This window comes from Streptomyces sp. NPDC058052, from assembly GCF_042885515.1.
Lineage (GTDB): Bacteria > Actinomycetota > Actinomycetes > Streptomycetales > Streptomycetaceae > Streptomyces.
Window position 1 is genome coordinate 1 of the sequence record NZ_JBHVRX010000014.1, and the last position, 53,633, is coordinate 53,633.

Here is a 53,633-nt window from a genome sequence, read left to right on the forward strand (position 1 = left end):
ACCGGGACGCGCCGCCGCGCGGACGTTGGCGAGCGTCCTGCGGGTGCTGTCGTCGCCGCCCCGCACGACGCGGGGCGGGCGGCCTCGGTTCCGTGGTCCGGCCCGTCAGGGAACGGGAACGGTGCACTCGAAGGCGTGGAGGTACGCGTTGACGGGGCGGATCTCGCCGATGACGAGGCCGGCGTCCGTCAGCCGGTCGACCATGCTCTGCCGGGTGTGCTTCGCGCCGCCCACGTTGAGGAGCAGCAGGAGGTCCATCGCGGTCGTGAACTTCATCGACGGCGTGTCGTCCACGAGGTTCTCGATCACGACGACCCGGGCACCGGGACGCGCCGCCGCGCGGACGTTGGCGAGCGTCCTGCGGGTGCTGTCGTCGTCCCACTCCAGGATGTTCTTGATGACGTACACGTCGGCCTGGACCGGGATGTCCTCGCGGCAGTCGCCGGCGACGACACGCACCCGGGAGGCGAGTGCGCCGCCGTCCCGCAGGCGCGGGTCGGCGTTCTCCACCACCCCGGGCAGGTCGAGGAGCGTGCCCTGCAGGCCGGGGTGACGCTCCAGGAGGCTCGCCAGGACGTGCCCCTGGCCGCCTCCGATGTCCGCGACGGAGGCGGCGCCGCGCAGGTCGAGGAGGTCGGCGACGTCCTGGGCGGACTGCCGGCTCGACGTGGTCATGGCGCGGTTGAACACGTACGCCGACTCGGGGGCCTGCTCGTTGAGGTAGGTGAAGAACTCTTCCTCGTACACGTCCTCGAAGACGTCGCGGCCGGAGCGCACCGCCTCGTCGAGCTTCGGCCACACGTTCCAGGTCCACGGCTCCGTGCACCACAGGGCGATGTACCGCAGGCTGTCCGGGGCGTCCTCGCGCAGCAGCCGGGACATCTCCGTGTGCGAGAACGTGCCGTCGGCGTTCTCCGCGAAGACGCCCTGGCAGGAGAGCGCGCGGAGCAGGCGGCGCAGGGTCCGCGGCTGGGTCCGCGCCGCGGCGGCCAGGTCCTCCACGGTCATGGGCGCGTCGCCCAGGGCGTCCGCCACACCGAGGCGGACGGCGGCGCGGACGGCGGCGGCACAGGCCGCTCCGAAGACGAGCTCCCGCAGCCGCATGGGTGGCGGAGGGGCGGGATCGACGGTGGGGGGAACGGGATCGACAGTCGTCATCTGTCACCTTCTCGTCGGTGAAGTGGGAGAGGGATGGGTGAAGTGGGATGGGTGAGGGGGGAGGGAGCTGGTGAGGGGGGAGTGGACCGGAGCGGGCCGTCAGCACATGCCCGCGGGCTCCGAGACCTCACAGGTGTTGCCGCGGAACGTGTTGCCCTCGCCGGTGTCCCGGTTGGCGAGGTCGGCCGAGCCGTTGCGGAGGACGACGTTGTCGCGGATCTCGTTGCGTTCGTTGAGGGCGCCCACGAAGCTCTTGAAGAGCACGATGCCGCCCGACAGCGGCGAGGTGCCGACGTTGTCCACGATCCTGTTCTCCGCGACCACCGTCTCCTCGGCGCCGGTCAGTACGATGCCCGAGCCCTGGAGGAAGGGCAGCCGGGGCGTCTTCGGGCAGAGCTTGTTGTTGGCGTGGACGTGGTTCCGGCGCAGGGTCATCGCCCCGGCGCGCGGGGTGGACTCGTCGCCCACCACGAACACCGCGGCGCAGTTCCCGGTCGCCTCGTTGCGTTCGACGGTCAGGTTGCGCAGGCGTCGCACGGTGAGGCCGATGCGGTTCCCGGACACGTGGTTGTGGCTGATGACCGTCCCCGCCGCGTCGACGGCACCCGACTCGGTGTCGGTGGTGTTGGAGACGAACAGTCCGGCGTCGGCGTTGTCCCGGGCGACGTTGCGCGTCAGGACGCTGCGTACGGACCGTTCCAGGGCGATGCCCCAGTTGCCGTTCGCCTCGGCGGTGACGCGATGGATCCTCAGCCGGTCGGTCCGCGAGGCCCACAGGCCGTTCTTGGTGAAGCCGCGGAGCTTCAGGGAGCGCACCGTGACGCCCTCCACGGGACGGTCGGCCGTGCCGGTCACGCAGATGCCGTGGCCGGCCTTGGCGCAGGTGTCGTCGGCCGCCGCCTCGCCGGGTACGAGGACGGTGGGGAGGACGTTCGAGCCGCGCAGGGTCAGGTTCGAGGTGGTGATGCGGACGCTCTCGCGGTAGATGCCCGGGGAGAGGACGACCGTGTCCCCGGGCTTCGCGGCGTCCACCGCTTTCTGGATCGATTCGCCGGGCTTCACCCGGTGCACCGTCCGATGGTCGGCCGTCGGAGCCGCGGCTCCGACTCCCGAGACCACCAGCGTCACGGTGCATGCCAGGTAGGCGATCTGCCGTTTCGTCATACGGCGAAGCTATGAGCGGGTCACCGGGCCCGCCACCGCTGATCCTCCAGGCGGACCTAGGCGTACGCCCCTGCGATCCACGCGCTCGGCGTGGCGCGCGGCCGCCGGGGGAGAACGTGCCTCCGGCGTGGATCATGGGGCGGCCGGGGGCGTCGCTCCCGGCGCGGCGGAGGAATGGGGTTCGGATGCGTCGGTGGTGGCCTCTGACGGCGATCTGTCTCGGCACCTTCATGCTGCTGCTCGACGTCACGATCGTCATCGTGGCGCTGCCCGCCATGGCGGCGGACCTCCACACCGACCTCTCCGACGTGCAGTGGGTCGTCGACGTCTACGCGCTGGCCCTGGCGTCCCTGCTGCTCGCCGTCGGTTCCCGTGCCGACCGGATCGGCCGCAGGAAGGTGTACCTCATCGGGCTGGCGGTCTTCACCGCGGCGTCGGCGGTCTGCGGGCTGGCCCCGGACGCGGGTGTACTGATCGGCGCGAGGGCCGTGCAGGGGGCGGGCGCCGCGGGCATGTTCGGAACGACGATCGCCCTGCTCGGCTCGCACTACCGCGGCCGGGAGCGGGGCATCGCCTTCGCCGTGTGGGGCGCCACCAACTCGGTCGCGGCCGCGGCCGGGCCGATGGCCGGCGGGCTGCTCACCCAGTACCTGGACTGGCGGTGGATCTTCTTCGTCAACCTGCCGCTCTGCCTGGTCGCCGTCGTGATGACCCTGCGCTTCGTGCGCGAGGCCGAGGGCCGGCCCCGGGGCGGGCAGCGGGCGGACGTCCTGGGCGTGGTGACGTTCACGGTGGCGAGCGGGTCCCTCACCTTCGGGCTGATCCGGGCCCATTCCGACGGGTGGGCGTCTCCGCTCACCCTCGGCCTGTTCGCGGTGGCGGGCGCCGCCCTCGTCCTCTTCGTCCTGGCCGAGAGGGGGCACGAGGAACCCGTTCTCGATCTGTCGCTGTTCCGCAGCCCCTCGTTCACCGGCATCATGATCAGCGCCCTGTTTTTGCAGGGCGCCGCCTTCGCCCACCTGCTGTACGAGTCGCTATGGATGCAGTCCGTCCTGGGGTACGAGCCCGTCGAGGCGGGGCTGTACCTTCTGCCCCTGTGCGCTTCCGCGTTCGTCGCCTCGGCGCTCGCGGGCCGCTTCGGCCCCTGGCCGCCCCGGGTGTCCATCGGGGGCGGTCTCGCGCTCATCGCCCTGGGCTCCGGCATGCAGGCCGGTCTCGACGCGGGGTCCACCGGCGGGAGTCTCGTGGCGGGGCTCGTCGTCTCCGGTGTGGGGGTCGGGCTCGTGACGCCGAGCCTCGCGGCGGCGGCCCTGGCCACGGTGCCCCCGGAGCGCGGCGGCATGGTGGGCGGAGCGGTCAACACGTTCCGCCAGTTGGGCTTCGCGCTGGGGATCGCCGTGTTCGGCCTGATCTTCCAGTCGCGCGTCGAACAGGTGCTCAGGGCCGGCGCCGGGGTCCCGGACCCGCACGGGACGGCCGCCGCGCTGAGCGGCGGACAGGCCAGATCGATCGTCGCCGGCCTGCCGGAGAGCGACCGCGCCGGCGTGACGGACCTGGTGCGCGAGGCGTTCGCGTCCGGTCTGAACGCGGTGCTGCTCGTGGCGGCGGCGCTGGGGGCGGTGGCCTCGCTGCTCGTCGTCGCGACGGTACGCGTCCCCGCGGGCGGCTTCGAGCGGGGGAAGCCCGGGGCGGACCCGAGCCCCCGCGACGGGGAGCCCCGCGCGGACGCCACCCTCTGACGGGGGCGGCGGTGGCGCGTCGGCCCGCGACAGCCCGGGCCGGCGGGGACGGTGGCGCGGGACGGCCCGGGCCGCCCGACGAGGGCCGCGTGCGGGAGGGCGCGGGCCGCCCCAGGGCGCGGCTCAGCGGTCGCGCACTCCGAGCAGGGAGCGGGCCACGGCCTCGGGGCTCTGGTTCCGTTCCCGGGCGAGGGTGAGCAGGGCGCGGCAGGCGAGTTCGTTGACGCCGAAGGTGAGCTGTCCGGGGGAGACCCAGGTGGCGGCCTCGTCCATCCGTTCCTGGTCGTCCTCGGCGCTGGCGGCGACGTAGACCGCGGCCGCCTCGAAGAGGTTGTGGCCCTGCCGTCCGGTGCGGGCCGGCGGGGCGGCTCCGTCCCCGGACGCGCGTCGGGCGGAGGGGAGGAGCTTGCGCATGCGTTCCGCTATCCGTGCCACGGCCGGCCGCCTTTCCCCGGGCACGGCTGCCCGGCACTTCCACGGTAGACAGTGAAGTGCCGGGGCAGAAGGGGGCGTTGGGGGTTGCGCCCGCCGGGCGGACGCGTCCGGGCGCCGGGTCCCCTCAGTCCTCCCGTACGGCGAGCGCGAGGTAGCGGGTGTCCTCGTCCACGTACGAGGCGAGCCGCCAGCCCGCCTCGGCGAGGACGGGGCGCAGCCGGGGCTCGGCCCTCAGGTCGTCCGGGGTGATCTGCCGGCCGTGCCGGGCCGCGAGCGCGGCGCGGCCGATCGGGTGGAAGAGCGCGAGGCGGCCGCCGGGCCGTACCACCCGGGCGAGTTCGCGCAGACCGGCGACCGGATCGGCGAGGTGGGAGACGAGCCCGGCGCCGAAGACCGCGTCGAGTCCGCCGCCCCGGAGCGGCAGCCTGCCGACGTCGGCGAGGAGCAGGACCCCGGCGCCCAGCGGGCCGCGCCGTCCGGCCCGTACCGCCTCGGTCAGCATCTCCGGGGTGAGGTCGGCGCCGATGACGGTCCCCGACGGGCCGACGGCGGTACGCAGCGGAGGCAGCGCCCGGCCGGTGCCGCAGCCCGCGTCGAGCACGGCGTCCCCGGGCCGCAGGCCCAGCTCGGCGACCGCGGCGGCGTAGGCGGGGCCGTCGTCGGGGAACCGGCTGTCCCAGCCGGCCGCGCGGGTGGCGAAGAACGCTCGGACATCTGTGGGGTCATCGCTCATGCGCTCATGATCGCCCACCCGAGGGTGTGAACGTTCTGTGTGCACGTTCGAACGCCGTCCGATCGATCTGGTACTTCTCTGCGTCATATTCCAGCAGCTTTCGAAATGCGCCCCCGGTGCGCCCCCACGTGCGCACTAGCGTCCCCGAGTCATGGGACACCTGGACCACGCCACCTTCGGCTGGCTGACACCTGTGCTGTCGTACGCGATGGCCTGCATCGGCGCCGCCCTCGGGCTGCGCTGCACCGTACGCGCGCTCGACGCGACCGGCCGCTCGCGGCGGAACTGGCTGCTCACGGCCGCCTCCGCGATCGGTACCGGCATCTGGACCATGCACTTCGTGGCCATGCTCGGCTTCGGCGTCAGCGGCACCGACATCCGCTACGACGTACCGCTCACCATCCTCAGCCTCGTCATCGCGATGGGCGTGGTGGGCGTCGGAGTCTTCGCCGTCGGCTACGGACGCGACCGCATGCGATCACTTCTGATCGGTGGCCTGACGACCGGGATCGGCGTGGCGAGCATGCACTACATGGGCATGGCCGCCCTCCGCCTCCACGGCAACGTCCACTACGATCCGCTGCTCGTCGCCCTCTCGGTCGTCATCGCGGTCGTCGCCGCCACCGCGGCCCTCTGGGCGGCCCTCCACATCCACGCGCCGATCGCGGTGGCGCTCGCCTCCCTCGTCATGGGAGCGGCCGTCAGCAGCATGCACTACACGGGCATGCTCGCGGTCGGCGTCGACGTCGCCCCCTCCGCCGCCGACCTCCCCGGCGCCACCGTCATGCAGTTCATCTTCCCGCTCGCCGTCGGCCTCGGCTCGTACCTCTTCATCACCTCCGCCTTCGTCGCCCTCTCCCCGACGGCCAGGGAACGGGCCGCGTACGCCTCGGCCGAGCGCCTCACCGAACCGGACGAGCGCGCGATCGACGTGGCCCCGCCCGGCTTCCGCGCCGGCCGGGAACCCCTCCGCGCGCCGACCCCCTGAACGCGACGGCCCCCTGAACGCGACGGCCCCCGCAGCCCCGCCGTACGCCGCCGTCCCCGTCCCCTCTGTCGTCCTCCCGCCCCGCACAACCCTCCCCCCCCCGCCGTCCCTCCCTCCGTCTCCTGCCCCCTCCCCGGATCCCCGACCCTCCCTCTCCCAGCCGGAACGAGGAGCCCATGCGAACTCCCCGCAAGAACCAGGACGCCGCGGCGCCCGCGCCGCCGGCGACCGCACGCGGGCGGCGCGCACACGCCGGGCCGCCCGCCGACGAAACCGAACCGCGCACCGCCGACGCCGGTCCGGGCGGTCCGCCCGGCGCCGACGCTCCGGCGGACGGCCCCGGGGGCGAGGACACGGGGAGCGGCGCCGGGGACGGCGCGGCCACCGTCCCCGCCGAAGGGCCCGGACGGCGGGGGCTGAGGCCCCGCACCGTGCGCGCCAAGATCGTCTCGCTCCTCATGGTCCCGGTCGTCTCGCTCATCGCCCTCTGGGGCTTCGCCACCGTCACCACCGCCCAGGACATGGCCCGGATCCGCCAGCTCCAGCGCGTCGACGCCGACATCCGGCAGCCCGTGTCCGCCGCCGTCACCGCACTCCAGGAGGAACGCCGGGCCGCCGTACGGCAGATCGCCGCCCCCGGCGCCGGCCGCGCCGCCGAGCTGAAGGACCGGATCCGCCGCACCGACGAGGCCGTCGCCCGGCTGCGGCTCGGCGGCGGCCACACCGTCGGCGACTCGGGCGACCTGCCCGCCGACGTCGCCGAACGGGTCGGCGCCTTCGTCCGCGAGGCCCAGGGCCTCACCCGCCTCCGCGCGCTCGCCGCCGAGGGACGCGGCGACTGGGACCGGGTGTACGCGGAGTACACGACCGCCGTCCAGGCCGGCTTCGCCGTCGGCGGCGCCCTCAGCGGCGTCCAGGACACCGGACAGGGCTCCCACGCGCGCGTGCTCCTCGAAGTCGCCCGCGCCGGCGAGATGCTCGCCCGCGAGGACGCCCTCCTCGGCTCCGCCCACCTGACCGGCCGCCTGACCGCCGCCCACCGGCGCGCCTTCACCGGCGCCGTCGAGACCCGCCGCACCCTCCTCGCCTCGGCCACCGCCGACCTGCCGCCGGCCGGCCGCGCCGCCTGGGCCCGGCTCTCCGGCGATCCCGACCACGCCCGGCTCACCGCCGCCGAGGACCGCGTCGCCGACGCCGCCGACGGGCGCCCCGCCGCCCAGGCCGCGCCCTCCGCCGACTGGGACGCCGCCCTCGCCGCCGTCCGCACCGGCCTGGCCTCCGTCGAGAGCGACGCGCGCGCCGCCGCGGCCGACGACAGCGGCCCCTTCGCGGGCGGCCTCCTCAGCCCCGCGGGCGCCGCCGTCGTCCTCGGCCTCGCCGCCGTCGCCGCCTCCCTCGTCATCTCGGTCCGGATCGGCCGCGGGCTCGTCGTCGAACTCGTCAGCCTCCGCAACACCGCCCTCGGCATCGCCCGTCGCAAGCTCCCCGCCGCCATGGGCCGGCTCCGCGCCGGCGAGGAGATCGACGTCCAGGCCGAAGCCCCGCCCGGACCCGCGCCCCAGGACGAGATCGGACAGGTCGGCGAGGCCCTCACCACCGTCCACCGGGCCGCGCTCTCCGCGGCCGTCGAACGCGCCGAACTCGCCAGCGGCATCTCCGGGGTCTTCGTCAACCTCGCCCGCCGCAGCCAGGTCCTGGTCCACCGCCAGCTCAACCTCCTGGACAGCATGGAGCGGCGCGCCGACGACCCCGGAGAACTCGGCGACCTCTTCCGGCTCGACCACCTCACGACCCGGATGCGACGCCACGCCGAGAGCCTGATCATCCTCTCCGGCGCCTCCCCCGGCCGTGCCTGGCGCATGCCGGTCCCGCTGACCGACGTCGTCCGCGCCGCCGTCTCCGAGATCGAGGACTACGCGCGCGTGGAGGTGCGCCGCCTCCCCGAGACCGCCGTCGCGGGCGGCGCCGTCGCGGACCTCACCCACCTCCTCGCCGAACTCATCGAGAACGCGGCACAGTTCTCCCCGCCCCACACCAAGGTCCGGGTCAGCGGCGAACCCGTCGGCAACGGCTACGCCCTGGAGATCGAGGACCGGGGCCTGGGCATGGGCAAGGAGACCCTCGCCGAGGCCAACGCCCGCATCGACCGCTCCGAGGCGCTCGACCTCTTCGACAGCGACCGGCTCGGCCTCTTCGTCGTCAGCCGCCTCTCCTCCCGGCATGCCGTCAAGGTCCACCTGAGGCCCTCCCCGTACGGCGGCACCACCGCCGTGGTCCTGCTGCCCACCGACCTCCTCCAGGGCGCCCTCCCGCCCGGCCACGGCACCGCCGGCGACCCCGCCGGCACCGTCACGGCCCCGGAACCCACCGCGCCGGGCGAGGAGCGTGCCGCCCGCGAGCGCGAGGAGGCCCACCGCGCGGAAGCCCGCCGCTTCACCGGACCGCCGGTCGCGTCCCGTACCCCCGCGGCCGCCCCCGACGCGCCGAAGGTCCTCAGAGGCACCCCCGCGGCAGCTCCCGGCGGACCGGCCGCGCCCGTACCCCCGCGCACCTCTCCCACACCCCCGTCCCCGTCCCCGGCGCCCGAGCGGTCACCCGCCCGGCCGCAGTCCCTGCCTCGCCCTTCGGCCGTCCCCGCGCTCGCCCCGAGCCCCGAACCCGTACCCGTACCGGCCGGTGTGACCACCCTGCGCCCGCGCGGCCACGCCGTACCGCCGCAGCCGCCGGCGCCGGCCGGTCACGACCAGGGGTCCGGCGACGCGGACGGCGACGCCGGGCTGCCCCGCCGCATCCGGCAGGCCAGCCTCGTCCCGCAGCTGCGCGAGGTTCCCGCGGCGGCCCCGGCACCCGCCGCCCCGGCCCCCGGCGCGCCGGAGCGGACGCCCGAGCGGGTACGCGACCGGATGGCCGCCTACCGCGACGGCTGGCAGCGCGGTGGCGGCCCCGCCCCGGGCGTCCGGCGCCCGCTCGGCGGCGGCGCCGCCTCGGAGGGCGGCGCACCGGACGGGACCGATGCCGGGCGCGTCACCCGCCCGTACGTCGACGCCGGCCCCGCGCCCGCGGCGCACGGCCCGGCGCCCGCCGCTCCGGGCGAGGCCACGTACGACCCACGGAGCGACGCACGCGCGCGTACCGACCTCGGCCCCTACTTCGGCGCCCGCGCCAACCCGCCCCAGGACCCCCGATCCGAAGGAGACGACGCATGATCGACCACGAGAGGATCTCCCACCACCGCTCCGGCGAACTCGACTGGCTCCTCGACGATCTGGTGGCCAGGGTCCGCGAGGTCCGGCACACGGTGGTGCTCTCCAGCGACGGCCTCGCGGTCGGCGCCTCCAGCGGACTCAGCCGTGAGGACGCCGAGCACCTCGCCGCCATCGCCTCCGGCTTCCACAGCCTCGCCAAGGGCGCCGGACGCCAGTTCCACACCGGCGGCGTCCGCCAGACCATGGTCGAGATGGACGACGGCTTCCTCTTCGTCGCCGCCGCCGGCGACGGCTCCTGCCTGGCCGTGCTCAGCTCCGTCAGCGCCGACATCGGCCTCATCGCCTACGAGATGGCCCGGCTCGTCAAACGCGTGGGCGAGCACCTGCACACCCCGCCGCGGCTCACGGCGACCCCACCGGCCGCCGGCTGACCGGAGACTCCCATGACCATGGACAGCGCCGGCGGGGCCGCCACCGGCGGAGGCCCGCCCGCACCGGGCAGCCAGTGGTACGACGACGACGCCGGGCCGCTCGTCCGGCCGTACGCGATGACCGGCGGCCGCACCAGACCCGGCCCCAGCAACGTACGGTTCGACCTCATCGCCCTGGTCGTCGTCGACGACGACCCGCCGGGCCCGGCCGAGGAGGCCGTCCTCGGCCCCGAACACCGGGCCCTGCTCGCCCTCTGCCGGTCCGAGACCCAGTCGGTCGCCGAACTCGCCGCCGACGCCGACCTCCCCGTGGGCGTCGTCCGGGTCCTCCTCGGCGACCTCCTCGAATCGGGCTTCGTGCGCGTCAGCCGGCCCGTACCCCCCGCGCAGCTCCCCGACGAACGCATCCTGAGAGAAGTGATCGATGGCCTACGAGCGCTCTGACAGCACCGGCGCGGACGGCGACGACACCGTGCTCGCCCTGAAGATCCTGGTCGCCGGCGGCTTCGGCGTCGGCAAGACCACCCTGGTCGGAGCGGTCAGCGAGATCCGTCCCCTGCGCACCGAGGAACAGCTCAGCAGCGCCGGCGAACTCGTCGACGACACCGGGGGAGTGGACCAGAAGACCACCACCACCGTGGCCATGGACTTCGGCCGGATCACGATCCGCGCGGGACTGTCGCTGTACCTCTTCGGCACCCCGGGACAGGACCGTTTCTGGTTCCTGTGGGACGAGCTCTCCCAGGGCGCCCTGGGAGCGGTCGTCCTCGCCGACACCCGCCGGCTCGAGGACTGCTTCCCGGCGGTCGACTACTTCGAGCACCGGAAGATCCCCTTCGTGGTGGCCGTCAACTGCTTCGAGGGCGCCCGCTCCTACGGCGCGCAGGACGTGTCCCGCGCGCTCGACCTGGACCTGGGTACGCCCGTGGTGCTCTGCGACGCGCGCGACCGGGACTCCGGCAAGGAGGTCCTCATCCGGGTGGTCGAGTACGCCGGGCGGATGCACACCGCCCGGCTCCTCGACACGGTCGGCTGAACCGCCGTCCGGGGGAGGTCAGTCGGAGACCCCGCCCGCCGAGGCCACCTTCTCGATCCTCACCCGGACGACGAGCTCGCCCGGCACCCCGTTGCGGGCGCCGAACTCCGCGGCCCGGGCCTCGCCCATGTAGCGGCCGCCGATCCGGGTGGCCCAGTCCAGCAGCTCCAGCGGGTCCTCGCTCAGCTCCGCCCGGCCGCTCAGGGTCACGTACGAGAACGGCGGCGCGTCGTCGTCCACGCAGAGCGAGACCCGGCCGTCCCGCGCGAGGTTGCGGCCCTTCACCGTGTCCTTCCCTGTGTTGAAGACGAAGGAGTCGCCGTCGAGCACGAACCACACCGGCACGACGTGCGGACTGCCGTCCGCGCGCACGGTCGCGAGCTTGCCGGTACGGGTTCCCCGGGACACGAAGTCCCGCCACTGTTCCTCGGTCATTCTCGTCATGACCCCATCGTGCGCCACGGGGCGGCGGTACGGCGGCACACCCGGGCGGACCGGGGTGCTTGCCCTGTCCACGACAGTGCGTAAGGCTTGCCGCGACACGCGGTCCGTACCGGCGAACGCGGGCACGGGGCCCGGCCGGCGCGACCGCACCGACGAGGGGGAGGACCACCACATGGCGCTGGACAAGGGGCTCGACTGGCTCCTGGACGACCTGACCGGAAGGGTCGGGCCGATACGGCACGCACTGGTGCTGTCGAACGACGGCCTGGTGACCGGCGCGAGCAGCGAACTCGCGCGGGAGGACGCGGAGCACCTGGCCGCCGTCTCCTCCGGCCTGCACAGCCTGGCACGCGGTTCCGGCCGGCACTTCCGGGCCGGCCGTGCCCGGCAGACGATGGTCGAGTTCGACGACGCCCTGCTGTTCGTCACGGCGGCGGGCGAGGGCAGCTGCCTCTGTGTACTGAGCGACGCCGAGGCCGACGTGGGCCAGGTCGCGTACGAGATGACGCTCCTGGTCAACCGCGTCGGCGAGCACCTGGGCGTCTCCGCACGGCAGCCCGGCGGGCCCACGGTCTGACGGTTGTCCACAGACGGTTGTCCACAGGCCGTGCGAGAGTCGTCACTCTCCGTTACGTTCGTGAGGTCGGGTTCACCGGAGCCCGAACCGGTCGGCAGGCCGGCAGCGAGCGGGGGAGGCGGACACCGTGACGGTGGACGGGACGACCAAGGACAGGGCGACCAAGGACAGGGTGACCAAGGACAGGACGGCCGCGGACGGAGCGGCGCGGACGGTGACACCCGCCCGGGCCGCGGAAGAGCTGGAACTGCGGCGCGAAGAGTTCCGGCTCGCCGTGCGGATGGGGCTGATCAGGACAGCCCCGGACCCGGATCCGGAGGGACCGTCCCGGCACCGGGGAAGCGGCAGGGACCGGGCGCCCGAGCGGCGCCCGGTCACGCGCGCCGAGCTCGACCGGCTCAAAGCGGCGCCGGACTTCCCCGACGGCCTCCGCGAGCGCGTCCGGGCGGTCGGCGCGGGGGAGGCCGCGGGACTCCTCTCCATCACCCACGACCGGTTCGCCCGCCTGGCCCGCACGGGCCACCTCAGCCCGGTCCGCTTCTACCTCAACCGCTATCGAGCCGTCGTCTGGCTGTACGTGGCGGCCGAGGTCACCGCCTTCGGCGAGGCGCACCCGGCACTGCTCAGCGGCCGGTTGCCGACGGAGGTGCGCGAGCGGGCCCTCACCGAGGACCTGCGCGCCAGGAACTGGCGCTCCCGCCATCTGAGCCTGCTGCTCCGCGGTGCCGACGACCCGTGGGCCCGCGCGGCGGCGATCGCCTCGCTGCTCGACCCGGTCCAGATCGCGGAGGTCGTCGACGACCCGTACGAGCGCAGCCACCTGGACCGGCTGCGCCCCGCCCCACCGCCGGGCTTCCCGGTCGCCGGCCCGTCCCGCGAGATCGCCGACCGGCTCGTCCGCGCCGACGACCCGGACGAGATCCTGTGGCAGAGGATGAGCCTCGCCCTCGCCCTGGACGAGGCCCGCGCGGCCCGTCAGGCGCCGTACCCGGGCGAGCGCCCCCGGCCGGCGGCGGAACCGGCCCGGATCTCGGTGGCGTCGACGGTCCCGCCCGCGGTGGCGGGGGCCCCGGAGGCGGCGGTGGTGGCGGCACCGGCGGTGGCCGGCCCGGCGGCGCGTCCGCCGGCCCGTCCGCGCGGCCGGGCGGGGCGACCGCCGGGACGGGCGTCCCGTTCCCGGCGCCCCGGGCTGCTGGAGCGGATCCGGCGCTCCCTCCCGGGCGGGACGGCAGGGTCGGGCTGGGGCGAGCGGCGGGACTGGGGGTGAGCGGCTGCGGGTGCGGTGGCGGGGGCGCCCGGTGACGATGGGGGCATGTTGCTGGCCCGAGTCGCGGAGGTCTCCCGGCAGGTCGCCGCCGCCTCGGCGCGGTCGCGGAAGATCACGCTGCTCGCCGAACTGTTCGCCGAGGCCACGCCCGAGGAGAGCCCGCTCGTCATCGCCTACCTCTCGGGCCGGCTGCCCCAGGGCCGCATCGGCGTCGGCTGGAGCACCCTCAAGCAGGTCGTGCCGCCGGCCGTGCCCCCGGCGGCCGCGCCGACGCTGACCCTGGCCGGAGTGGACGCGGCGATGGACGCGCTCGCGGGGGTGGCGGGGCCCGGATCCCAGGCGGAGAGGGCACGCCGGGTGCGGGAGTTGTGCGCCGCCGCGACCGTCGAGGAGCAGGAGCTGCTGGTGCGGCTGCTCTCCGGCGAGGTGCGGCAGGGGGCGCTCGACGCCGTCGCGCTGGAGGGCGTTGCGAAGGCCGCGGACGTGCCGGCCGTCGGGCTGCGGCGCGCCGTGATGCTGGAGGGTTCGCTGCCGCCGGTGGCCCAGGCGGTCCTGGCGGACGGGCGCACCGCCCTCGACCGGTTCACCCTGCGCGTCGGCCGCCCGGTGCAGCCGATGCTGGCGCACACGGCCGGCTCCGTCACCGAGGCGGTGGAGGCGCTGGGGCCGTGCGCGGTGGAGGAGAAGCTGGACGGCATCCGGATCCAGGTGCACCGCGACGGAGAGGAGGTACGGGTCCACACCCGCTCACTCGACGAGATCACCGCCCGCCTGCCCGAGGTCGTGGCCGTCGCCCGCGAGGTGCCGTCGGAGTCGTTCATCCTCGACGGCGAGCTGATCGCCCTCGACCCCGGCACCGGCCGCCCCGCCGCGTTCCAGTCCATCGCCGGGCGTGTCGGCTCCCGCACGGACGTCTCCGGAGCCCGGGCCGCGCTCCCGCTCACTCCGGTCTTCTTCGACGTCCTGGCCTCCGACGGGGAACCCCTCGTCGACCGCCCGGGCCGGGAGCGGAACGCGGCCCTCGCCCGACTGCTGCCCGAGGACCGCCGGGTCCGCCGGTTCGAGGTGACCGCCCCGGACGACCCGGTGCAGCGGCAGGCGGCCGAGCGGTTCTTCACCGACACCCTGGCCCGGGGCCACGAAGGCGTCCTCGTGAAGGCGCTCGACGCGCCCTACGTCGCGGGCCGGCGGGGCCGCACCTGGCTCAAGGTGAAGCCCGTGCACACCGTCGACCTCGTCGTCCTCGCCGCCGAACGGGGCCACGGCCGCCGCACCGGCTACCTCTCCAACCTCCACCTCGGCGCCCGCACCGAGGGCGGCGGCTTCGTCATGCTCGGCAAGACCTTCAAAGGGCTCACCGACCACATGCTCCGCTGGCAGACCGCCCGCCTCATGGAACTGGCCGTCGAGGACGACGGCTTCACCGTGACGGTCCGGCCCGAGCTGGTCGTGGAGATCGCCTACGACGGCCTCCAGCGCTCCACCCGCTACCCGGCGGGCATCACCCTTCGCTTCGCCCGGGTCCTCCGCCACCGCCCGGACAAGCCGGCGGCCGAGGCCGACACCGTCGACGCCCTCCTCGCCGCGGGCTGACACCGGCGGGCGGGAGCCGTCGACGTGCCGGGGGAGGAGGGGGATGCTGGAGGGGTGGCACCTCTGCCGCGAGGAGATGAGCGACGTGTACGACTTGCACATCGACACCGACGTCACCGTCCAGCTGAGCGACTGCCGCCAGGAGGACGCGCGGGCCGTGTTCGAGGTCCTCGACCACTACTACCGGCTGGAGGACGTCGAGACCGCGAGCCCCGCGGGCACGGGTCCGGCCCCCACCGTGTGGATGGCCACCTTCGACACCTCCGGCGGGCAGCGCGAGGACGTGCCTCCTCCCCGGCTCACCGGCAAGGTCGGCGCCGTGCTGACCGGCGGCTACCAGGCCGTCGGCGAGGTCGAGCGGGTGCTCGCCGCCGGCTTCGACATCGAGTCCCTCCAGGCGGTCTCGGGAGACCAGGAGACCGAGGCGCGGCTGCTCCTCGCCTCCCGCTGACCGCGCCGGGCCGGGGCCGTCTCCCGCGGAGCCCTCCGGGCTCCGCGGCGTGATCCGAAGGGGAGGGCGGCCCGGCCGGAGCGGTCGCCGACCGGCACTCCGGGCGGAGCGGACGGGCCCCGCCCGGGGCTGAGTCGTGCCCGGAGGAGGGGACAGGCCCGTGGACGGGCCCCCGCGAGGAAGGGGGAGACCCCCCTTCCGACCCCGGTATACACCGTGTGTAGAGTTCACCGCGGCCACCCAGCACACCCGCCCTGACCAGGCGTGGGCGTGGCCGCAACGCACACGAAACCGGGGAAAGCGGGTACCACCATGTTCCGATCCAGGCCGGGCCGTCACGGTGGGAGGACCGCCCTTCTGCTCGCCGCCGCCACGCTCATGCTCACGCTGAGCGGCTGTGGCATGGACACCGTCACGCCGCAGGCGGCGCGGGCCGAATCGGGTGACGACGGCAAGGCGGGCGCGGACTCCCGGCGGGTCGACTGCGCCGAGGTGAAGTGCATCGCGCTCACCTTCGACGCCGGCCCGGGCGAGGACACCCCCCACCTCCTCGACATCCTCAAGGAGAAGCAGGTCCCCGCGACCTTCTTCCTCCTCGGCCGCAAGCACGTCGACCGGTACCCCGAGGTCGTCCGGCGCATCGCGGACGAGGGCCACGAGGTCGCCAACCACACCTGGTCGCACCGGATCCTCACCGACCTCGACGAGAGCGAGGTCCGCGAGGAGCTGTCCCGCACCCAGGACGCGATCGAGAGGATCACCGGCCGCAAGCCCGTCCTCATGCGTCCGCCCCAGGGCCGCACCGACTCCATGGTGAGCGACGTCAGCCGTGAACTGGGCCTCGCCCAGATCCTCTGGAGCATCACCGCCAAGGACTACTCCACCACCGACTCCGCCCTGATCGAGGAGCGGGTCCTCACCCAGGCGCACCGCGACGGCATCATCCTGCTCCACGACATATACGACGGCACCGTCCCCGCCGTCCCCGAGATCATCGACGAACTCCAGAGCCGCGGCTACACCTTCGTCACCGTTCCCGAGCTCCTCGCCCCGGGCGCCGCCCGCGCCGGCGCCGTGTACCGGCCCGAGAAGGACTGACGGCCGACCCGAGAAGGACTGACGGCCGCCCGGAGAAGGGCGGGGGACGGCGCGAGAGGGGCGGGCGACCGGCGCCGGGCCGTGACGGGTGAGCCGACTCACACCGTTCACCCCGGACCGTCCGGAACATTCCGAAAAGGCTCACCGTTCTCCCTTATGTGACGGCGAAGGGGCCCGGTCCCCAGGTTCCCCCCCAGAGGTGACCGCCCTTCGCCCGTCATGGTGATCGGCCCCGGCTGGAATCCCCCGTCCAGCTGGGGCCTCGCCATGTCCGGGGTGGCTCGCGCGCGGCGCCCGAGGAGCGCGCGCGACGGCGCGTTCTACCCGTTCGAGTGAGGTCGCGCATTGCTGTCTCCGTCACGGGCAGTGATCGTTCGGGCCGGTCGGCGATCATCCTCCGGCCCGCCGACCAGGCATCCGCCATCGCGCGAAGGGGGACCCGTGCCGCTCGCCCTCACACCGTTCGCCCGCCGGGCCGTACCGGCCGCCGCCGCGCTGGCGGCCGTGCTCACCGGCTGCACCTCCATCCGCCCCGACCTGCCGGAACGGCCCGCGGTCCCGGCCGCACGGGCGGATCAGGACGCGCTCCTGAAGGCGGCGGAGCGTCGTTTCGCCGACGACTGTCTCGCCGGGCGCGGCATCAGGGTCACCGTCGAGCCGCGCGCACCCGCCGAGGACGAAGCCCTCCAGGCGGCGCTCTTCGGCACCGGACCCCGCGAACTCTCCGTGACGCTCGCGACCGGTGCCACCGTCACCGCCCACAGCGACGGATGCCTCGCCGTCGCCCGCGGCCGGCTCTACGGCGACCAGCACCGCTGGTTCCGCGCGCAGGTGGTCGTCGACAACCTCCGGGCGGAGGCCCAGGCGCGCTACCGGGACGACCCGGCCCACCAGGCGGCCCTCGCCCGGTGGACCGCCTGCGTCGCACCGCCCGGCCGGCCCAGGCCCGACCGGCCCGACCCCGAGGACGCCGCCCGCTGCGCGCGGGAGACCGGCCTCGACGAGACCCGCGCCCGACTGGAGCGCGCCGAGCTGACCGAGGTGCGCGCCCTGCACCGCGACGAGCTCACCACCTACCGGCAGCTGCGCGACCGCGCGCTGCTGCGGGCGGTCCAGCCGCCCGCGTCCACCCCACCACGGAAAGGCAACGCCCCCTCGTGAAGCGCATCCTGGCCACCACGGCCGCCGCCCTGTTCGCCCTCACCACCGGCCTCGCCGTCGCAGGTTCCGCCACCGCCGCCGAATGCCCCTCCGGCCACTTCTGCGCCTGGCAGGAGGCGAACTTCGGTGGACAGCGGGCCAACTGGAGCGGCGACGACGGCTGGTGGGAGAACTGGATCTCCGACACCGACTCCTCGTGGGCCAACCACGGGATCTCCGGCCCCGGCATCAAGGACCACGTCCGCGTCTACGAGAGCGCCTGGCAGGGCGGGAGCATGACCATCTGTCTCGCCCCCGGGCAGGAGGTGGGGTACAGCGGCGCGGCCAACGACCGCGGCGACTCCCACATCTGGGCGACCGGCTGCTGACCCCCGCCCCGGCGCGCCCCGGTCACGGGGTGCGCCGGGCTCCCGGGTGACGCAGGGCCGAGGCCAGCATCAGGCCGGCGCCCCGGACCACGCTGGTCGCCGGATCGTTGGCCAGACGCACCCGGCTGCGCAGCACCTGCGCGAGCCGCGCGGTGACGTCCAGCCGCAGCGCGCCGCCGCCGGTCACCAGGACGCCGCGGCGCAGCGCGCCGCGGACGGCGCCGGTGCCGTCCTCGCGCCACATGTCGCTCACCATGTCGGCGGCCGTGCCCGCCACCGCGTCCGGCACCCCGCCGTGCGCGGGCAGGTCGTCCACGCCGAGCTCCGCGAGCCGGGCGTCCTGCACCTGCCCGTCCACCACGAGCGTGACCTCGGTCAGCCGGGCACCGAGGTCCACCACGAGCAGCGGACCGCCGCCGGGCGGGGCCGCGTAGGCGGCCGCGGCCCGGGCGCTGTCGACGGCGATCACCCGGACGGGGCCGAGCCCGGCGACCGCCCGGCGGGCCGCCTCCCGCTCCGCCGGGGCGGCGAGCACCGGATGGGTCAGCATGACGACGGTGTCGTGGCTCTCGCCGCCCGGGACGGAGGCGGCGAGCCGCTTCAGGAGCAGCAGCTGGGAGGAGGTGTCCGCCACCCGGCCGCGCCGGACCGCGGTGCTCGGCACGTCCGCGAAGACACCCGCCCCCGGGGCCCACGCCCGCGTCCGAGAGCTGCCGATGTCGAGGGCGATCCCCCGTACCGGCCGCCGCGCGTCCAGCTGGGTGCCACCCGCTCCGTACGATCCCATCGCTTCCGTCCATTCCCTGTCGGCCCCCTGATTACGAGGCCGATCCGCGCCCACACTATGCAGGATCCGCAGCGGGAACGCCATGACGGTTGAGGATCGAAGGATCATGGTCGGGTCCGGAGGGTGGAGCGACGGCCTCCGGACCCGACCGCACCGGGGGTCAGGCCGAGGCGCCCAGCCAGAGGTCCGGGCCGAAGACCTCGTAGTGGACGTCGGCCGCGGAGACGCCGGAGGCGACGAGGTCGCCCCGGACCGCCCGCAGGAAGGGGAGCGGGCCGCAGAGGTAGGCGCTCGTGCCGGCCGGGAGTTCCAGCGCGGTCACGTCGGCGCGTCCGGCGCGGGCGCCGGACGCGCCCGGCTCCTCGTACCAGAGGTGCAGGCTGCCCTCCGGGAGCCGGCCGACGAGCGTGCGCAGCTCCTCCGCGTGGGCGTGGGCGTCGGGGGAGCGGTCGGCGTGCACGACGACGACCGGGCGTCCGGCGCCGGTGGTGGCCAGGTGGTCGAGCATGGCGAGCATCGGGGTGCTGCCGATGCCGGCGGAGGCGAGCAGCAGCGGACCGTCGCCCTCGGGCAGCACCAGGTCGCCGAAGGGCGTGGACACCTCCAGGACGTCCCCGGCCGCCGCGTGGGCGTGGAGCTGGTTCGAGACCTCGCCCGCCGGGTCGCCGTCGACCCGCTTCACCGTGATCCGCCAGGCGGGACGGCCGGGCGCGGAGGAGAGGCTGTACTGGCGGATCTGGTGGGCGCCGTCCGGCAGGGCGACGCGCACGCTCACGTACTGGCCGGGCCGGAAGGCGGGCAGCGCGGTGCCGTCGGGGTCCGTGAGCACGAGGGAGACCGTGTCGGCGGTCTCCTCGCGCCGCTCGGAGATCCGCACCGTGCGCCAGACCTGGCCGTCCTCGACGCCCGCCTCCTGGTAGAGGCGGCTCTCCAGGGCGATGAGCGCGTTCGCCATCAGCCAGTAGACCTCGTCCCACGCCTGGGCGACCTCCGGCGTGACGGCCTCGCCGAGCACCTCGACGATCGCGGCGAAGAGGTGCTCGTGCACGATCTTGTACTGGTCCGCCGTGACGCCCAGCGAGGCGTGCTTGTGCGCGATGCGGGAGAGCAGGGTGTCGGGGCGGGTGTCGGGGTGTTCCAGGAGGGCGACGGCGAAGGCGGCTATGGAGCCGGCGAGGGCCTTGCGCTGGTCGCCGCTGGCCTGGTTGCCCCGGTTGAAGAGGTCGCGCAGCAGCTCGGGGTGGGCGGCGAAGAGCCGCCCGTAGAAGCGCTCGGTGATCTCGTCGAGCGCTCCGCCGACGGCGGGCAGCGTGGCGCGGACGACGGGTACGGCCTGCTCGGACAGCATCGGAACTCTCAATCTGGTAGATGATCTGCGTATTTAAATCGATGCGGAACCCCGGGCGGCGCACGCCGCCCGGGGGCGCCCGTCAGGTCACGACGGGGGTCTCGGGGTGAGGGAGAGCAGGACCGGACCGGTCGGCGACCGCACGAGATCGGCCACCGTCAGCGGGTCGAGCGTGCGGTAGAAGGCGTCCTGCGCCTCCCGCAGCGCGCCCCGCAGCCGGCAGGCCGCCCGCAGCGGGCACGGGGGGTCGCCCTCGCAGCCGACGACCTCCTCCTCGCCCTCCAGTGTCCTGGTCAGCCAGCCCACCGAGGACCGCCGGCCGAAGTCGGTGAGGGCGAGTCCGCCCCCGCGCCCGCGCCGGGCCTCCACCACGCCGAGGTGCTGGAGCCGCGTGACCACCTTCGCCATGTGGGCGTGCGGCACGGCCATCTCCTCCGCCACCGCTCGGGTGGTGACGGGCTCCTCGTCGTCGGCGACGGCCAGGCGCATCACGGCGCGCAGGGCCAGGTCGGTGAACTTGGTCAACCTCACGAGCTGACCGTATCAAAGAGGTATCCCGGACTCGCATTAAGGGTGCGTGTCCGGGATACGGGGCCGCCGGGGCGGCGCGAGAGGGGCCGGGAGGGCGTCAGGCGAGGACCTTGGCCTTCGCCTGCTGGAACTCCTCCTCGGAGATCGCACCCTTCTCCTTCAGATCGGCGAGCCGCGCCAGCTCGTCCGAGGCGCTCGGGGTGCCGCTGGCCGCGGCCTGGGTGCCGGCCGTCTGCCGGATGTACTCCTGGAAGCGCGCCTCCGCGTCCTTCGCCTGCTTGGCGTCACGCAGGCCCATGCCCTTGCCGCGGGCGATGACGTAGACGAGCACGCCCAGGTAGGGGAGCAGGATGCAGAAGATCAGCCAGCCCGCCTTGCCCCAGCCGTTCAGCTCGTGGTCGCGGAAGATGTCCGTGATCACCTTGAAGAGCAGGAAGAGCCACATGATCCAGAGGAAGAACCACAGCATCGTCCAGAAGACGTTCAGGAGGGGGTAGTCGTCCATTCCTGCACACTCCGTTTCCCTCGCCGGCCGGGAGGCCGCGCGTTGGTGCGAGTCTCACCCGCTCGGCCCGCCCGCGCATGTCGGGATCGCCCGTCAGGGCTCCGCGTGCGGGCCGCCCTCCGCCGTGTTCGGATGGGAAGTCCCGTGCGCGGACGGCGGTCCGCGGGGACGACGAGGAGCGGAGTGCCATGGGACCGGTGGAATGTGTCGTGCTCGCCTTTCCGGGGGAGCGGCTGAAGGTGGCGGCCGTCACCGCGGTCGCCGACCTCCGCAAGGAGGGACAGGTCCGGCTGATCGACTCGCTCGTGGTCGTCAAGTCGCCGGGAGGGGAGGTCTCCACCTCCGAACTCATCGAGTACGACGAGTACGACGAGGCCACGGCGGAGATCGGCCCCGAGGCGAACCTGCTCGGCCCCGAGGACGCGGCCGAGGTGGCCCAGTCGATGGAACCGGGCTCCTGCGCGCTGATGCTGCTGGTCGAGCACATCTGGGCCGCCCGGGCGGCCGAGGCGATCCGCGGGGCCGGCGGCCGCATCGCCGCCAGCGTCCCCATCCCCGACGCCCATGTGGAAGAGGCGCGGGCCGCCTACCGGCAGGCGGTCGCCGCGGCCGCCGGAAGGAGCTGACCCCATGTTCATGCGACGCCGCCCGCTCGCCCGCCCGGTCATCCGGCCCGCGGGAGCCCCGCTGCTGCGCGGCGCCCTCGTCGGCGGAGCCGCCTACGCCGCGGGCCGCAGCGCGGCCCGCGCCTCCCGCCGCGAGCAGGACCAGGAGCAGGCCATCGCGGACCTCCAGGCCCAGCAGGCCCAGCAGCCTCAGCCGCCGGCGCCTCCCGCCGCGCCGCCCCCGCCCCCGCAGGCCCCGCCCGCGCCGCAGCCGGGCGGCCAGGGCCCCGGCGGCCTGACGGAACAGCTGGCCCGGCTCGGCGACCTCGCCCAGCAGGGGCTGCTCACCCCCGAGGAGTTCGCCGCGGCGAAGGCCAAGCTCCTCGGCGTCTGAACGGCGCGCCGGCGGACCTCAGGACGCGCGCAGCGCCGCCAGCGCGGCCAGCGCGCGGTCCGCGTGGGCACTCATCCGCAGCTCGCTGCGGACGACCTCCCGCACCCGCCGGTCCTGCCCGATCACGAACGTGACCCGCTTCGTCGGGGCCAGCGAGAAGCCGCGGCGCACGCCGAAGCGCTCGCGCACGGTGCCCTCGGGGTCGGAGAGCAGCGGATAGCCGAGCGAGTGCCGCTCGGTGAACTCCCGCTGCTTCTCCACGACGTCCCCGCTGACGCCCACGGGCAGCGCCCCCGCCGCACGGAACTCGGCGGCCAGGTCGCGGAAGTGGCACGCCTCGGCGGTGCAGCCGGGCGTCATCGCCGCCGGGTAGAAGAAGAGGACGACCGGCCCCTCGGCGAGCAGCCCCGACAGGGAGCGCGGGGTGCCGGTCTCATCCGGAAGGGTGAAGTCCTCGACGAGATCACCGACGTTCATGCGGTCCGCCCCTTCGTCGGGCGCGCCGGCCTCCCGGCGTCCGCCCTGCCCGTACCCGCCGGCCTCCCCGGCGGGCTACCCGAGAGTTCTACCGCAGGGTAGGAGCCGCCGTCACCCCACCGCCGCCCCGGCCGGCCGCGATCCGGGCGTCGAGGACGGCGAGCACCCGCTCGCTCCACCGGAGGTTCTCCTCCTCCAGCAACCGGCCGCGCATCAGCGTCAGATAGGGTCCGACCCGCTCGGACTCGCGCAGGTACGTCTCCTCGTCCCGCCCGCCGAGCAGCCACTCCCGCAGCCGGTCGTACCGGGCCAGCTTGTCCCGCGAGACGTCCATCCGCCGCGCCACGAAGCCCCGCACGGCCTCCGTGTCGCCACCGTCGCACGCCTGCACCTGCACCATCAGCTCGTCGCGCACCGCCAGGGGTCGCGGTGCCACGGAGGTGAACGAGTCGAGGTCCCGCCGGCCCTCCGGGGTGAGGCTGAACATCCTCTTGTTCGGGCGCCGTTCCTGCTCGACCACGCGCGCGGTGATGAGGCCGGCCTCGGAGAGCCGGTCGAGCTCGCGGTAGAGCTGCTGGGGGGTGGCGGCCCAGAAATTGGCGACGGACACGTCGAAGATCTTGGCGAGGTCGTATCCGGATGCCTCGCCCTCCAGAAGAGCTGCGAGGACGGCGTGCTTGAGGGACATCCGGACACGCTAGCAGTCCGTTGAATAGTTTCCTCCGCACCTAATCAACGGCCGCGGGACCCCCGTTTCGCGACCGGGGAGCCCGTGGTCCCGCCGTCCTGCCTGGCACCGGGCCCGGTGCCTGCCTACGCTGGATCACCAGACACCGCGGGGGAGACGACCCGGGGAGCCGGAGGAGCGAGCAGCACCATGGACACCGACGCGTACGTCTACACCAGCTACATCAGGACCACCCCGGACGACCTCTGGAAGGCGCTGACGGAGCCGGAACTGACCCGGCGCTACTGGGGCGTGGCCTTCGAGACGGAGTGGACCCCCGGCGCGCCGATGGTCTGGGACGAGGGCGACCGGCGGACCGCGGACCCGGAGCAGGTCGTCGTCGAGGCCGTCCCGGGCCGCCGGCTCGCGTACACCTGGCACACCTTCACCCCCGAATGGGCGAAGGCGGTCGGCCTGGACGACGAGGTGTACGGACTCCTCTCCCGGGAGCGCCGCTCCACCGTCACCTTCACCGTCGACCCCTCCGGCGACATGGTCCGGCTGACCGTCACCCACGCCGGCCTGGAGCCGGACGGCGTCATGCGGGGGCTCATCGGGGAGGGCTGGCCCGCGATCGTCTCCAGCCTGAAGTCGCTCCTGGAGACCGGCGAGGAGCTTCCGGAACCGCCCCGCTGACCCATTCGAGTCGTCTCCCGGGGCCTCTCGCCCGCCACGCCCGCCGCCTTGATCATATTTTTCTCCTCCCGTCGGTTCTGATACTCCGGTCGGTGCCCGTCCGCCCGTCCGCCGACCGGTCAGCGACGAACAGAGGAGGGTGTCCGACGTGCCGTCACGCCGATACGCACAGGGCTGGGGAGCGCTCTCCCTCGCCGTCGGAGCGGTCCTCGTCACCACGGCCGCGGGACAGCCCTCGACCGCGGGCCGCGCGGGCGCCGCCGGCTCCCCCGGGCCCGCCGTCGTCACGGTCGGCGCCTGTCCCGGCGCCGGTCTCTGCCGGGTGCCCCGCACCACGCTGGTCCTGGACGCCCCCGCCGCCGTCACCCTGCCGGACGTGACCGGCCCGCTCGACCTCGCCCTGCGCACTCCGGGACGGCTCGCCGACGTGACCGTCGCCGACGGCAGCGGGCGCCGGATCGCCGGGCGCACCGACGCCGGCGGCACCCACTGGACCAGCGACGTCGCCCTGCCCGCGGGAGGCACCTACACCGCGCGTCTCGCCCTGGAGGAGACCGGTCCCGCCGGGCTCCGCCACCGGGTCGTCCGGCTCGCCGTCCGCACCCCGAAGGCGCCCGCGGGGGAGCGGCTCACCGTTGCCTTCGGCCCCGGCGACGGCGGCGGAGCCCGTACGTACGGCGTGGGGCAGCCGGTCACCGCGGAGCTCAGTCACCCCGTCCCGGCCGGCTCTCCGGCCGCCCGAAGGGTCGTGGAACACGCCCTGGAGGTGCGCAGCGAGCCGCGTGCCGTCGGCGCCTGGCACTGGGTGGACGCCGACACCCTGCACTACCGGCCGCGCGCCTACTGGCCCGCCGGCGCCACCGTCCGGGTGCGCTCCGCGCTCGACGGAGCCCGCGTCACCGACCGGCTCCACGGCGGCCGGTCACGGCCCCTCACCTTCTCCACCGGCGCCCGGGTGGAGGCCGTCACCGACGTCGCCGCCCACGAGACGCGGGTCTACCGGGACGGCCGGCTGCTCCGCGTCATCCCCGTCACCACCGGCAAGCGCGGCTTCCGCACCCGTGTGGGCACCAAGGTCGTCCTCGGCAAGGAACGCGTGGTCCGGATGCGCGGCGACTCGATCGGCATCGTCCGGGGCAGCCGCGAGTTCTACGACCTCAAGGTCCGCTGGGCCACCCGGGTGACCTGGAGCGGCGAGTATCTGCACGCCGCCCCCTGGTCCCTGGACGCGCAGGGCAGCGCCGACGTGAGCCACGGCTGCACGGGCATGTCCACCGAGGCCGCCCGCTGGCTCTTCCGCACGCTCCGCGAGGGCGACGTCGTCCGGGTCGTCAACGGGTACGGGGAGCGGATGACGCCGTTCGGCAACGGCTACGGAGACTGGAACCTCGACTGGCCGGAGTGGCTGCGCGGCAGCGCCTTCGGAACCGGCCGCGCCCCCGCCGGGAGCCCGCTGCGGCCCGCCCTCTGAGGCCGGCTCAGCCCCCGCTGCCCGCGGGCGGCGCCCCGGCCGCGTCCGCTGCCTCGGTCCCGCGCTCCTCCGGACCGGGAGCGGGGGTGCTCGGCACCGGTTCGCCGAGCAGCAGCCGGGGCCGGCGCTGGAGTCCGGCGCCCACGAGCACGCCGAGGGCGATCGCGGCGACCGTGATCACCGTCCCGACCAGGCTGTTCAGGCCGCCGTCGGTGTCCTTCTCCACGATGATCTCCGAGACGCTGGTCAGCCCGATCGCACCGGGGACGAGGAGCCAGAAGCAGGGCAGGAAGACCACCTGGTCGGGGGTGCGGGAGCGCTTCTCGATCCAGGTCGCCATCGGCGGCAGGACCGCGCCGGCGGCGAAGGCGCCGAAGGTCGCCCCCGCCACCTCCGAGGCGGTCGACTGCACCAGCCGCTCGACGAGCAGCGCGCCGAGCAGCCAGCCGGTGACCCGGGGCGGGGCGGAGAAGTACAGCAGGAACCCGAAGCCGAGCAGCAGCACCCCGGCCCAGGGCGCCCACGCGCCCAGCGGTTCCGCGGCCCTGCCGCCCGGGGGGTGCGGCCTCAGCAGCTCGGATCCGACCAGGATGCCGAGCGAGAGGAGCAGCAGGACGCTCACCGCGCCGGCCAGCCGGGAGATCCCGGACAGCGCGGCGCCGGTGGCGAGTTCGATGGCGCCGAGGGTGAGCGCCGCACCGGGCAGGAAGGCGATGAGGGGCGGGATGTAGAGGACGGCGGGGTTCTCGTGGAGGAGGGGGCCGGCCCAGCGCAGCGCGGCGGCGGTGACCAGGATGGCGGTGACCACCGGCAGAGCCGTGCGGGCGGCCGGCAGCCGGTCGCCGAACAGGCGCAGCAGACCGACGCCGGCGCCGAGCACCGCATACCCGGCGATGGCGGGCAGGGTCGCGTGCCGCATGGTGCCGAGGCCGACCGTCAGCAGGACGTAGCCGAAGACGGTGGCGGACGGGCTGAACCGCTCCGGCCGCTCCCGGTTCCGCCGCAGCGCCCGGCGCACCTCGTCGAACGGCACCTCCTCCGCGAGCATCCGCGTGACCAGCTCCTGGAGCGACTCCACCTGGTCGAGCCGCAGGTCGGGTCCCTCGACCGGGGCGAAGTCGAGCTCACCGCCGCGCCCGTCGGGCCCTCCGCCGACCCGGACGAAGAGCCCGGTGGGGACGACGAAGCAGCGGGCGCGGGTGCCGTAACGGGCGGCGATGTCGTGCAGCGTCCGCTCGACCTCGGAGCTGCGCTCGGCGGCCCGCAGCAGGTCGGAGCCGAGCTCGCAGAGGAGCGCGGCGAGGTCCCGGAGCCGTTCCCGGCCGGCGGTCTCGTCCTCGGGCAGGGTGACCGTGCCGATGCGCCGCCGGGGCCGCAGCGCGGCCGCCCTCCGCGCGAGACCACGCACATCCAATCGGGACAAAGGGCGCATTCGTGAACGTTAACAGGGGGTGCGCGGGCGAGGCGGGCACGGACGACGGGGCGTCAGTCCCCCTCCCGGCCCCGCCGGTACGCGACCCGTGCTGCGATCATGACCGGATGAACGACACCGTCCCCAGCCCCGCCGACCGCGACCGCCTGCTGTCCGAGGCCGTCGCCCTCCGCGCCGGAGGCGGCAAGGAGGAGGCCCGCCGGCGGCTGGCCGCCCTCGCCGCCCTGCTTCCCGGCGACGCCGAGGTCGCCTACCAGGCGGCCTGGGCGCACGACGTCCTCGGCCTGGAGGCGGAGGCGGTGCCGTACTACGAGACCGCGCTCGCCGGCGCCGGCCTGACCGACGACGACCGGCGCGGCGCCCTCCTCGGCCTCGGCAGCACCTACCGGACCCTCGGCCGGTACGAGGACGCCGTCACGCTGCTCGAACGGGCGGCCGCCGAGTTCCCGGAGGACGGCGCCCTGCGCACCTTCCTGGCGATGGCCCTCTACAACACGGGCCGCCACCACGACTCCGCGCGGCTGCTCCTGAACCTGCTCGCGACCACCAGCGAGGACCCGTCCGTGCGGCGGTACCGCGCGGCCATCGAGCACTACGCCCAGGACCTCGACGCGATCGGATGAGCGCCACGCCGCCGTCGGGCCGGCGAGCCGCGAGCGGCCGAGGTCAGTCGTTGACCGCGGTCAGGAGCACCACGCAGTCGTCGACGGCGGTCAGTCCGTGCCGCTCCTTGGGGATCATCCGCAGCGCCCCCGTGGCCAGTTCGTCCGCCCAGCCGTGCGTGGTGAGCCGCACCCGCCCGGCCAGCACCTGGAGGCTCGCCGCCGGGGGAGCGTTGTGCTCGTCCAGGACCGTGCCGGCGGTCAGGGCGATCACGGTCTGCCGCAGCACCCCGTCGTGCAGCACCAGATGGGCGCTGCGCCCGTGCGGGGCGCTGCGGGCGGCGGACAGGTGCTCGTCGGCGAGGGCGATGAGGTCCAGGTTCATACCACCAGCCTCCCGGCTGCGTACGAGCCCGCAACTCGGGCCGCCGATCCGGCTCACTCCGCGGGCAGCAGGGTTCCTGTCAGGTGGTCGTACGCCACGTGCGCGTGGAGCCGGACGCCCGTGACGAGGGTGTCGTCGTCGGCGTAGAAGCGCGGGTGGTGGTTGGTGACGAGACCGCGTCCGCCGTCCTCCGGCACCGGCAGGCCGTCCGGGCCCAGCACCGCGTCCTGGACGCCGAGCGTCACGTACAGCCCGCCGAAGCGGGAGATGAACTCGGAGACGTCGTCGTAGCCGAGGGTCCCCCCGGTCTCGGTGACCCGTTCCTCACCCGCCACCCGCCGGAGGGCCGGCAGCGCCGCCGCCACCCACGGCCCGCTGTTGTGCACGGGCGGCACCGGCTGGAGGTACTCCACCTCGGCCGTGGCCCCGTACGCGGCCGCCGAATGCTCGGCCAGCCGCCGGAGCCGTGCCCGCACGTCCGCCATGTCGGACTCCACCGCGCAGCGGACGGTGCCCCAGAGCGTCACCGTCTGGCCGATGATGTTGAACCGGCCGACGTCCTCGACGTGCCCGATGGTGACGGTGACCGGGTCGAAGGCCGACACCTGCCGGTACAGCTGCCCGATCCCGGTGAGCACCGCCCCGGCCGCCGGCATCGGGTCGACGCCCTGCCACGGGGTGGAGCCGTGCACCTGCTCGCCGCTGATCGTGATCCGGACCAGCACCGAGGCCCCGTACTGGTTGCCCACCCGGTAGCCCACGTACCCCTTCGGGAAGGGGGTCACGTGCATGCCGAACGCCATCGTCGGCACCGGGTCGGCGAAGGCGCCCGCCTCGACCATCGCGAGCGCTCCGCCGGTCTCCGTCACCGGCGGCCCCTCCTCCGCCGGCTGGAAGACGAACACGACGGTGCCCGGCAGCCGGTCGCGCACCCCGGCGAGGACCGTCGCCGCCCCCATCAGCATCGCCGTGTGGCAGTCGTGCCCGCAGGCGTGCGAGACCGGGAACGGGCCGCCGGGATAGTCCGCGTCCACCACCCGCGAGGCGAAGTCCGTGCCGCACAGGTCCTTCACCGGCAGCGCGTCCGTGTCCGCGCGCAGGGCCGCCACCCGCCCGCCGCCCCCGGGGGCGGCGCCCCGCAGCACGCCGACGACGCCGTGTCCGGCGATCCCGGTGCGGACCTCGTCCAGGCCCAGTTCGCGCAGATGGCCGGCGATCAGCCGGGCCGTTCCCTCCTCCCGGTTGGACAGCTCGGGGTGCCGGTGGAGGTGGCGCCGCCAGGCGATCACCTGGGGGGCGGCCTGCTCGGCGCGCCGGTCCAGTTCGGCGTGGACGGGGTCGGGGCGGGCGGGACCGGCGGGGGCGGGGGCGGGGGCGTGGGTCATGGGACGTCCTCTCGGGGCGGTCGGAGCGTGCGGGACGGCCGTGCCCCGGCGGGGCACGGCGGGGGCGCGCGGTCAGCCGCCGGTGAGGTCTCGGAGCGCGAAGTCCTCGGACAGGGGGACGGAGAGCCCGTCGAGGGCCGCGACGAGCTTCTTCTCCTCGTACGTGAAGTGCGAGGCGACGAGCGCGATCAGCCCGTCGAGCTCGCCGCTCACCCGGCGGGCCTCCTCGGCGCCGAGCGGCTCGTCCCGCGCGGCGGGCAGGCCGTCGAGGAGCGCCTGGAGGCGGAGCAGGATCTCCTCCACCTGCACGTGGTCGCGGGCCAGCTCGTCGAGGACGGGGCGCAGCTCGGGGTGGGCCTCGGCGAGCGCGGGGAAGACGCCGCCGTCCTCGGCGGTGTGGTGGCGGGTGAGGGCGGAGCAGAAGGCGAGGCAGTGCGCCCGCAGCTCGCGGGGGCGTTCGCCCGTGCCGGACAGGTAGGTGTCGAGCCCGGAGCGGAGCCGGGCGAGCTCCTCGCGGAGCCAGAGGTGGACGTCGATGAGCTGGTTCCCGAACGACACGAGGCGGTCGGCGGGTTCGGAGGTGAGGGCCATGGTCCGCATGATCGCACCGGTGGAGGCCGCCGGACATGGCTCCGGGGCCGCGCCCGCGGTGTGCGGACACGGCCCCGGAGCCGGGATGCGGGCGTCCGTCAGCCGGTGAAGACCTCGACGAAGGACCAGATCGCGAGGCCCGCCATGCAGACGCCGCCGACGCGCTGGACGGTCTTGAGCGGGACGCGCTTGGCGATGAACCGGCCGGCGACCAGCGCGAGCGCGGAGACCGAGGTCAGTGCCAGGAAGGAGCCGATCGCGGTCGACGCGGTGCCGTTGGTGGCGGCGAGGTTGGCGGTGGTGATCTGGGTCAGGTCGCCCCACTCGCTGATGAAGACGGCCATGAACGCGGTGGAGAACACCGGCCAGAAGCCGGTGACGGTCTTCCCGCCCGTGTCCTCCTCGTCGTCGTCGCCCGCTCCCCGCAGCAGGATGAAGGCGCCGAAGGCGAACATCAGCCCGGAGACGAGTTTGACGATCCAGCCGGGGAGCAGCCCGAGGAGGCTGCCGGCGCCGACGGCGATCGCGACGTGCACCGCGAAGGCCGCGGAGGTGCCGAACCAGACGTACAGGGGACGCATGCGCGTGCCCATGGCGAGCGACGCGAACATGGTCTTGTCGGGAAGCTCGGCGAGGAAGATGAGCCCGAAGGCGGTGACGATCGCCAAGGGGTCGAGGTGCATACCGGCGCTCTCTGCTCGGTCCGGGCCCCGTGGCTCCGCACGGCACCTCGGTGGGCGACGGGAGGACCACTCGGCCCGGCATGACGGACCACGCCCACGGAGATGTGGACGTGGTGATGCCTGGCCGAAGGTCTCGCCCGTCCGCGTCGTGCGCGGACCCGGTCACCGGGAACCCGGGGGTTCCAGTGTGTCGACGACCGGTTCGCAGGGCTACTCCCCTTCGCTGTCCACCAGTGTAGCCGATGGATCATCGGGCGCGTAGACGCTGTCTATTCAGGCGTGCCCTGAGGAGTAGACAGTGTCTACGGAGGCTGGTAGACAGTGTCCATGTCTCACCCCGCACCTCAGGAACAGCCTCGGACCCCCACGCGGCCGCAGGACCGCGCTCGGCCTCCGGCGGACGGCGAGGGCGAGCGCGGAGGGCTGCGCGAACGGCTCGTACGGGCCGGCGTCGCCCTCGTGGACGCCGAGGGCGCCCAGGCCCTCACCCTCCGCGAGATCGCCCGTCGCGCCGGCGTCTCCCACGGCGCGCCCCGCCGCTGGTTCCCGACCCACCTCGACCTGCTCTCGGCCATCGCCCGCGAGGGCTTCGCCGAACTCGCCGCCCGCGTCGCCGACGCGGACCGGGAGGCCGACGGGACGGGTGCCGGGCCGGACGGCGGACCGGGCCCCGGGCCCCGGGCGCGGATCGAGACCCTCACCCGCGTCTACCTGGCCTACGCCGACGAGCGGCGCGGCATGTACGAGCTGATGTTCCGCCACGACCTGCTGGAGAGCGGCCGGCTGGGGCTGCGCGAGACCAGCCTGCCCCTCTTCGCCCGTCTCACCGCCCTCGTCGCCGAGCTCCGCCCGGGCGCCGACCCGGTCACCGCCGCGGGCGCGCTCTGGGCGAATCTGCACGGCCTCGCCCAGCTCCGCCACTGGGGCAGCCTCTCCCTCGCCACCGGCTCCGACGACCCGGCACCCCTCGTCCGCGCCACGCTCGACGCCCACCTCGGCCCGGCGGAGCCCACCCCGTGACCCCCCACGGCACCAAGGGCGCTGGCGGCACCAAGGACGCCGGCGGCACCAAGGGTGCCTGCGGCCCGGCGGAAACCCCCGGCACCAAGGACGCCGGCGGCACCGGCGAGACCGGCGGCCCCGCGGCCCCCACCGGCGCTCCCGCCGATGCCGGCGCTCACCCCACGAGCGTCCGCGCCCGCACCCTCGCCTGCAGCGTCACCGGTGCCGCCGTCGTCGCCCTCGACGGCACCGTCCTCACGCTCGCCCAGCCCGCCCTCCAGCGCGACCTGCACGCCGGCGTCGCCCAGGTGCAGTGGACCAGCACCGGGTACCTGGTCGCCGTCGCGAGCCTCCTCGTCCTCGCCGGGCGGCTCGGCGACCGCCACGGGCACCACCGGGTCTTCGCCGTGGGCTGCCTCGGCTTCGCCGCGGCCTCGGCCGGGATCGCCTTCGCCCCCGGCATCGGCGCCGTCGTCCTCCTCCGCGTCCTCCAGGGGGCCTGTGGGGCGCTCCTCCAGCCCGCCACCCTCGGCATGCTCCGCACCGCCTATCCGCCGGACCGGCTCACCGGCCCCATCGCGCTCCGCACCGGCGCCATCGGTCTCGCCGCCGCGGCCGGCCCGCTCCTCGGCGGCGCCCTGGTCTCCGCGTACGGCTGGCGCTCCGTCTTCCTCCTCGGCGTGCCCCCCACGCTCGCCGCGGGGCTCCTCGCCCTCACCGTCCGCGTGCCCCGCCGCCCGCACCCGGCACGCGCGCGTGCCGGCGGCGATCCGCTGGGCGCCCTGCTGCTCGCCGGCGCGCTCGGCCTTCTCGTCCACGGCCTCGTCACCCTCCCGCAGCCCGGTGCCGGCGGCCGCACGGCCGTCACGCTGGCCGCCTCGGCGACCGCCGCCCTCGCCCTCGTACGCCACGAGCGGCGCGCCCCGCACCCGCTGCTGCCGCCGGCGCTGCTCGGAAGCCGGCCGGTGGCCGCCGGGCTCGGCGCGCTGCTCGCCGCCTCCGCCGCCCTCTCCGGCACCCTCTTCGTGACCACCTACTTCCTCCAGGAGGTGCAGCGGCTCGACCCGCTCGCCGCGGGGCTGCGCTTCCTCCCGCTCGCGGTCCTGATGGTCCTCGGCGCGGCCTTCTGCCCGCCGCTCCAGCGCCGGCTCGGTCCCCGGGGCGCCGCCCTCACCGGCGGGCTGCTGCTCACCGCGGGCGTCCTGGTGCTCGCCCGGCTCGACGCGTCCGCCGGAGCCGTGGCGACCGGCACGGGCGCGGCCCTGCTCGGCGCCGGCTTCGTCGTCCTCATGGTCACCGCGACCGCCGCGATCGTCCGCCACGCCCCCGAGGCGCACGCCGGCGTCGCCGGCGGGCTCCAGCAGACCGCCATGAACACCGGCCCCGCCCTCGGCGTGGCGACCGCGGCCCTCCTGCTCGCCCTCGTCCCCGACGGCGGCTTCGTCCCCGCGCGGGGCGCCGCGCTTCCGGCGCTCGCGCTGACGGCGGCCCTCACGCTGCCCGCCGCCCTCGCCCTCCCGGCGAGGACACCCGGAGGTCCGGGGGACGGGACACGCCAGCCCGCGACACGCCGGTCCCGCCGCCCGCCATGCGTACGATCATGAAATGCACGCAGCTGGTCCCCGGCCCCGACCCCGACCCGCCACCCTGACGCGGACCCAGTTCAACATCGGCCGCGCCCTGCCCGTCCTGGTCATGGTCCTGGTCGTCGTCGCGGACCTGGTCACGCCCGACTCCGAGCGCCTCGACCGGCTCCTCTTCACGGTCCCCGCGCTGGCCGCCGCCACGTGGAGCGTGGCCGGCACCATCGGCATGGGTCTCATCGCCATGGTGCTGCGGGCCCTCCTGGTCGTTGCCCGGGGCGACCCCGTCGAGGGCGAACTCCTGGCCAGCGAGGGGCTCATCCTCGGCATCACCGCGGCCTCCGCCTGGGTGAGCTCGGTCCGCACCCGCTACGAGCGGGACCTCGCCGAGGTCACCGCCGTCGCCGACGTCGTCCAGCGGGTCGTGCTCCGCCCGCTCCCGCCGCGCCTCGGCCGCGTCGAACTCCACCTGCTGTACGTCGCCGCGGCGGCCAAGGCCCGCATCGGCGGCGACTTCTACGAGGCCGTGCAGATCCCCGGAGCCGTCCGCATCATGCTCGGCGACGTGCAGGGCAAGGGCCTCGGCGCCGTCGAGACCGCCTCCGTCCTGCTCGGCGCCTTCCGTTCCACCGCCTACGACGCCCCCGACCTCGCCGCCCTCGCCGACCGGCTCGACGAGGGCCTGGCCCGCTACGCCGCCTGGGACCCCGAATCCGACGCGTCCGAACGCTTCGCCACCGTCGTCCTCGTCGAACTCCCCGACCGCGGCGACACCGCGCGCCTCCTCAACTGCGGCCACCCGGCGCCCCTCCTCCAGCGCGGCACCGCCGTCACCACCGTGGACGTCGCCGACCCCTCGCTGCCCCTCAACCTCGCCGGGCTCGCCGACTCCCGCCACCACGTCGAGGAGTTCCCCTTCGGGCCGGGGGACCGGCTGCTGCTCTACACCGACGGCGTCAGCGAGACCCGCGACCGCGCCGGTGTCTTCTACCCGCTGGAGGAACGCGCCCGGCAGTGGTCCGACACCCCCTCCGGCCAGATCCCCGAACTGCTCCACCGGGACCTCGCCGCCTACGGCGCCGGCGGCCTGGACGACGACGTCGCCGCGCTGCTCGTCGCCCGCACCGGAGAGGCCGAGCCGCCGGAGATCCCCCGATGACGCCTGCCGGAACGACTCCGTCCGTTCCCAAACGTCGAGTTCGAGGCGGCCTGGGTCGTTCCCGCCCCGTTGCATGATCCGTGCGCCCTTCGTGCGCTCTGGTCGCTCCCTTCCCGATACGTGAGGCTTGCGTGCGTCCGCATGACGGACGGTCACACTCCAGTCGAGAGGAACGGGTGCACGTGCCCCAGCCCAACCCCACCACCGACGGCTCGTCCGAGGAGTTCCCGGGCTTCCCCGGGCTCAGGACCACCCTCACCGAGGCCGACGCGGACCGCGTCGCGGCCGACGGCCTCTGGGCCTCGGGCGGCACGGTCCACCCCGAGGCCGTCCGCTTCGGCCAGACCGTCGTCACCGCCCTCCTCACCGACGGACCGCTCCCGGAAGGGCAGCTCCCCACCGCACTCGCCGAACGCGTCGCCCGGGTGCGCGGCCTCGCCCTGCCCGGCTACCACCGCATCGAGACCACCGACGGCCACCGGCTCTCCGCCTTCAGCCTGCGGCAGCTCGGCCCCGGTCCGCACCCCCTCGTCGTCGTCCCCTCCGGCTGGACCCCCTTCGGCTGGGGCCTCTTCCCCGGCGCCTACCTCGCCCTCGCCCTCCGCGGCTACCACGTCCTCGCCTACACCCCGCGCGGCCTCGGCATCCCGGGCCTCCCCACCACCTCCGAGGGGTACGTCGACGTCGCAGGCCCGCACGACGTGGCCGACGGCTCCACCGTCGTCGACTTCGGCATCGAACGCTTCGCCCCCGCCGTCACCGGCTTCCTGGGCGAGTCCTACGGCTCCGGCATCAGCCAGCTCGTCGCCGCCCACGACGAACGCGTCGCCGCGGTCGTCGCCCTCAGCACCTGGGGCGACCTCGCCGCCAGCCTCTACGACAACCGGACCCGTCACCTCGCCGCCGTGAAGGCCCTCATCGGCTTCACGGGCGGTCCCGTGGAGGAGAAGTTCGACGAGGAGAACCGGCGGATCCTCGACGACTTCCTGAACGATCGGAACCTCGATGCCGTCGTCCGCTGGGGCGAGCGCCGCTCACCGCGGACGTACACCGACCTCACCGACGACCACGGCACCCCCACCTTCTACTCGAACACCTGGCACGAGAGCCTCTTCGCGGTCAACGAGGCCGTCGACACCTTCGACCGGCTCCGCGTCCCCAAGCGGCTCAACCTCTGGATCGGCGACCACGCGGCCCCCGAGGGCGCCGGCCTCCTCGGCACCTCCCTCGGCGCCCCCGACCCGGTCCTGGACGAGGCGTACGCCTGGCTCGACCACCACCTCAAGGGCGAGCGCAACGGCGTCGAGGAGTGGGACGAGGTCTGCGGCCAGGTGATGTTCACCTACGTCACCGAGCCCGCCCTCGACCCGGTCACCGGGCAGCCCACCGGCGCGAACCGGATCGTGGAACCCGCCGTCCGCGAGTCCCGGCCCACCTGGCAGGACGTCACCGTCGGCCACGAACACCTCGGTCTCACCGGCGACGGCGCCGGCGGCACCGACGGCCGGCTCGTCCCGGCGGACGCCGACGCGGAGACCACCGGCTGGCGCCGCACCTTCCTGGCCGGCGTCGACACCGAGGCCACCGCCATGGGCGAACTCCTCCGCACCGGCCAGGCCGAGTGGAAGGGCAACCCCAAGATCTACGACACCCACAAGATCGACCGGCGGCACGCCCTCGCCTGGACCACCGAACCGCTGCTCGCCGCCGACGGCGGCCCCGTCGGCCGCCGCGTCCGCGGCGTCCCCCGGCTCCGTCTCACCGTCCGCTCCACCGTCACGGCGGCCGGCCTCATCGCCCACCTCTTCGACGTCGCCGAGGACGGCACGGCGCGCATCATCACCCACGAGCCGCTGAACGCCTACGACCTGACCGCCGACCAGGACACCACCGTCACCTGGAGCCTCCAGGCCGCCGCCTACGACATCCCCGCCGGCCACCGCCTGATGCTCGTCGTCGACAGCAAGGACCCGCTGTACGGGGACGCCTCCGTCACCTGGACGCAGACCGAACTCGGCTCCCCGCCCGGGGCCGCCTCCTACCTGGAGCTGCCCCTCGGCTGAACCTCCTCCGCCCGGGGTACGCCTCGCGGAGGACGCGGGGCCCGGGCGGGTCCTTCTAGCGTGATCCGCATGAAGCGACTCACCCGGGCGGCCGCGTCCGCCGTCCTCGCCTGTTCCCTCGCGTTATCCGCCGGCACCGCCGCCGCCTCACCGGAGGGTGCCGGGCCCGCCGCGCAGACCCGTACCGCGGTGCCCACCACCCCCCTCGCGCTGCCGGCACCGACCGGCCCGCACCCCGTCGGCAGCACCGTCCTGCCGCTCGTCGACCGCACCCGCACCGACCCCTGGGTGCCGACGGCGGACGGACGGCGGCTGATGGTCACGCTCCACTACCCGGCCGCGCGCCCCGGCGGCGGACCGCGCGCCCCGTACGCCACCCGCGAGGAGGCGCGCCGCCTGGCCGAGGGGATCGGCGCCACCCCCGCGATGCCGGCGGACGTCGTCGCCGCCACCCGGACCCACAGCAGGAGCGACGTCCGCCCCGCACCCGGACGCCGCCCGCTCGTGCTCCTCTCCCCGGGCTTCTCCGTCTCCCGCTGGACCCTCACCCACCTCGCCGAGGACCTCGCCTCGCGCGGCTACGTCGTCGCCTCCGTCGACCACGCCTACGAGTCGTACGGCATCACCCTGCCCGGCGGCGAGACGCTGGGCTGCGTCGCCTGCGTCGCCCTCGACGAACAGGGCGTCCCCGGCAGCGTCGTGACCTCGACCCGCGCCGCCGACATGCGCTTCGTCCTGGACCGGCTCACCGGCCCCCGCCCCGTGTGGCGGCACGCGCGCGTGATCGACACGCGCCGGATCGGGATGGCCGGGCACTCCATCGGCGGCGCGAGCGCGGCCACCGCGATGGTGGCCGACCGCAGGATCGACGCCGGGGTGAACATGGACGGCGCCTTCTGGGAGAAGCTGCCGGCGGAAGGGCTGCGGGGCCGTCCCTTCCTGATGCTCGGCACCCACGACCAGGTCCACCTGCCGGGCGGCGAGGACACCACCTGGGACCGGACGTGGCCGGCGCTCGACGGGTGGAAGCGGTGGCTGACGATCGCCGGATCCGCGCACTCGACCTACTCGGACTTCCCGCTGATCGAGCGCCACTTCGGCCTGCCCGTCCCGGAGATCGCGCCCGAGCGGGCCGTCTCCCTCACCCGCGCCTACGTGGCGGCCTTCTTCGACCGCCATCTGCGCGGGGCGCCGGACGGCTTGCTCGCCGGGCCCTCCCCGGACCACCCGGAGGTCCACTTCCACAACCCGTGACCGCACGGGCGGGCGGGGAGGGGGCGGGCGGCCCGCGTCAGGCGCGGTACGCCGGGATGTGAGCCGCCGCCCAGTCGGCCAGCTCGCGGGAGCAGGCGGCGACCGAGTCGCGCCAGGTGCGGTCCGCGCCGTCACCGGCCTCGTCGCTCACGTGCTTCACGATCCGCAGCGCCACCCCGGCCTGCTCCGCCGCCGTGGCCAGCGCGTAGCCCTCCATGTCGACGAGCGGCGCCCGCTCGGCGAGGCGGGCCCGGGCGGCCTCGTCGGAGATGAACGCGTCCCCGGTGGCGAGGACCACGTCCCCGCCGTCGGGGAGCGCGATCGGCGCCCCGTACGTCTCGCCCGTCAGCGTCGCGAGCAGTTCGCTGTCCAGATCGTGCTGGACGACCGTGCCGATGACATGGGTGCCGGTCCAGCCGGGACGCAGGGCGCCGGCGGTGCCGAGGTTGACGATGCCCGTGGGACGCGGACCCCGGCCCAGGACCGAGGCGAGCGCGGTCGCCGCGTTCACCTTGCCCATGCCGGTGAGGAGCACGGGCAGCCTCGTGTCGAAGAACTGCGCCTCCTCCTTGACGGCGAGGACGAGCAGCGGGCGGTCGGGGGTGATCTCTCCCAGGAGTTCCATGGGCCCCACGCTAGTTCGCCCGCCCCGGGACCGTACAGCCGGGACGGTGGGGGAGTGCGGGGACCGGGACCGGGGCGCGGCCGGCGGGCGAGGGCGCGGCGGCGGGCCGTGCGCCGGTCAGCCGAGGGAGCGGCCGCGCTCCGCCAATGCCTCGCCGAGCACCCGCAGAGCCTTGGGGCCGACGCCGTGCAGGGCGGCGAGTTCGGCCGCCGGCACGTCCGCGAGCTGGTCGAGCCGGGTGTAGCCGGCGGCGACGAGGGCGCGGGTCGCGGGCGCGCCGACGCCGTGCGGGAAGTCGGTCCCGGGACGGTCGGATCCGGTCGTGGCCATGGGGCGATCGTGCCACGGGCGGAGCGGGTCCGCCCGTGTTCCGGCCCGGATCGGGCGTGCCGCGGTCCGGTCGGGGCGCCGGCGGCCGGGCCGCGCGGTCAGACCGGGAGCAGTCGTCCGACGAGGTCGCCGAGCTGGCGGGCGTTCCGGCAGGGCCGCATGTCCACCAGCTCCGCGTAGAGCGGGGCCACCGAGTCGCCCGTGCCCCACAGCGCCGGCTGCTCCGGGTTGAGCCAGTGCACCCGGCGGGCGCGCCGCGCGATCAGCCGCAGCGACTCCGTCCGGGGGTCGGCCCGGTTCGTGCGGGCGTCCCCGAGGACGAAGACGACCGTACGAGGGCCGAGCGCGTCCGCGTACCGCTCGGCGAACTCGTCGAGCGCCGTCCCGTAGTCGCTCTGACCGTGCCAGCCGGTGAGCCGGGCCTCCGCGAGGATCCGCTCGCCCAGGCCCGCGGGGTCCGCCGCACCCCGTGCGAGGAGACCGGTGACCTCGTCGACCCGGTTGACGAAGGCGAAGACCCGCACCCGGCCGAACTGGTCGTGCAGGGCCTGCACCAGCAACATCGTGAACTGGGCGAAGCCGGCCACCGACCCGGACACGTCGCACAGCAGCACCAGCTCGGGGCGGCCGGGACGACGCCGGCGCAGCACCGGCCGCACCGGCACGCCGCCGGTGGAGAGCGAACCCCGGAGGGTCCGGCGCAGGTCGATCTCGCCGCGCGAGGCCCGGCGCCTGCGGGCCGCGAGCCGGGTGGCCAGCTTCCGCGCCAGCGGCCGGACCGTACGCCGCAGCTCGTCCAGCTGCTCCCGGCCGGCCAGCAGGAAGTCGACCCGGTCCGCCGTCCCGGCCACCGCCCGCCGGGCCACCCGGTCACGGCCCTGCCGGTCGGCGACCCGCCGCCGCGCCTCGGTCCGCACCCGCTCGCGGAACCCCTCGATCGCCCGCCGGATCTCGTCGTCGAGCAGCCGGTCGGAGAACTCCGGCTCCGGGCCGTCGGCCGTGCGCGCGGCACGCACCCGGGCGAGCAGGGTCTCGGGCCGGAGCCGGGAGAGCGTCTGGTACGAGGACCAGCCGTCGGTCCCGGGGCCGGAGCCGTAGCCGCCGAGACCGGCGACCGCCTCGGCCGCGAGCCGGTCCAGGAGGGCCGTGTCGCCGGCGGCCAGGGCCTCGGCGATCCGCTCGCGCAGACCGGCGAGGCCGCCGGCGTCGCTGCCCTCGCCTCCCGGACCGGTGGCGGACCGGTCGCCGGGGCCCGGGTCGGTCGCGGTCACCGTCGCCGGGAAGTACAGGTCGAAGACCCGGTCGAAGACCGGACGCTGCCGTTCCCCGTGCAGCAGGGTCGCGGCGAGCGCCTCCCGCATCCGCTCCCGGTCGGCGAAGCCGACCGCCTCCAGCGCGAGCCCGGCGTCGACGGTCTCCCCGGTGCCGATGCCGCATCCGTGGTCGCGCAGCGCCGCCACGAGCCCGGTCAGCCGGGCCACGGGCCCCTCGGCCGGGGACGGGCCGGCGGGGGCGGGCCCGGGACCGCCGCTCACACCGCGTCCAGGTCGAGCTTGGCCGCCGCCTTCACGATGTCGTCCTGGTGCTTGAGCAGCACGCCCAGGGTCTCCCGGACCACCCGCTCGTCCAGCCGGTCCGCGCCCAGCGCGAGGAGCGTGCGGGCCCAGTCGATCGTCTCCGACACCGAGGGCACCTTCCGCAGGTCCATCGCGCGCAGCGCCCCGGCGACCCGCACGACCGAGGCGGCCAGGGCCGCGTCCAGACCAGGCACCTTCAGCGTGACGATCCGGCGCTCCAGCTCCTCCTCCGGGAAGCCGATGTGCAGGAAGAGACAGCGCCGCCGCAGCGCCTCGGACAGCTCGCGGCTCGCGTTGGAGGTGAGGACCGTGAAGGGGCGGCGGGCGGCGGTGATCGTCCCCAGTTCGGGCACGGTGACCTGGAAGTCGCCGAGGACCTCCAGGAGCAGGCCCTCCACCTCGACGTCGGCCTTGTCGGTCTCGTCCACGAGCAGCACGGTCGGCTCCTCGGAACGGATCGCGGTCAGCAGCGGCCGGGGGAGCAGGAACTCCTCGCTGAAGATGTCGGTGCGGGTCTCGTCCCAGGACTCGTCCCGCCCGGCCGTGATGCGCAGCAGCTGCTTGGCGTGGTTCCACTCGTACAGCGCCCGGGCCTCGTCGACGCCCTCGTAGCACTGGAGCCGGACGAGCCGGGCACCCGTCGCCTCCGTCACGGCCTTGGCCAGCTGTGTCTTTCCGACGCCGGCGGGACCCTCGACGAGCAGCGGCTTGCCCAGCCGGTCGGCGAGGAAGACCGTGGTGGCGACGGCGGGGGAGGCCAGGTATCCGGTCGCCGCGAGCCGTTCGGCGACCTCGTCGACGGAGCCGAAGAACCCGTTCGTCATGGCAGTCCCCCCGGGGAGCGAAGTTTCTTACTGGCCGGTAGCCTCTGGTGGTACTTGATCAGATCCCGCATCGCCGCACAACCGTTCCCGCACCGCCGTGTGCCGCGCGCGGAACGCCGCCCGCTGGTGCAATGGGGGTGAGCGGGCGCCCGCCGCCCGCCCGGTGGCCGCGCGGCGGTGGAGGTGTCGTGGCGGAGAAGAACGAGGCCGAGCGGCGCCTGTCGGCCGCTCTGGAGGTGGCGATCGGCCTGATCGGCACCACGCTCGACGAGGCCGTCACCTGCCGCGAACTCGCCTCCTTCCTCGCCCGTCACCCCGGCGGCACCGCCACCATCGCGCTGACGCCCGGCAAGCGCGAGAGCGCCACCCCCGACACCCTCCCGGCCGGCCCGGCGGTCCCCGCCGCCCCGGAGGCCGTCCACACGCTCACCGCCCCGCTCGCCGTGGACCGCGAGCGCCCCCTGGGCACGGTCACGATCACCCGCGCCGCACCCCCGTACACCGACGGCGACCTCGCCGTGCTGCGGCAGGCGGCGCGTCTCGCCGCCCGCCACATCCGGCACGCCCGCCGGCTCGCCGCCACCGAGGACACCGCCCTCCACCTCCAGCGCGCCCTCGTCGCCGAACCCGGCCGGCCCCACCCCAACCTGGAGATCGCCGGCCGGTATCTGCCGGCCGGGCCGCGCACCCTGGTCGGCGGTGACTGGTTCGAGACGGTGCGGCTCCATTTCGGCCGCAGCCTGCTCGTCGTCGGCGACGTCATGGGGCACGGCCTGGACGCGGCGGTCGACATGAACGCCTACCGGTCCGCGCTCCGGGAGGTCGCCGCCACCGACCTCCCGCCCCACCGGGTGCTGCGACACCTGGACGCGGTCGTCGCGCAGGACGGCGCCCGGCGCCCCGCGACCTGCCTGCTGGTCCGCGTGGACCCGGGGCGCGGCACGGCCACCTTCGCCAGCGCCGGCCACCTCCCGCCCGCGGTCTTCGGCCCGGACGGCTCCGCCGAGCTGGTGGACCTGCCGGTCGGCCCCCCGCTCGGCACCGGCGTCGGCGGCTACGACCCGGCCACCCGCGCGCTCGGGGAGGGCGACACGCTGCTGCTCTTCACGGACGGACTGGTCGAGCGCCGGGGGGAGGACATCGACGTCTCGCTGGCGCGGCTGGCCGGCCTGCGCCTGCCGCCGGAACCCGGACCGGAACAGGTCGTCGACGAGGTCCTCGGGCGGCTCGACGCCCACCACGCCGAGGACGACGTCGCCGTCCTCGCGGCCCGCGTCCGCACCCGCCCGGCGAGCTGACTCCGCGGCCGTGACGCAGCGCTCATCCCACCCCACCGACGGTGGTGACACAGCGTCACCTCGCCCTCCTCGGCCGATGGTTTCCGGCCTCGACGGGATTCTTTCGCCAGGACGCTTGTGCCGCGCCCCGCGGCCCGTCACGCTCCTCGTATGAACACGGCCAGGCATGCCAGTGAACGTCTGATGAGCTGGCCCTCGCTGACCCGTGGCCGTGCGCACTGCGGTGCTGAACTCGGCCTCGGGACGGCGACGGAGGAGATCGTCCACTTCCACGGCGAGCACGAGGCCGACGTCCACCTCACCCGCGCGATGGTCGCCCGGCTGCGGCCCGCCCTCCAGACCTCGACCGCGCTACGGCTGCGGGCCGGCTCCGGCTGGGTGACGGTCCGGCTCGACACCGGTTCCGACATCGACCTGCTGGCCACCCTGGTCAGCGCGGCCCTCCAGGCCGCCGCGGCCCCCGACGCCGCCCCGGACCGCTGTACCCGCGCCCGTCCGGTCCTCGTCCTGCGCTGACCGGACGGGCGCGCGGGCGTCAGGCGCGAGCGCCGTCGCCCGTCTCCCGGCCGGGAACCGGGAAGAGCATGCAGGTGCTGGTCGCGTGCGCGAGGAGGCGGTCCTCGCTGTCGTACAGCCCCGCCTCCGCGAGCGCGGTGCGCCGGCCCCGCGAGATGACCGTGCCGATGGCCCGCACCTTCCCGGTGTCCATCGTGATCGGCCGCAGGAAGCGGGTCTGCAGGTCGAGCGAGGTGTACGCGGTCCCCAGCGGGAGCGTGGTGTGCACCGCGCACCCCGCCGCCGAGTCCAGGAGCGTGGCGTAGACCCCGCCGTGCACGCTCCCGATCGGGTTGTAGTGCTCCTCGCCGGGCTCCAGGACGAAGACCGCCCGCCCCTCCTCGGCCTCCTCCAGCGAGAACCCGAGCAGCGCCGCGATCGGCGGCCCCGGCAGCCGGCCCGCGATCATCTCGCGCAGGAAGTCGAGCCCCGCCATCGACGCCGCCGCCCGTGCCGTGGCCCCGGCGTCCTCCCACTCGACCGTGCGCGACCGCCCCATGACCACTCCACTCCGTCGTTCCCCGTCGGCTGGCTCTGTACAGCGAAGCTAGCCCTCTCCTCATCTGACTGTCAACGACGCAGCCAGGTGGCTAGAGTGTGACGATGAAGTGGCTGGAGACGGACACCGAGAATTGCTCGGTCCGCCGCACCCTGGACCTCGTGGGCGAGAAGTGGAGCCTGCTCATCCTGCGCGACGCCTTCAACGGCGTCCGCCGGTACGACGATTTCCGCCGCCATATCGGACTCTCCGAGGCCGTCCTCGCCGACCGGCTCCGCAAACTCGTCGCCGCCGGAGTGCTCCGCATCGTCCCCTACCAGGAACCCGGCACCCGCACCCGCAACGAGTACCGGCTCACCCCCAAGGGCGTCGACCTCTGGCCCGTCATGCTCGCCCTCAAGCAGTGGGGCGACACCCACACCGGCGACCCCGAGGGCCCCGCCCTGGACATCCACCACACCGGCTGCGGATCCCCCGTCCAGGTCGTCGTCCAGTGCGCCGGCGACGACGCCGAGGTCCTCACCGCCCGCGAGGTCACCGTCGCCCCCGGCCCCGGCGCCCGCCCCCTGCCCTCCCCCTGACCGCTCCACCGCCACCGGCCCCCCGCCATACCCCGCGCGGGCACCCGCACCCCACCCGTTCGGCCGCATCACTGCGGGACCCGGCCCTCCGGCGGGTACCGGACCAGACATGCCCCCCACCCCCGGTACGCCGCGCGACCAGCCGCCGCACGAACACGCTTCCCGGTTCGAGCGGTTGCACGCCCGCCTGCTCGATTCACCCGTGGGGCTCGCCTGGAACCGCGGCCGCGCCATGGAACTCATGCACCGCGCCATGGGGTTCGCCGCCCTCAGCCTCCTCACCCTCGTCCCCCTCCTCATCGTCGTGGCCTCCGCCGACCTCGCCCGCGGCCAGGGCTTCGCCCGCTGGCTCATCCAGGGCCTCGGCGTCACCGAGGTCTCCCAGGAGGAGGTCGAACGGCTCTTCGGCCAGCCCGGCCAGGCCCTCCAGCGCACCACCGCCTTCGGCCTCGGCGCCCTCGCCGCCTTCGGCGTCACCTTCGGCTCCGCCGTCCAGACCGGCTACGAACGCGCCTGGGACCTCCCCACCGCCCGCTGGCACACCATGTGGCGCCACATCGTCTGGCTCGCCGTCCTCGTCGCCGCCCTCCTCCTCTTCGTCGCCTTCCCCGCCCCCGAGAACGCCTCCGCCGGCGTCACCGTCCTCGTCGCCCTCGGCGACCTCATCGGCACCTTCCTCTTCTTCTGGTGGTCCCAGCGCTTCCTCCTCTGCGGCCGCATCCGCTGGGGCGCCCTCCTGCCCGGCGCCGTGCTCACCGCCCTCGGCCTCCTCGGACTGCGGGTCTTCTCCCAGCTCGTCTTCTCCCCCCTGATCGCCTCCAACGCCGTCACCTACGGCCAGTTCGGCACCGTCCTCGTCCTCCAGTCCTGGCTCGTCGGCGTCGGCTTCGTCGTCTACGGCAGCGCCCTCGTCGGCCGCCTCGTCCACGAGACCCGCCTCCGCCGCCGCCTCACCCGCGCGGGCCACCTCTGAACGGCCCCCGCCTCACTGGTCCCGCCGCCGCACCGCCACGACCGTCACCAGCACCGCCACCAGGGCCCAGGCGCCGTACACCAGCCACGCTCCGCCCGTCGTCCACGGGAACGGCGCCATCGCCCCCTCGCCGGCCAGCCGCTGCCATGCCCGCAGCGGCGTCGCGTGCCCCAGCACCGCCGTCAGCCGGCGCTCCTCGCTCAGCACCATCGGCAGCAGCAACAGCATCACCACCGCGCCGACCACCGCCGCCGCCCCCCGCCGCACGAGCGCCCCCAGCGCCATCCCCGCCAGCGCGCACACCGGAGCCAGCAGCGCCGACGCCACCACCAGCCGCACCGCCCCCGGATGGCTCAACGACACCCCGGTGTCCCGCAGCGACAGCACCGCCTGTGTCGCCCAGAACGACCCGCCCGCGACCACCGCGCCGAACCCGGCCTGCACCCCGGCCAGCACCAGCGCCTTCGCCGATATCAACGCCCCCCGCGCCGGCACCGCCGCGAACGTCGTCCGCACCTGACCGCTGCCGTACTCGCCGACCACCGCCACCGCGCCCATCGCCGCCGAGCACAGCACCAGCACCATCGCCGCGTTCGCCGTGAACGCGTCCCCGAGCGCCAGACCGTCCGTCACGAACGCCGCCCGCGCGGCCTCGTCGTACGCGCTCCAGTACCGGTAGTGGTCCCACGCCGTACCCACGTTGAACGCCATCACCGCCAGCACGCCCAGCAGCAGCGACCAGCCCGTCGACCGCAGGGACCACAGCTTCAGCCACTCCGAAGCCACCAGATCGCGGAACCGGTCCCTCGGCTCCGTCACGGGAACGACCAGCGTCGTCATCGGACACCCCCTGCCGTGTAGTCGGCGCTCTCCGCCGTCAGCTCCATGAACGCTTCCTCCAGCGAGGCCCTGCGGGTCGTCAGCTGGTCCAACACCACCCGGTGCTCCACCGCCAGCTCGCCTATCCGTGCCGCGCTCAGCCCCGTCACCGTCAGCCGGCCCTCCTCCGAGACGACCTCCGCGCCCGCCGCCAGCAGCAGCGGTGTGAGCACGCCCGGCACCGGTGTTCCGACCGCCACGCTCGGCCGTGCCCCGCGTGCCGCGAACTCCGCCAGACTCTCCTCGGCTATCAGCCGGCCCTGGCCCACCACCACCAGGTCGTCGGCCGTGTGCTCCATCTCGCTCATCAGATGGCTGGAGACGAAGACCGTCCGCCCCTCCTCGGCGAGCCGCCGGAACAGCCCCCGCACCCAGCGCACCCCCTCCGGATCCAGCCCGTTCAGCGGCTCGTCGAAGAGCAGCACCGGCGGATCGCCCAGCAGCGCGCCGGCTATCCCCAGCCGCTGCCGCATGCCCAGCGAGAAGCCGCCTATCCGCCGCCGCGCCGCGGCGCCGAGACCGACCTCCTCCAGCACCTCGTCGACCCGCGCGAGCGGTATCCGATTGCTCCGCGCGAGCACCGCGAGGTGCGCGCGGGCGGTGCGGCCGCCGTGCACGTCCGCGGCGTCGAGGAGCGCGCCCACGTGCCGCAGCCCGCGCGGCCGGTCCGCGAACCGGCGGCCCCCGACCGTCACCGCGCCGCTGGTCGGCGCGTGCAGTCCGAGGACCATCCGCAACGTCGTGCTCTTCCCCGCTCCGTTGGGCCCGAGGAAGCCGGTGACCCGGCCCGGCCGCACGGTGAACGTCAGCCCGTCGACCGCGGTGGTGGCGCCGTAGCGCTTCGTGATGTCCCTGACTTCGATCATGTCCACCACGGTGCCGTCCGGGCCCCGCCCCGGACATCCGACCAGGACGGACAATCGTGCCGCCGGCAGTCATCCCCGGTCGTACAACCAGGGGTTGATGACCCGACACGGCTCCGCGATCTACGATCACGTCATGTCAGCGACCTCGGCAGCGCCGCTCCGCAAACGGGTCACGCCCGGATGGTGGGCGGCGCTCGCCTGGCTCGCCGGACTGCTCTTCACCGTGCTCCTGCGCCTGCGTCTGCCCGGTCAGGAAGAGGCCGACGTCCTCGTGGGCGTCGTCTTCCTCCGCTGGGACGGGCTGACCATGCTCGCCCTCGCCACCGCCCTCGCCCTCCGCGGCAGCGCGCTCCTCGACCGCCGGCCCCTCGCCGGGCTCGGCCACCTCCTCGCGGCGGCCGTCCTCTGCTCCTTCCCGCTGGGCGTCACCGCCATACCGCTCGCCCAGTACCTCGCCGTCGACGTCGCCCTCTACACCATCGCGGCGCGCCGCCCGCCGAAGGAGTCCGACCGCGCCGCCTTCCTCGCGGTCGGGGTCGTCCTCGGCCACCTCGCCGTCCGGTTCCTCGCCGGCTGGACCGCCGGCACCACCACCGCCCTCGCCGTCCTCTCCACCGCGGGCGCCGTGTGGCTCCTCGGCCGGTCCGCACGCCAGAACCGCCTCCACGCCGAGGAGACCCGCGCCCGCGTCGCCGAACAGGCCGTCATCGCCGAAAGGCTGCGGATCGCCCGCGAGATGCACGACACCGTCGCCCACAGCATCGGCATCGTCGCCCTCCAGGCCGGCGCCGCCCGCCTCGTCATCGACAAACGACCCGAACTGGCCCGCGAGGCCCTCGGCGAGATCGAGACCGCGAGCCGGGAGACCCTCGCCGGACTCCGCCGCATGCTCGGCGCCCTCCGCACCGCCGACACCCCGCCCGACCCGTCCGACCCGACCGGCGGCACCTCTGCCGAGCCCGCCCTCGCCGGTATGCCCGGGCTCGCCTCGCTCGACCGGCTCGCCGAGACGACCGGAGCCGCGGGCGTGCGCGTCACCGTCCGCCGCGTCGGCGCCCCGCGCCCCCTGCCGCCCGACATCGACCTCTCGGCCTTCCGTGTCCTCCAGGAGTCCGTCACCAACGTCGTCCGGCACTCCGGGGCCGACACCTGCACCGTCACCGTCGACCAGCGCGACCCCGAGACCCTCGCCCTCACCGTCGAGGACCCCGGGCCCGTCCCGGGCCGCGGACGCGACCGGACCGGCGAAGGATCCGGCTACGGCCTCCTCGGCATGCGCGAGCGCGTCGGACTGCTGCACGGGGAGTTCACCGCCGGACCCCGCCCCGGCGGCGGCTTCCGCGTCACCGCCCACCTGCCCGTCCCACCAGGAGCCGCCCCCGCATGAGCGACACCACCACCGCTCCCGCCACCACCCCGCGTCAGGTCCGGGTCGTCCTCGCCGACGACCAGCCCCTCGTGCGCACCGCCCTGCGCATGGTCATCGCCGAGACCGACGACCTCCTCGTCGCCGGCGAGGCGTCCGACGGCGCGGAAGCCGTCCGGCTCGTCGAGGAGACCGGCGCCGACGTCGTCGTCATGGACCTGCGGATGCCCGGCACCGACGGCATCGAGGCCACCCGGCGGATCACCGAGGGCCGCACCGGCGCCCGCGTCGTCGTCCTCACCACCTTCGACGACGACGACCACGTCTACGGCGCCCTCCACGCCGGCGCCTCCGGCTTCCTGGTGAAGGACATGGCCATGGACGACATCCTGGCCGCCGTCCGGATCGTCGCCTCAGGCGACGCCCTCATCGCCCCCGGCGTCACCGGACGCCTCATCAAGGAGTTCGCCCGCCGCCCCCGCGACGGCCGGGACACGGCCGCATCCGGCCCGACCCCCGCCGCGCTCCGGCTCGCCGAGCGCACCACCGAACGCGAACAGGAGGTGCTCACCCTCGTCGGCCGCGGCCTGTCCAACCACGAGATCGCCGACGAACTCCACATCACCCTCGGCACCGTGAAGACCTATGTCACGCGACTCCTCGCCAAACTCGAAGCCCGCGACCGGGTCCAGCTCGTGATCCTCGCCTATGAGGCCGGCCTCGTCTCCACCGGCTGACGTCGCCCCGTGCCGCACCCCACCGGCCGCACTCGATCGGCCGGTCTCCGCCCGTGCCGGTCTCCGCCCGTGCCGGCTGGGCCTCCCGCCGCACTGCCGTCGGCCGGCGGGGCACGGACCCGTAACCCTTTGCCGTCCCAGTAGTTGACCAGGGCATGAAGAAGCGCAGCATGCTCGCCATCGCCTCCCTCGCCGCAGGCGTCGTCACCGCCCTCGTCACGCCGCCGCCGCAGGCCAGCGCCGCGGAGACCCCCCTCGGCCTCGGCAGCGCCACCGGGCTCCTCCAGGAGGAGGGCGCCGCGACCGTCCTCCACGAGACCGTCACGAACGTGGAGGGCACCGTCGCCGACGGCTCCGGCCAGGGACTCCGCTGAACCAGTCCCCACCGCCTCCGGTGCCCCGCGCCCCTGCCGGTGCGGGGCACCGGCGCGCCGTGACCCGCCGGGAGGCGGCCCGTGCGCGCGCGGTGTGCGGGTAATGACAGGATGTCCTCATGAGCGACAACAAGAACAACGTTTTCTTCGACATCACCATCAACGACGAGCCGGCCGGCCGGATCGTCTTCAAGCTGTTCGACGAGGTCGTCCCGAAGACGGCGCAGAACTTCCGCGAGCTCGCCACCGGCCAGCACGGCTTCGGCTACGAGGGTTCGCCGTTCCACCGCGTCATCCCCGCCTTCATGCTCCAGGGCGGTGACTTCACCCGCGGCAACGGCACCGGCGGCAAGAGCATCTACGGCGAGAAGTTCGCGGACGAGAACTTCACCCTCAAGCACGACCGCCCGTACCTGCTCTCGATGGCGAACGCGGGCAAGAACACCAACGGTTCGCAGTTCTTCATCACCACCATCGTCACCGACTGGCTCGACGGCAAGCACGTCGTCTTCGGCGAGGTCGTCGAGGGCCAGGACGTCGTCAAGAAGGTCGAGGCCCTGGGCTCCCGCTCCGGCTCCACCAGCGCCGTCATCAAGATCGGCAAGTCCGGCGTCGTCGAGGGCTGACCCGCCCCCTCGTGTCACCTCACGGCACGGGGCGGCCGGAGCGAAGTCCACCGACTCCCCTCCGCCGCCCCGGCCCGCGGGGGCCTCAGCCGCCCTCGCCGTACCGCCGCTCGAACTTGGCGATCCGGCCCTCCGTGTCCACGGTCCGCGCCTTGCCCGTGAAGAACGGGTGGCTCTCCGACGAGATCTCGACGTCGATCACCGGATACGTGTTGCCGTCGTCCCACTCGATGGTCCGCTCGCTCGTCGCCGTCGACCGGGTCAGGAACGCGTACCCCGCCGAGCGGTCACGGAAGACCACGGGCCGGTAGTCGGGCTGCTTGTCCTGCTGCACGGGACCTCCTCGCCTCGGGCGGCCGCCGCGCGGCCACCCCGTCACATCCGGGCCCGAACGGCACGGACTTCCCCAGCCTCGCCGCGTCCGGCACCGCCGACCAGCGCCGCTGACCCGACCGGGTGAGGGCTACCCGTGCTCCCTCGGCCAGCGGGCCGCCAGCAGCAGGGCGATGTCGTCGGGTCGGTCCGACGCCCGTACCGCCTCGTGCATCAGCCGGTCCGCGGCCTCCGCCAGCGGCAGCGAGCCCGTCGACGCCAGGGTCCGCCGCAGCCGCTCCACCCCCTCGTCGATGTCGGCGCCCGGCCGCTCCACCAGCCCGTCCGTGAACAGGGCGAGGACCGCGCCCTCGGCCAGCCGCAGCCGCGTCACCGGATACGCGGCACGCCCGTCCACCCCGAGCACCACACCGCCCGCGATGTCCAGCAGCTCCGCCGTCCCGTCCGGATGCCGCAGCAACGGCTGCGGATGTCCGGCCCGCACCGCCCGCACGTCCCCCGTCCGCGCGTCCAGGACCATGTAGCAGCAGCTCGCGAACTGTCCCGGGTCCAGGTCGATGAGGAGCCGGTTGGTGCCGCGCACCACCTCCTGCGGAGGCAGGCCGCTCAGCGCGAACGCCCGCACCGCGCTCCGCAGCTGGCCCATCGTCGCCGCCGCCGCGACCCCGTGCCCCTGCACGTCCCCGATGACCAGCGCCAGCTCGCCCGCCGCCGTCTCCACCACGTCGTACCAGTCGCCGCCCACGTCCATGCCCTGCGTGCCGGGCAGATAGCGGCCCACCGTCTCCACGCCCTCCTCCGCCGGCAGCAGGTGCGGCAGCAGCGCGTCCTGGAGGCCCCGCGCGACCGCGGCCTCGGAGTCGTACCGCTGCGCCCGCTCCAGCGCCTGCGCGATCAGCCCGGCCAGCGCCGTGAGCACCGCCCGCTCCTCCGGACCGAAGTCGCGCGGCCGGTCGAAGCCGAGGATGCACGACCCCACCGGGCGGCCCGAGGCGATCAGCGGCAGGAACGCCCGCGCGCCCGTCTCCGCGTCCAGCGGAAGCTCCGGATAGGTCCGGCGCAGGATCTCCATCGACTCGAAGAACAGCGCCCGGCCACTCGTCAGCGCGTCCACCCCCGGGACCCGGGCGTCGAGTGGCGCCCCGTCGAACTGGTCCAGGAAGCCGGGCGGGAAACCCGTCTCCCAGGCCAGGTAGAGACGCCGGTCGCTCAACAGGTAGATCGCCAGCTGGCGGCCCCCGAAGGCCGGCAGCAGCTCCTCGGTGACCACCGCCGACACCTGCCGCGCCGTCACGGCCTCCGTCAGCGCGATCGCCAGCGCCACCGGCCGGTAGAGCGACGCCGCCCGGGTGCTCTCCGGCCCGAGTCCGTCCTCGGCGGCCGGAGCCGGCGCGGGGGCCGGCTCCGGGTGCAGGGGCGGCACGGACGCGGGGACGGCCAGATGCGGGGGAACCGTCTCCGCCGGGACCGGGTCCTCCTGCGGGACGAGCACCATGGTCACGCCGTCCCGGCCCGGGTACAGCGACACCGACAGCCACCGGCCGTCGTCCGGGCGGGCCAGGAACCGCACCGGCTCGCTCGACAGCAGCGCCGCCCGCAGCTGCTCCTCGTGGAACGGATGGCCGAACCACGGAAGCGCCTCCCACAGCGGCCGCCCGGCCAGCGCCCCGCGGGGGCGCCCCAGCAGCCGCTCGGTGAGCTCGTTCACGTAGGTGATCCGGGCGAGCCGGTCGATGGCCAGGATGGCCCGCGGCAGCCGGTCGGTGGCGTCCGAGCCGATCAGCCCGGTGCCCAGGTCCACCAGGGCGCCCGCCAGGTGCCCGTGCCCGTCCTTGCCGACGAACCGCGAGCGCGCCGACACCTCCAGAAGGTGCAGCCCGCCGTCGGGCCCCTTCAGCCGAAGCCGGCGCACCGAGCCCCCGCCGTCCGCCGCGCCCGTCCGGCGGGCCGCCGCCCACAGCGCGTAGCCGTCCTCCGGCTCCAGCCGCGAGGTCAGCGCCTCGATCGGCAGCGGGGAGGCGTCCGGCACGCCGAGGATCGCCCGCAGCCCGTCGTCCATGGTCACGGTCCCCGACGCCAGGTCCCAGTCGAAGGAGCCGAACCGCACCGGCGGCACCGACCCCGAGGGCAGCTGGACGCAGATCGGGTCGCCGGGCCACCACACCCCGGTGCCGCCGGCTGAGAGTTCCGTGAGCACCTCGCCCAGCCGCAGCCCGCACCGGGTCATCCGCTCCCGGTCCCGGGCGCCGACCGGCAGGCCCGGGGTCGGCGGCCGCAGCACCACGAGGACCCCGAACCGCTCCCTGCCCGCGACGACGGGGACGTACAGCGAGGAGAACGGGAAGGGCAGGCTCGCCACCAGCTGCGGGAACCGGCGCATCGACTCCTCGACGTCCGCCAGGTGCACGGCCTGCCCGGAGCGGTGCACCTCTGCGACCGGGAAGGGCCGGTTGGTGTGCATCCGGGACCAGGGCCGGAACAGCTCGCCGGGCAGCCCGGCCAGCACCGAGAGCCGCAGCAGCCCCTCCGTGCCGGAGCGCAGGTAGACCCCGCCGGCGTACCCCCCGACCGCCTCGACGGCGTCCGTCGCCGCCTCCGCCAGAGCCTGCGTCAGGGCGGGCGGCGGCGGACCGGGCGGCGGGGCGTGCGGGCTCACACAGTCAGGATGCGCCCGGCGTGAAACCTGCCGCATCCCGGCGCCCGGCCCGCGGCCGCCCTCCACGGCCCGACGCCACGCGCGCGTGGCGGACGATGTCGGGGCCGGAACGACCCCCTCGCGCGTGCCGGAGTCGTTCCCCTGGCCCACCACCCTGTTGACCCGGCGCGTCCGGGCCGTCACACTCGGTCGTCGTCCGCCGCCGTCACGAGCGCGCGGAGGACACCACCACACACGCAGCACCACCTCGCGCACAGGGGGCACCATGACCGGCCGGGTCCTTCCGTACGACGTCCACGGCGACGGCCCGGGGAGGGCCCTCGTCCTCCACAACTGGTTCGGCGACCGCAGCAGCTTCGACGAGCTCCGCGCCCACCTCGACGAGTCGGCGGGCAGCTACGCCTTCCTCGACTGCCGCGGCTACGGCGAGGCCCGTGACGCCGACGGCGCCTTCACCATGGAGGAGGTCGCCGCGGACGCCCTGGCCGTCGCCGACGACCTGGGCTGGGACTCCTTCTCCGTCGTCGGCCACTCCATGGGCGGCAAGGCCGCGCAGCTGATGCTGCTCGACGCGCCCGAGCGGGTGCGCTCGATCGTCGGGATCTCGCCCGTCTCGGCAGCGGGCTTCCCCCTCGACGAGGAGAGCCGGCAGCTGTTCGCCGGGGCCGCCGACGACCCGGCGCTGCGCCGGGTGATCATCGACCACACCACCGGCGGCCGGCATGCCGCCCCCTGGCTGGACGCCGTCGTCGACCGCTCGGTGAGCCGCTCCTCGGCCGCCGCCTTCCGTGCCTACCTGGACTCCTGGTCCGGCCCCGACTTCCACAAGCGGATCCGTGACAACCCGACCCCGGTGCTGCTGGTCGTCGGCGCGCACGATCCGGCGCTGGGCGCGGAGGCCATGGAGGCGACCTGGCTGCGCTGGTATCCCAACGCCCGCCTCGAAGTCCTGGCGGACGCCGGCCACTACCCGCCGGAGGAGACGCCGAAGGACCTCGCCCGCGCCATCGAGGCATTCCTCGCGGCCTGAACTCCGGGGGTGGGGCCCGACCGCGGCGCGTCGCC

At 74.9% G+C, this 53,633-nt stretch carries 57 protein-coding genes; 32 read left to right on the forward strand and 25 right to left on the reverse strand.

Features of this window, described 5'->3' with window-relative positions:
- Positions 1-105 precede the first annotated feature (105 nt).
- Together ACFVU3_RS20090 and ACFVU3_RS20095 are read right to left on the reverse strand one after the other, a co-directional pair.
- The gene (locus ACFVU3_RS20090; protein ID WP_390067861.1) at positions 106-1,158 is read right to left on the reverse strand and encodes a methyltransferase; all 1,053 of its coding nucleotides are present in this window, start codon (positions 1,156-1,158) and stop codon (positions 106-108) included.
- Between the two features lie 99 nt (positions 1,159-1,257).
- On the reverse strand, positions 1,258-2,322 hold the full coding sequence (locus tag ACFVU3_RS20095) for a nitrous oxide reductase family maturation protein NosD (RefSeq protein ID WP_390067862.1): 1,065 nt from the start codon (positions 2,320-2,322) through the stop codon (positions 1,258-1,260).
- Positions 2,323-2,507: 185 nt separating this feature from the next.
- On the opposite strand from ACFVU3_RS20095, the gene ACFVU3_RS20100 reads away from it, so the two are divergent.
- Complete coding sequence (locus ACFVU3_RS20100) at positions 2,508-4,061, forward strand: MFS transporter (protein WP_390067864.1); 1,554 nt, start codon at positions 2,508-2,510, stop codon at positions 4,059-4,061.
- Positions 4,062-4,184: 123 nt separating this feature from the next.
- On the opposite strand, the gene ACFVU3_RS20105 is transcribed toward ACFVU3_RS20100, so the two are convergent.
- Entirely contained in the window at positions 4,185-4,475 is a 291-nt protein-coding gene (locus ACFVU3_RS20105; protein ID WP_390067865.1) for a hypothetical protein, read from the reverse strand.
- Positions 4,476-4,620: 145 nt separating this feature from the next.
- Positions 4,621-5,229 (reverse strand): class I SAM-dependent methyltransferase, encoded by a 609-nt coding sequence (locus tag ACFVU3_RS20110; protein ID WP_390067866.1) that lies wholly within the window; start codon positions 5,227-5,229, stop codon positions 4,621-4,623.
- Positions 5,230-5,380: 151 nt separating this feature from the next.
- Between ACFVU3_RS20110 and ACFVU3_RS20115 the strand changes: the two genes are divergently transcribed.
- From ACFVU3_RS20115 to ACFVU3_RS20135, 5 genes are all read left to right on the forward strand, one after another.
- A complete protein-coding gene (locus tag ACFVU3_RS20115; RefSeq protein ID WP_390067868.1) occupies positions 5,381-6,217 on the forward strand; it encodes an MHYT domain-containing protein in 837 nt (278 codons plus the stop codon).
- A gap of 176 nt (positions 6,218-6,393) precedes the next feature.
- Positions 6,394-9,423, forward strand: a complete 3,030-nt coding sequence (locus tag ACFVU3_RS20120; protein ID WP_390067870.1) for a nitrate- and nitrite sensing domain-containing protein — start codon at positions 6,394-6,396, stop codon at positions 9,421-9,423.
- Positions 9,420-9,854 carry a roadblock/LC7 domain-containing protein gene (locus ACFVU3_RS20125; RefSeq protein ID WP_390067872.1) on the forward strand — a complete coding sequence of 145 codons (435 nt, stop codon included), beginning with the start codon at positions 9,420-9,422 and terminating at the stop codon, positions 9,852-9,854. Before ACFVU3_RS20120 ends, ACFVU3_RS20125 begins: the two co-directional genes overlap by 4 nt.
- Before the next feature lie 12 nt (positions 9,855-9,866).
- Complete coding sequence (locus ACFVU3_RS20130) at positions 9,867-10,298, forward strand: DUF742 domain-containing protein (protein WP_390067874.1); 432 nt, start codon at positions 9,867-9,869, stop codon at positions 10,296-10,298.
- Positions 10,279-10,890, forward strand: a complete 612-nt coding sequence (locus ACFVU3_RS20135; protein ID WP_390067875.1) for an ATP/GTP-binding protein — start codon at positions 10,279-10,281, stop codon at positions 10,888-10,890. The genes ACFVU3_RS20130 and ACFVU3_RS20135 overlap by 20 nt, the downstream gene beginning before the upstream one ends.
- Before the next feature lie 18 nt (positions 10,891-10,908).
- On the opposite strand, the gene ACFVU3_RS20140 is transcribed toward ACFVU3_RS20135, so the two are convergent.
- Positions 10,909-11,334: a PPOX class F420-dependent oxidoreductase gene (locus ACFVU3_RS20140; protein ID WP_390067877.1), complete on the reverse strand. Its 426-nt coding sequence runs from the start codon at positions 11,332-11,334 to the stop codon at positions 10,909-10,911.
- A 172-nt stretch (positions 11,335-11,506) separates the two neighbouring features.
- Here ACFVU3_RS20140 and ACFVU3_RS20145 point away from each other — a divergent pair, with 172 nt between their 5' ends.
- From ACFVU3_RS20145 to ACFVU3_RS20175, 7 genes are all read left to right on the forward strand, one after another.
- Positions 11,507-11,911: a roadblock/LC7 domain-containing protein gene (locus ACFVU3_RS20145; protein WP_390067879.1), complete on the forward strand. Its 405-nt coding sequence runs from the start codon at positions 11,507-11,509 to the stop codon at positions 11,909-11,911.
- A 127-nt stretch (positions 11,912-12,038) separates the two neighbouring features.
- On the forward strand, positions 12,039-13,178 hold the full coding sequence (locus ACFVU3_RS20150; RefSeq protein ID WP_390067880.1) for a DUF6397 family protein: 1,140 nt from the start codon (positions 12,039-12,041) through the stop codon (positions 13,176-13,178).
- Positions 13,179-13,223: 45 nt separating this feature from the next.
- A complete protein-coding gene (locus tag ACFVU3_RS20155) occupies positions 13,224-14,771 on the forward strand; it encodes an ATP-dependent DNA ligase (RefSeq protein WP_390067882.1) in 1,548 nt (515 codons plus the stop codon).
- Positions 14,772-14,814: 43 nt separating this feature from the next.
- Positions 14,815-15,222, forward strand: a complete 408-nt coding sequence (locus tag ACFVU3_RS20160) for a hypothetical protein (protein WP_390067884.1) — start codon at positions 14,815-14,817, stop codon at positions 15,220-15,222.
- A gap of 312 nt (positions 15,223-15,534) precedes the next feature.
- A complete protein-coding gene (locus ACFVU3_RS20165; protein ID WP_390067886.1) occupies positions 15,535-16,320 on the forward strand; it encodes a polysaccharide deacetylase family protein in 786 nt (261 codons plus the stop codon).
- Between the two features lie 441 nt (positions 16,321-16,761).
- Positions 16,762-17,481: a hypothetical protein gene (locus tag ACFVU3_RS20170; RefSeq protein WP_390067888.1), complete on the forward strand. Its 720-nt coding sequence runs from the start codon at positions 16,762-16,764 to the stop codon at positions 17,479-17,481.
- Positions 17,478-17,849 (forward strand): peptidase inhibitor family I36 protein, encoded by a 372-nt coding sequence (locus ACFVU3_RS20175; RefSeq protein ID WP_390067890.1) that lies wholly within the window; start codon positions 17,478-17,480, stop codon positions 17,847-17,849. Before ACFVU3_RS20170 ends, ACFVU3_RS20175 begins: the two co-directional genes overlap by 4 nt.
- A gap of 22 nt (positions 17,850-17,871) precedes the next feature.
- Here the strand turns inward: ACFVU3_RS20175 and ACFVU3_RS20180 are convergent, their stop codons facing one another.
- From ACFVU3_RS20180 to ACFVU3_RS20195, 4 genes are all read right to left on the reverse strand, one after another.
- Positions 17,872-18,636, reverse strand: coding sequence for a rod shape-determining protein MreC (locus ACFVU3_RS20180; protein ID WP_390067891.1), 765 nt, complete (start codon positions 18,634-18,636; stop codon positions 17,872-17,874).
- Positions 18,637-18,796: 160 nt separating this feature from the next.
- Positions 18,797-19,984 (reverse strand): globin domain-containing protein, encoded by a 1,188-nt coding sequence (locus tag ACFVU3_RS20185; RefSeq protein WP_390067893.1) that lies wholly within the window; start codon positions 19,982-19,984, stop codon positions 18,797-18,799.
- A gap of 87 nt (positions 19,985-20,071) precedes the next feature.
- Entirely contained in the window at positions 20,072-20,515 is a 444-nt protein-coding gene (locus ACFVU3_RS20190; RefSeq protein ID WP_390067895.1) for an RrF2 family transcriptional regulator, read from the reverse strand.
- Between the two features lie 97 nt (positions 20,516-20,612).
- Positions 20,613-21,020: an SHOCT domain-containing protein gene (locus ACFVU3_RS20195; RefSeq protein ID WP_390067896.1), complete on the reverse strand. Its 408-nt coding sequence runs from the start codon at positions 21,018-21,020 to the stop codon at positions 20,613-20,615.
- 188 nt (positions 21,021-21,208) lie between these two features.
- Here ACFVU3_RS20195 and ACFVU3_RS20200 point away from each other — a divergent pair, with 188 nt between their 5' ends.
- Together ACFVU3_RS20200 and ACFVU3_RS20205 are read left to right on the forward strand one after the other, a co-directional pair.
- Positions 21,209-21,646: a DUF6325 family protein gene (locus ACFVU3_RS20200; protein WP_390067897.1), complete on the forward strand. Its 438-nt coding sequence runs from the start codon at positions 21,209-21,211 to the stop codon at positions 21,644-21,646.
- A 4-nt stretch (positions 21,647-21,650) separates the two neighbouring features.
- Positions 21,651-22,019: an SHOCT domain-containing protein gene (locus tag ACFVU3_RS20205; RefSeq protein ID WP_390067898.1), complete on the forward strand. Its 369-nt coding sequence runs from the start codon at positions 21,651-21,653 to the stop codon at positions 22,017-22,019.
- An 18-nt stretch (positions 22,020-22,037) separates the two neighbouring features.
- On the opposite strand, the gene ACFVU3_RS20210 is transcribed toward ACFVU3_RS20205, so the two are convergent.
- A complete protein-coding gene (locus tag ACFVU3_RS20210; RefSeq protein WP_390067900.1) occupies positions 22,038-22,496 on the reverse strand; it encodes a peroxiredoxin in 459 nt (152 codons plus the stop codon).
- 88 nt (positions 22,497-22,584) lie between these two features.
- Positions 22,585-23,184 carry a PadR family transcriptional regulator gene (locus tag ACFVU3_RS20215; protein WP_390067902.1) on the reverse strand — a complete coding sequence of 200 codons (600 nt, stop codon included), beginning with the start codon at positions 23,182-23,184 and terminating at the stop codon, positions 22,585-22,587.
- Positions 23,185-23,373: 189 nt separating this feature from the next.
- Between ACFVU3_RS20215 and ACFVU3_RS20220 the strand changes: the two genes are divergently transcribed.
- Both ACFVU3_RS20220 and ACFVU3_RS20225 read left to right on the forward strand, forming a co-directional pair.
- Complete coding sequence (locus tag ACFVU3_RS20220) at positions 23,374-23,859, forward strand: SRPBCC family protein (RefSeq protein WP_390067904.1); 486 nt, start codon at positions 23,374-23,376, stop codon at positions 23,857-23,859.
- Between the two features lie 148 nt (positions 23,860-24,007).
- Positions 24,008-25,330 (forward strand): Ig-like domain-containing protein, encoded by a 1,323-nt coding sequence (locus tag ACFVU3_RS20225; protein ID WP_390067906.1) that lies wholly within the window; start codon positions 24,008-24,010, stop codon positions 25,328-25,330.
- A 7-nt stretch (positions 25,331-25,337) separates the two neighbouring features.
- Here the strand turns inward: ACFVU3_RS20225 and ACFVU3_RS20230 are convergent, their stop codons facing one another.
- Positions 25,338-26,762 (reverse strand): threonine/serine exporter family protein, encoded by a 1,425-nt coding sequence (locus ACFVU3_RS20230; protein WP_390067907.1) that lies wholly within the window; start codon positions 26,760-26,762, stop codon positions 25,338-25,340.
- 107 nt (positions 26,763-26,869) lie between these two features.
- On the opposite strand from ACFVU3_RS20230, the gene ACFVU3_RS20235 reads away from it, so the two are divergent.
- Complete coding sequence (locus ACFVU3_RS20235; protein WP_390067909.1) at positions 26,870-27,385, forward strand: tetratricopeptide repeat protein; 516 nt, start codon at positions 26,870-26,872, stop codon at positions 27,383-27,385.
- Positions 27,386-27,428: 43 nt separating this feature from the next.
- Here the strand turns inward: ACFVU3_RS20235 and ACFVU3_RS20240 are convergent, their stop codons facing one another.
- The 4 genes from ACFVU3_RS20240 to ACFVU3_RS20255 form a co-directional block, all read right to left on the reverse strand.
- Positions 27,429-27,749: a cupin gene (locus ACFVU3_RS20240; protein WP_390067911.1), complete on the reverse strand. Its 321-nt coding sequence runs from the start codon at positions 27,747-27,749 to the stop codon at positions 27,429-27,431.
- 53 nt (positions 27,750-27,802) lie between these two features.
- Complete coding sequence (locus ACFVU3_RS20245) at positions 27,803-29,134, reverse strand: M20 family metallopeptidase (protein ID WP_390067913.1); 1,332 nt, start codon at positions 29,132-29,134, stop codon at positions 27,803-27,805.
- Between the two features lie 72 nt (positions 29,135-29,206).
- Entirely contained in the window at positions 29,207-29,725 is a 519-nt protein-coding gene (locus ACFVU3_RS20250) for a hemerythrin domain-containing protein (RefSeq protein WP_390067915.1), read from the reverse strand.
- Positions 29,726-29,823: 98 nt separating this feature from the next.
- Positions 29,824-30,408 carry a TMEM165/GDT1 family protein gene (locus ACFVU3_RS20255; protein ID WP_390067916.1) on the reverse strand — a complete coding sequence of 195 codons (585 nt, stop codon included), beginning with the start codon at positions 30,406-30,408 and terminating at the stop codon, positions 29,824-29,826.
- A gap of 327 nt (positions 30,409-30,735) precedes the next feature.
- On the opposite strand from ACFVU3_RS20255, the gene ACFVU3_RS20260 reads away from it, so the two are divergent.
- The 5 genes from ACFVU3_RS20260 (at position 30,736) to ACFVU3_RS20280 (ending at position 37,469) form a co-directional block, all read left to right on the forward strand.
- A complete protein-coding gene (locus ACFVU3_RS20260; RefSeq protein WP_390067918.1) occupies positions 30,736-31,428 on the forward strand; it encodes a TetR/AcrR family transcriptional regulator in 693 nt (230 codons plus the stop codon).
- Positions 31,425-33,014 carry an MFS transporter gene (locus ACFVU3_RS20265; RefSeq protein ID WP_390067919.1) on the forward strand — a complete coding sequence of 530 codons (1,590 nt, stop codon included), beginning with the start codon at positions 31,425-31,427 and terminating at the stop codon, positions 33,012-33,014. The genes ACFVU3_RS20260 and ACFVU3_RS20265 overlap by 4 nt, the downstream gene beginning before the upstream one ends.
- 1 nt (position 33,015) lies before the next feature.
- On the forward strand, positions 33,016-34,152 hold the full coding sequence (locus tag ACFVU3_RS20270) for a PP2C family protein-serine/threonine phosphatase (RefSeq protein ID WP_390067921.1): 1,137 nt from the start codon (positions 33,016-33,018) through the stop codon (positions 34,150-34,152).
- A gap of 182 nt (positions 34,153-34,334) precedes the next feature.
- Positions 34,335-36,215: a CocE/NonD family hydrolase C-terminal non-catalytic domain-containing protein gene (locus ACFVU3_RS20275; protein ID WP_390067922.1), complete on the forward strand. Its 1,881-nt coding sequence runs from the start codon at positions 34,335-34,337 to the stop codon at positions 36,213-36,215.
- Between the two features lie 69 nt (positions 36,216-36,284).
- Positions 36,285-37,469 (forward strand): alpha/beta hydrolase family protein, encoded by a 1,185-nt coding sequence (locus tag ACFVU3_RS20280; RefSeq protein ID WP_390067923.1) that lies wholly within the window; start codon positions 36,285-36,287, stop codon positions 37,467-37,469.
- Between the two features lie 37 nt (positions 37,470-37,506).
- Here ACFVU3_RS20280 and ACFVU3_RS20285 read toward each other — a convergent pair whose 3' ends face one another.
- The 4 genes from ACFVU3_RS20285 to ACFVU3_RS20300 all read right to left on the reverse strand — a co-directional run bounded on the left by ACFVU3_RS20285 (position 37,507) and on the right by ACFVU3_RS20300 (position 40,825).
- Complete coding sequence (locus ACFVU3_RS20285; RefSeq protein ID WP_390067925.1) at positions 37,507-38,094, reverse strand: nucleosidase; 588 nt, start codon at positions 38,092-38,094, stop codon at positions 37,507-37,509.
- 117 nt (positions 38,095-38,211) lie between these two features.
- A complete protein-coding gene (locus ACFVU3_RS20290) occupies positions 38,212-38,424 on the reverse strand; it encodes a DNA-binding protein (protein WP_390067927.1) in 213 nt (70 codons plus the stop codon).
- Positions 38,425-38,522: 98 nt separating this feature from the next.
- Positions 38,523-39,905 (reverse strand): VWA domain-containing protein, encoded by a 1,383-nt coding sequence (locus tag ACFVU3_RS20295; RefSeq protein WP_390067928.1) that lies wholly within the window; start codon positions 39,903-39,905, stop codon positions 38,523-38,525.
- Between the two features lie 50 nt (positions 39,906-39,955).
- Positions 39,956-40,825 (reverse strand): AAA family ATPase, encoded by an 870-nt coding sequence (locus ACFVU3_RS20300; protein ID WP_390067930.1) that lies wholly within the window; start codon positions 40,823-40,825, stop codon positions 39,956-39,958.
- A 188-nt stretch (positions 40,826-41,013) separates the two neighbouring features.
- On the opposite strand from ACFVU3_RS20300, the gene ACFVU3_RS20305 reads away from it, so the two are divergent.
- Together ACFVU3_RS20305 and ACFVU3_RS20310 are read left to right on the forward strand one after the other, a co-directional pair.
- Positions 41,014-42,123: a PP2C family protein-serine/threonine phosphatase gene (locus tag ACFVU3_RS20305; RefSeq protein ID WP_390067932.1), complete on the forward strand. Its 1,110-nt coding sequence runs from the start codon at positions 41,014-41,016 to the stop codon at positions 42,121-42,123.
- A 150-nt stretch (positions 42,124-42,273) separates the two neighbouring features.
- On the forward strand, positions 42,274-42,639 hold the full coding sequence (locus ACFVU3_RS20310) for a luciferase family protein (RefSeq protein WP_390067934.1): 366 nt from the start codon (positions 42,274-42,276) through the stop codon (positions 42,637-42,639).
- 19 nt (positions 42,640-42,658) lie between these two features.
- On the opposite strand, the gene ACFVU3_RS20315 is transcribed toward ACFVU3_RS20310, so the two are convergent.
- Positions 42,659-43,177 carry a PaaI family thioesterase gene (locus ACFVU3_RS20315; protein ID WP_390067936.1) on the reverse strand — a complete coding sequence of 173 codons (519 nt, stop codon included), beginning with the start codon at positions 43,175-43,177 and terminating at the stop codon, positions 42,659-42,661.
- Between the two features lie 104 nt (positions 43,178-43,281).
- Here ACFVU3_RS20315 and ACFVU3_RS20320 point away from each other — a divergent pair, with 104 nt between their 5' ends.
- Both ACFVU3_RS20320 and ACFVU3_RS20325 read left to right on the forward strand, forming a co-directional pair.
- Positions 43,282-43,758 (forward strand): winged helix-turn-helix transcriptional regulator, encoded by a 477-nt coding sequence (locus ACFVU3_RS20320; protein WP_390067938.1) that lies wholly within the window; start codon positions 43,282-43,284, stop codon positions 43,756-43,758.
- 109 nt (positions 43,759-43,867) lie between these two features.
- Entirely contained in the window at positions 43,868-44,731 is an 864-nt protein-coding gene (locus ACFVU3_RS20325; RefSeq protein WP_390067940.1) for a YhjD/YihY/BrkB family envelope integrity protein, read from the forward strand.
- A gap of 12 nt (positions 44,732-44,743) precedes the next feature.
- On the opposite strand, the gene ACFVU3_RS20330 is transcribed toward ACFVU3_RS20325, so the two are convergent.
- The gene (locus ACFVU3_RS20330; protein ID WP_390067942.1) at positions 44,744-45,571 is read right to left on the reverse strand and encodes an ABC transporter permease; all 828 of its coding nucleotides are present in this window, start codon (positions 45,569-45,571) and stop codon (positions 44,744-44,746) included.
- Positions 45,568-46,476 (reverse strand): ABC transporter ATP-binding protein, encoded by a 909-nt coding sequence (locus ACFVU3_RS20335; protein ID WP_390067944.1) that lies wholly within the window; start codon positions 46,474-46,476, stop codon positions 45,568-45,570. The genes ACFVU3_RS20330 and ACFVU3_RS20335 overlap by 4 nt, the downstream gene beginning before the upstream one ends.
- 133 nt (positions 46,477-46,609) lie before the next feature.
- On the opposite strand from ACFVU3_RS20335, the gene ACFVU3_RS20340 reads away from it, so the two are divergent.
- The 4 genes from ACFVU3_RS20340 to ACFVU3_RS20355 all read left to right on the forward strand — a co-directional run bounded on the left by ACFVU3_RS20340 (position 46,610) and on the right by ACFVU3_RS20355 (position 49,579).
- Positions 46,610-47,863, forward strand: coding sequence for a sensor histidine kinase (locus ACFVU3_RS20340; protein ID WP_390067946.1), 1,254 nt, complete (start codon positions 46,610-46,612; stop codon positions 47,861-47,863).
- Complete coding sequence (locus tag ACFVU3_RS20345; RefSeq protein WP_390067948.1) at positions 47,860-48,579, forward strand: response regulator; 720 nt, start codon at positions 47,860-47,862, stop codon at positions 48,577-48,579. Before ACFVU3_RS20340 ends, ACFVU3_RS20345 begins: the two co-directional genes overlap by 4 nt.
- Before the next feature lie 155 nt (positions 48,580-48,734).
- Complete coding sequence (locus ACFVU3_RS20350; protein WP_390067949.1) at positions 48,735-48,953, forward strand: hypothetical protein; 219 nt, start codon at positions 48,735-48,737, stop codon at positions 48,951-48,953.
- A 119-nt stretch (positions 48,954-49,072) separates the two neighbouring features.
- Complete coding sequence (locus tag ACFVU3_RS20355) at positions 49,073-49,579, forward strand: peptidylprolyl isomerase (RefSeq protein ID WP_390067951.1); 507 nt, start codon at positions 49,073-49,075, stop codon at positions 49,577-49,579.
- Between the two features lie 85 nt (positions 49,580-49,664).
- Here ACFVU3_RS20355 and ACFVU3_RS20360 read toward each other — a convergent pair whose 3' ends face one another.
- Both ACFVU3_RS20360 and ACFVU3_RS20365 read right to left on the reverse strand, forming a co-directional pair.
- On the reverse strand, positions 49,665-49,913 hold the full coding sequence (locus ACFVU3_RS20360) for a type B 50S ribosomal protein L31 (RefSeq protein WP_169092250.1): 249 nt from the start codon (positions 49,911-49,913) through the stop codon (positions 49,665-49,667).
- Between the two features lie 129 nt (positions 49,914-50,042).
- Complete coding sequence (locus ACFVU3_RS20365) at positions 50,043-52,604, reverse strand: SpoIIE family protein phosphatase (protein ID WP_390067954.1); 2,562 nt, start codon at positions 52,602-52,604, stop codon at positions 50,043-50,045.
- A 229-nt stretch (positions 52,605-52,833) separates the two neighbouring features.
- On the opposite strand from ACFVU3_RS20365, the gene ACFVU3_RS20370 reads away from it, so the two are divergent.
- Positions 52,834-53,598: an alpha/beta fold hydrolase gene (locus ACFVU3_RS20370; RefSeq protein ID WP_390067956.1), complete on the forward strand. Its 765-nt coding sequence runs from the start codon at positions 52,834-52,836 to the stop codon at positions 53,596-53,598.
- Positions 53,599-53,633: the final 35 nt, after the last annotated feature.

What these genes read in the sequence shown, in the direction of transcription:
- ACFVU3_RS20180 (WP_390067891.1), bottom strand. Translation starts at nt 18,636, where the DNA reads ATGGGATCGTACGGAGCGGGTGGCACCCAGCTGGACGCGCGGCGGCCG.
- ACFVU3_RS20315 (WP_390067936.1), bottom strand. Translation starts at nt 43,177, where the DNA reads ATGGGGCGGTCGCGCACGGTCGAGTGGGAGGACGCCGGGGCCACGGCA.
- ACFVU3_RS20100 (WP_390067864.1), top strand. Translation starts at nt 2,508, where the DNA reads ATGCGTCGGTGGTGGCCTCTGACGGCGATCTGTCTCGGCACCTTCATG.
- ACFVU3_RS20195 (WP_390067896.1), bottom strand. Translation starts at nt 21,020, where the DNA reads ATGGACGACTACCCCCTCCTGAACGTCTTCTGGACGATGCTGTGGTTC.
- ACFVU3_RS20200 (WP_390067897.1), top strand. Translation starts at nt 21,209, where the DNA reads ATGGGACCGGTGGAATGTGTCGTGCTCGCCTTTCCGGGGGAGCGGCTG.
- ACFVU3_RS20350 (WP_390067949.1), top strand. Translation starts at nt 48,735, where the DNA reads ATGAAGAAGCGCAGCATGCTCGCCATCGCCTCCCTCGCCGCAGGCGTC.
- ACFVU3_RS20145 (WP_390067879.1), top strand. Translation starts at nt 11,507, where the DNA reads ATGGCGCTGGACAAGGGGCTCGACTGGCTCCTGGACGACCTGACCGGA.
- ACFVU3_RS20310 (WP_390067934.1), top strand. Translation starts at nt 42,274, where the DNA reads ATGAACACGGCCAGGCATGCCAGTGAACGTCTGATGAGCTGGCCCTCG.
- ACFVU3_RS20270 (WP_390067921.1), top strand. Translation starts at nt 33,016, where the DNA reads ATGCACGCAGCTGGTCCCCGGCCCCGACCCCGACCCGCCACCCTGACG.
- ACFVU3_RS20325 (WP_390067940.1), top strand. Translation starts at nt 43,868, where the DNA reads ATGCCCCCCACCCCCGGTACGCCGCGCGACCAGCCGCCGCACGAACAC.
- ACFVU3_RS20230 (WP_390067907.1), bottom strand. Translation starts at nt 26,762, where the DNA reads ATGCGCCCTTTGTCCCGATTGGATGTGCGTGGTCTCGCGCGGAGGGCG.
- ACFVU3_RS20135 (WP_390067875.1), top strand. Translation starts at nt 10,279, where the DNA reads ATGGCCTACGAGCGCTCTGACAGCACCGGCGCGGACGGCGACGACACC.
- ACFVU3_RS20205 (WP_390067898.1), top strand. Translation starts at nt 21,651, where the DNA reads ATGTTCATGCGACGCCGCCCGCTCGCCCGCCCGGTCATCCGGCCCGCG.
- ACFVU3_RS20245 (WP_390067913.1), bottom strand. Translation starts at nt 29,134, where the DNA reads ATGACCCACGCCCCCGCCCCCGCCCCCGCCGGTCCCGCCCGCCCCGAC.
- ACFVU3_RS20255 (WP_390067916.1), bottom strand. Translation starts at nt 30,408, where the DNA reads ATGCACCTCGACCCCTTGGCGATCGTCACCGCCTTCGGGCTCATCTTC.
- ACFVU3_RS20165 (WP_390067886.1), top strand. Translation starts at nt 15,535, where the DNA reads ATGTTCCGATCCAGGCCGGGCCGTCACGGTGGGAGGACCGCCCTTCTG.
- ACFVU3_RS20260 (WP_390067918.1), top strand. Translation starts at nt 30,736, where the DNA reads ATGTCTCACCCCGCACCTCAGGAACAGCCTCGGACCCCCACGCGGCCG.
- ACFVU3_RS20160 (WP_390067884.1), top strand. Translation starts at nt 14,815, where the DNA reads ATGCTGGAGGGGTGGCACCTCTGCCGCGAGGAGATGAGCGACGTGTAC.
- ACFVU3_RS20330 (WP_390067942.1), bottom strand. Translation starts at nt 45,571, where the DNA reads ATGACGACGCTGGTCGTTCCCGTGACGGAGCCGAGGGACCGGTTCCGC.
- ACFVU3_RS20300 (WP_390067930.1), bottom strand. Translation starts at nt 40,825, where the DNA reads ATGACGAACGGGTTCTTCGGCTCCGTCGACGAGGTCGCCGAACGGCTC.
- ACFVU3_RS20235 (WP_390067909.1), top strand. Translation starts at nt 26,870, where the DNA reads ATGAACGACACCGTCCCCAGCCCCGCCGACCGCGACCGCCTGCTGTCC.
- ACFVU3_RS20155 (WP_390067882.1), top strand. Translation starts at nt 13,224, where the DNA reads ATGTTGCTGGCCCGAGTCGCGGAGGTCTCCCGGCAGGTCGCCGCCGCC.
- ACFVU3_RS20340 (WP_390067946.1), top strand. Translation starts at nt 46,610, where the DNA reads ATGTCAGCGACCTCGGCAGCGCCGCTCCGCAAACGGGTCACGCCCGGA.
- ACFVU3_RS20345 (WP_390067948.1), top strand. Translation starts at nt 47,860, where the DNA reads ATGAGCGACACCACCACCGCTCCCGCCACCACCCCGCGTCAGGTCCGG.
- ACFVU3_RS20090 (WP_390067861.1), bottom strand. Translation starts at nt 1,158, where the DNA reads ATGACGACTGTCGATCCCGTTCCCCCCACCGTCGATCCCGCCCCTCCG.
- ACFVU3_RS20320 (WP_390067938.1), top strand. Translation starts at nt 43,282, where the DNA reads ATGAAGTGGCTGGAGACGGACACCGAGAATTGCTCGGTCCGCCGCACC.
- ACFVU3_RS20140 (WP_390067877.1), bottom strand. Translation starts at nt 11,334, where the DNA reads ATGACGAGAATGACCGAGGAACAGTGGCGGGACTTCGTGTCCCGGGGA.
- ACFVU3_RS20130 (WP_390067874.1), top strand. Translation starts at nt 9,867, where the DNA reads ATGACCATGGACAGCGCCGGCGGGGCCGCCACCGGCGGAGGCCCGCCC.
- ACFVU3_RS20115 (WP_390067868.1), top strand. Translation starts at nt 5,381, where the DNA reads ATGGGACACCTGGACCACGCCACCTTCGGCTGGCTGACACCTGTGCTG.
- ACFVU3_RS20120 (WP_390067870.1), top strand. Translation starts at nt 6,394, where the DNA reads ATGCGAACTCCCCGCAAGAACCAGGACGCCGCGGCGCCCGCGCCGCCG.
- ACFVU3_RS20370 (WP_390067956.1), top strand. Translation starts at nt 52,834, where the DNA reads ATGACCGGCCGGGTCCTTCCGTACGACGTCCACGGCGACGGCCCGGGG.
- ACFVU3_RS20280 (WP_390067923.1), top strand. Translation starts at nt 36,285, where the DNA reads ATGAAGCGACTCACCCGGGCGGCCGCGTCCGCCGTCCTCGCCTGTTCC.
- ACFVU3_RS20125 (WP_390067872.1), top strand. Translation starts at nt 9,420, where the DNA reads ATGATCGACCACGAGAGGATCTCCCACCACCGCTCCGGCGAACTCGAC.
- ACFVU3_RS20355 (WP_390067951.1), top strand. Translation starts at nt 49,073, where the DNA reads ATGAGCGACAACAAGAACAACGTTTTCTTCGACATCACCATCAACGAC.
- ACFVU3_RS20285 (WP_390067925.1), bottom strand. Translation starts at nt 38,094, where the DNA reads ATGGAACTCCTGGGAGAGATCACCCCCGACCGCCCGCTGCTCGTCCTC.
- ACFVU3_RS20240 (WP_390067911.1), bottom strand. Translation starts at nt 27,749, where the DNA reads ATGAACCTGGACCTCATCGCCCTCGCCGACGAGCACCTGTCCGCCGCC.
- ACFVU3_RS20250 (WP_390067915.1), bottom strand. Translation starts at nt 29,725, where the DNA reads ATGGCCCTCACCTCCGAACCCGCCGACCGCCTCGTGTCGTTCGGGAAC.
- ACFVU3_RS20365 (WP_390067954.1), bottom strand. Translation starts at nt 52,604, where the DNA reads ATGCGGCAGGTTTCACGCCGGGCGCATCCTGACTGTGTGAGCCCGCAC.
- ACFVU3_RS20210 (WP_390067900.1), bottom strand. Translation starts at nt 22,496, where the DNA reads ATGAACGTCGGTGATCTCGTCGAGGACTTCACCCTTCCGGATGAGACC.
- ACFVU3_RS20335 (WP_390067944.1), bottom strand. Translation starts at nt 46,476, where the DNA reads ATGATCGAAGTCAGGGACATCACGAAGCGCTACGGCGCCACCACCGCG.
- ACFVU3_RS20110 (WP_390067866.1), bottom strand. Translation starts at nt 5,229, where the DNA reads ATGAGCGATGACCCCACAGATGTCCGAGCGTTCTTCGCCACCCGCGCG.
- ACFVU3_RS20220 (WP_390067904.1), top strand. Translation starts at nt 23,374, where the DNA reads ATGGACACCGACGCGTACGTCTACACCAGCTACATCAGGACCACCCCG.
- ACFVU3_RS20095 (WP_390067862.1), bottom strand. Translation starts at nt 2,322, where the DNA reads ATGACGAAACGGCAGATCGCCTACCTGGCATGCACCGTGACGCTGGTG.
- ACFVU3_RS20185 (WP_390067893.1), bottom strand. Translation starts at nt 19,984, where the DNA reads ATGCTGTCCGAGCAGGCCGTACCCGTCGTCCGCGCCACGCTGCCCGCC.
- ACFVU3_RS20105 (WP_390067865.1), bottom strand. Translation starts at nt 4,475, where the DNA reads ATGCGCAAGCTCCTCCCCTCCGCCCGACGCGCGTCCGGGGACGGAGCC.
- ACFVU3_RS20290 (WP_390067927.1), bottom strand. Translation starts at nt 38,424, where the DNA reads ATGGCCACGACCGGATCCGACCGTCCCGGGACCGACTTCCCGCACGGC.
- ACFVU3_RS20215 (WP_390067902.1), bottom strand. Translation starts at nt 23,184, where the DNA reads ATGTCCCTCAAGCACGCCGTCCTCGCAGCTCTTCTGGAGGGCGAGGCA.